This window comes from Mucilaginibacter gotjawali, assembly GCF_002355435.1.
GTDB lineage: Bacteria > Bacteroidota > Bacteroidia > Sphingobacteriales > Sphingobacteriaceae > Mucilaginibacter > Mucilaginibacter gotjawali.
Window position 1 is genome coordinate 2,186,346 of record NZ_AP017313.1, and the last position, 57,671, is coordinate 2,244,016.

Below are 57,671 nucleotides of genomic sequence, written 5' to 3' on the forward strand. Positions count from 1 at the left end.
TCACAATTCCTTTATAGCCTAATTTTGCTGCTTCTGGCACAAAATCACGGATGTTTTTAAAATGCTTTTCCCATTGGGTTAAAAAATAATTATCGGGCGATGACCTTAGCGCCGGCGCGCCCCAAATTTCATAGCCGCTTTGCACCAGCTTTTTATGATCGCCGAAATTGTTCAGGCCCCAGCCATAATTCCAATCGATAAACACCGTGCCCTTAGGTAGCAATTTTATAGCTTCGGGATATTTTAAAGCGATATCGGCCCAAAGTACGGGCGTTTTGCCGAGCCTCATCACTATATTGCACAGCATTCGTATGTAATTGATATACAGTTTTGATTTTCCCTCTTTGGCCACCATCAAGCGACATCTTTCGTCGTGGCCGAGTAAATAAGTTTCATCGCCGCCAATGTGGATATATTTTGAGGTATGGGTGGAAGCAAGTTCCGTGTACAGATCAGTAAACAACGCGCTGTCCGGCCCGGTTTGCAGCGGACAAACCTGCGAAAAATCTTTTTGGTCTTCACGAAGCGCTTTATACCTGTCGTTCCTCAAAATGTATTCAACATGTCCGAAACTTTGCTGCAGGGGGATCACATCTATCCCCAAATCGCTGCAATATTTTATAAGTGAAGTTACCTCCTGTTTGGAATAGGCATACCTGTTTGGGATCAGCGGGTGTTTTTCAAATGGGTACGTGCCTTCCCATTCCATAATAAGGGTATTGATGCCGTATCCGTGCAATTTAAAGGCAAAGGCTTTTAAGGCATCCATCGTCATCACCTGGATCCTTAAGTCAAGATGAAAACCTTTTACAATAAACGGGTTATGCGGGCTTGCAACCGGTTGGGCAATGGTGCCATACGCGGTGTTTAACAATATCAATAAAACCAGTATGTGTTTTCTCATCGATCTTTAATTGCTTTGAAACAAGCCACCCGCTCAAATTTGGTTAGCCCAATATATAAAGAAAAGCCAACCGGTTAACAGGGTGGGGTAGGAAATCCGAAAAAACTGACGATCTCTTACCTGTGTGACAATAGGATCATTGATAATCCATTCGCCCGGGATACCCGTAAAAAGAAAAAGTAATATTATCGGGTATTTAAGATAGTTTATTCGAATTTTTTTACGAGTTCCACTAATTCTGTAATATCAAACGGTTTTTTTAAATAGCCATCAGCCTCACTTTCAGCAGCCATGCGTTCCAGGCCGGTGCTTGCCGATACCAGCACAATAGGGTATCGCCTGGTGGCCGGGTTGTTTTTAAATTGCTTGCAATAATCCTGCCCATAGCCATCCGTCAGGCGGTTATCCATCAGTATCAGCATTGGTTCAATTAAGTGCACTTGTTCTAAAGGTTTGCTGTTAGTGGCCGCCAAAACCTCATATCCTTCATCAGAAAGGATGTAGGTCATAATATCGAGTATGTCAGGGTCATCTTCTATGATGATGATTTTTTTAGGCATGTAAATGATTCAAATCGATAGGGTTCATAGAATAATAGTTTTTCAAGCTAAATATAAAATATTTTTGGCAATAAATTTAAGCCAACAAAGATATTAATTATTAATAAAATTTATAAATTAGAAATAAATTAATATTTTTTCACAAATAGAGTTAAATAATTTTATAATTAACTGATAATTAGTTTATTAAATAATTTTTTGACGTTTTTACAGGTTTCGGCGGTGCGTTTTGGCTGCTTGTTCAAATCAATATCGTCCTATGGCGTCTGCACTGCCGGCTAGTTGAGATCATATATTTAATATTAAGTGACTTACAGCGCAATGTAAATAGAAAAGGGCATCGGTTAGCGGCAAAGACGTTCAATGGTTGAGCGAAGATGCGGGTATAGCGTTACGAGGTGCTGCTTTTTTGCCATTTCAAACTCGCTGAACTCAAACCCGGGTGCTACGGCGCAGCTTACCAGGGTGAATCCTGTTTTTGAGGGTATTTCGGAGGCAAACCATACACCGGCTTTTACGGCGACAGACAAACTGCCGGAGGTAGCATCTGACAACTCAAGCGCCGTATAATTACCCTTCAGATCAATAGCATGGATCAGCAGGGGCGAACCTTTATGAAAATACCACAATTCATCGGAAGCGATGCGGTGGAATCCCGAGAAGTCGGAACCTTCAAGAAGATAGTAGATGGAGGTAATAGCTTGTTTCTTTTCGGTGGATGAAACCCTGTTAACTTCCATCTCAGAGCGGAAGACCTCTTTGTAAAACCCGCCTTCCGGATGCGGCTGGAGATTTAAATGTTTGATCCAATAGGCGGCGTTATTGTTTTCCATCAAATGAGGCTCTATTTATTCAACACCTGCTAAAAAATCAAGCACTGCCTGGTTAAATTCCTCCGGGTGCTCCAAATTAGGCATGTGGCCAGCATCTTCAATAACCACCAGTTTGCAGTTTTGCAGATTTTGCTGCATGGTCCTGGCCATGGCGACAGGGGTAAATTCATCCTGGCGGCCCACGATCACTAAAGATGGGATTTTGATACCGGGAAACACCTCTGATAAGTAATCAATTCTTTCGGCACGCGCTCTTAAAGCTGTTGCAGCACCCGCCGTTGAGGTTGCTTTCATCATTTTAATCACAAATTCCGCGGCTTCGGGCATAGATTTTACATGTTCGGGCCGCATCATTTTGTAGATCACTTCCTCCGCATAAGCATCCATTCCTTCGCGCTCCAGCCGGTTTGCGGCATCATAGCGCCCCTGTTTAACTTCGGGGGTATCCAGGCTGGCAAAGGTATCGGCGAAAATCAGTGACCTGATCCTGCCAGGAGCCTGGCGAAACATTTCCATAATGATTTGCCCGCCCATGGAAAGGCCCGCCAAATGAAACTGACCTACCTCCAGGTGATCCAATAGCAGGAGCATATCGGTGGCGTAGTTTTCAAATGTGGTTTTCCCGGATGCTGGCAAAGTGCTTTTACCGTATCCCCGTAAGTCGGGGGTAATCACTTTGCAGGTATCAGCTAAAGCCGCTACCTGCGGATACCACATGGTATGATCGAAGGGGTGGCCGTGTATTAAAACTAACGGCATACCTGCGCCGGTTACTTTGTAATTAATGGTTATGTTGTTTAATATCACAGTCGCCATAGGATCACAGATTTTTAACTGATTTTTGCGATTGCACTGATTAGATTGTCAGGCTTATAAATTGTCAGACTTACGAAGTTTGAGAAACTTCGTAAGTCATTTCAATTAAACTTTTTTTGGCGGCAGGTCGAATGCGATTGCTTCGTGCTCAAAATGGCCTTTGTGCGAGCCATCGCAAAACGGCTTGTTTGCCGATAAGCCGCAGCGGCAGATAGATACAATGGTTCTGCCTTGCAGGCCGTATTCATTTCCCTGCATATCAACAATTTCGAAATCGCCGTCTATTTTAACCGAACCGTTGTTGTTTATTGTAAGTTTTGTTTTGGACATTTTTGCTTTTTTTTCTGCGAAGATAATCATACCCGCGGATGAACCGGAAAGATTTGGTAAATATTAGTAGTTAAATAGCACTACTTAATTTTTACCCGGCAACTCTCCATGCAACGCCTTCCAAACATTGTCACCGACAATTTTAGCGCCTTCAGCCGTAGGGTGGATGCCATCTTTTTGATTTAACTTAGGGTTGCCGGCGACATCTTTTAAAAGGAACGGCATCAGTGTCATCTTATTTTTTGAAGCAAGTTCCGGGAAGATGGCCTTGAAACTATAAGCATAAACATTACCCATATTTGGCGGCACCTGCATGCCGAGCATTACCAATTTAGCCTGGGGGTATTTTGCTTTTACCGCATCAATTATGGCCTGCAGGTTTGCGGTGGTTTCACTGACCGGGATACCCCGGAGGCCATCATTTGCCCCTAACTCCAATACAAAAACATCCACTTTTTGCTTTAAGATCCAGTTGATTCGGCCACGGCCGCCGGCTGATGTTTCGCCGCTTACGCCGGCATTAACAACATGGTAAGGCAGTTTTGCACTGTCAATTTTATTTTGGACGACGGCAGGGAAGGCCTGCGACTGGTCATCCAGCCCATAACCGGCAGTAAGGCTATCACCAAAAAATAAAACCGTTTTTGCTGATGAAGCGCTGTCGGGTTTGGTGGCAGCGGCGGCGGTATCTGTTGTAGATGATTGCTTGCTGCCGCAGGCGGATAAGACTAATAAAAGCAAAGCCAGGTATATGGGTTTTCGTGTATACATTTCTTTTGTTAAATGACGAATATCGGATATTGAACACCGAATTTCGAAATAAGTCATTTCATCATTCAAAATTCGATATTCGGTGTTCGATATTAATTTTTCACCTTCCTAAGTCGTTCTCAGTATCTCCAGCGGCGGTTTATTTAAAACGCCACGGCTGTTTAATAAACCTATCACAAGTGTTAACAGCGCTATTATAAAAAACAGCGCCAATACCGGCCACAGGTTAATGGCAAAAGGTATTTCGAAACTGTATTTTGCCAGCAACCAGCTGCCTGATAACGCGATCAATATACCTGTTAGTGCCGATAGCGCCCCTAAAAATAAATATTCCAGCGCGGTTATAGCGAATATTTGTTTGCGGCTTGCGCCCAGGGTACGCAATAAAACGCTCTCCTGGATGCGCTGGTATTTGCTGATGCGCACTGAAGCGATCAATACCACCACGCCCGTTATAATACTGAAGGCGCTCATAAAGCGGATGATATAGCCGATTTTATTTAAAAGATCGTCAATGATAGAAATTACCTGCCCTATATCGAGCACTGACACATTGGGATATGCCCGTACAACCGCCTGCTGAAATTTGGCCGATGCTTTTACTGACGGCACATGGGTAAGTTCCACAGCAAACTGCGGTGCATCTTCCAATACCCCCGTTGGGAAAACGATCTGGAAATTGGTCTGGATTTTGTTCCAGTTTACCTGCCTTACACTGGCCACTACCGCGGGCATGCTCAAGCCCTGCACATTAAAAACCAAATGATCGCCTACATTAACATGGTTACGCTTCGAAAAAAACTGTTCAATAGATACGGGTATTTCTTTTCCGCTGCCGGCTTTTCCGATCCATTCGCCTTTTATTATTTTTTCAGAAGGGGTAAGCGTATCGCGGTAAGTAACGCGGTATTCGTAGGAAAAGGCATGTTTGGAGATCTGGGATTTGGGATCCTTTTTAACATCTTCGGCAGTTTTGCCGTTGATTTTATCCAGCCTTATGGTAACGATAGGTACCTGTTGGATCACCGGCAGTTTTTGCTGGCGGGTGAGATCGGCGACCGCCTTTTTCTGACTATTTTGAATGTCAAAAAGGATCATATTGGCCTGGTTGGCGCCTGACGACAGGCTCACCTGTTTCATCAGCATCGCCTGGATAAAAAACAGCGTACAAATAAATGCGGTGCTGAGCCCGATAGAGACGATCAGGATGATGGTTTGGTTATTTGGCCTGTAGAGATTTGCAAAACCCTGCCGCAATAAATAACTCCAGCTGTTTTGAATCACCAAACGCATTACTTTCATCAACAGCCAGGCCACAAAGGCCAATATCAGGAAGGCAATGCCAATGCCGATGGTGAAAAAGATACTTGCCACCCAGCTATCCAACTGGAAATACGTGAAAGTGGTCACAAATAACAAGATCAAACCATAAACCAGCCAGCGCAACGGATCGCGTACCAGGTTGATTTCTTCGTAAGAGATCCGCAGGGTATTTAATGGTGAAATATTACGGATGGAAATAAGCGGTAACAGTGCGAAAAGGATGGAAATGATCACCCCAAGCAAGATCCCCTGGCCAATGGCCAGCCATGATATGGTGGTGGTGATCTCAAAAGGTAAAAAATCCTTCATGATCACCGGTAAAATGTGCTGTACAAAGGTGCCTGCAAATGCCCCGATAACTGAGCCGATAATGCCTATGCCAACGATTTGGATCAGGTAGATCAAAAATGCTTCAAGGGCTTTTACCCCAAGGCAACGCATGATGGCGATGGAAGCAATCTTTTCGCGGATATAGATATGAATGGCGCTGGCAACGCCCACGCAACCCAGTAATAAAGCGATAAAACCAACCAGCGACAGAAAATGCGTCAAATCGCCAAAGGAGCGGCCGGTATTTTCTTTGCGCATTTCGATGGTCTCGTAATTCATATCGGCCTTATCCAAACGCGGGTCGATATTTTTCACCAGCTTTTTCATATCGACCGGGTGATCGTACTTGTAATAATAACTATAGGTGATGCGGCTGCCTTTTTTGGAGAGCCCGGTTTGGGCAAGGTATTGCATCGGGATATAAACCGTAGGGGCGATGTTTGATGAAATACCGGTTTGCCCTGGTGCTTTGTTTAAAGTACCTGCAATTAAAAAAGTTACTTCACCAACTTTTATTGAGTCGCCTACGTTGACGTTGTATTGCAGCATCAGGACTTTATCTACCAGCGCCTCTTTGCCATTTTTAAAGGCTGTCCCGGCTGATTCGGGGATGGTTTCAAAGCTTCCGTAATAAGGGAAGCCGCCCTGCAACGCATGTACCTGTACCAGCCTGGTGCCCTTTGATTTTGGGAAATAGATCATCGAAACAAAAGTTCGTTCTTCTGATCTTTTGTCGCCCAATGAATCCAATAAGGGTTTTACAGCGGCATCAGCCGGTTTGGCTGATGATACCGCCAGGTCGGCCCCGATAAGGCTTGCCGCTTGCGAATTAATATCGTTCTCCAAATTATACCTGAACGAATAAATAGCCACCAGTGCCGCAATACCAAATATAATGGCCGAAATAAAAAGCATCAGCCGCGAACGGTTACGGCGGCTGTCCCGCCAGGCCATTTCAAAAAGCCAGGGGATATTGATTTTTCTTTTATCCATGGCTGTTATTTGATTTCGGTTTTATCATCAGCGATGAGTTTGCCGCCCTTGATGCGGATGATGCGCTGGGTTTTGGCGGCCAGTTCCAGGTCGTGGGTAACCAAAACCAGGGTGGTGCCGGCTTCTTTATTGAGGTCGAAGATCAGCTTAACCACTTTTTCGGCGGTTTCCGTATCCAGGTTGCCGGTTGGTTCATCTGCAAATAAGATAGCCGGCGAATTGGAAAATGCCCTCGCAAGCGAAACGCGTTGCTGCTCGCCGCCCGAAAGCTGCGCCGGGTAATGATGCCAGCGGTCGGCCAGGCCTACTTTATCCAGCAGGTCCATTGATCTGGCTTTTATGTTTTTTTCTCCGCGTAACTCCAGCGGAACCATTACATTTTCCAATGCGGTTAAGGTTGGGAGGAGCTGGAAATTCTGAAAGATGAAACCCACATACTGGTTGCGTACCTGTGCGCGCTGGTCTTCAGAAAGACTACCCAGGTTAATGTTAGCCAGTTCAACCTTTCCTGAGCCCGGTTTATCCAGCCCGGCACATAAACCCAATAGGGTTGTTTTACCGCTGCCGGAAGGGCCCACAATGGCATTGGTTGAGCCTTCGGCGATGGAAAAATTAATATGATCAAGTACGGTTAGGGTACGGCCGGCACTTTGATAAGTTTTGCCGAGGTCTTCGATATTAAGTATTGTCTTCAATGTATCTTGCTTTTTATATAGATTTTGGATGTTCGTTTTTGTTACTGCCAGAAGTACGTAAATATCTGTTAAACACGATTAGCAACCTGAAAAAACTTATAATTTTTAAATTATGACATTGGTGTGAATTGGTTGATTATTTAGTCCGAAAGTCGGGAAACCTGCCTACCGGCAGGCAGGGTCAGTAAAGTCCGGAAGAAGCTTCAGTTGGTCAGGTAAAATGCGGGAGTTTGTTCTTTCGATATAGAATATCGTTCGGTGGCTAGTTTAAAAGCGACAGGGAACGCTTTTTTTAATTTAATGGCTATCAGGAGGCTCTTACGGAGCCCTTTAGCTGCTTTATTTATACTATAAACAGGCGACTCCTCTGGAGTCATGGACAGAAAGCGGCAATAGTTCCAGCGGAACGACCTGTTTATAGCAAGTGCGATTGTATCTTAATGGCTCCAGCGGAGCCCCCTGTTTTAAAAGCGATTGTATCGTCCTAAAAAAGTTTACAGTTTATAGAATAATCCCGTTATAAATTTACAGGTTGTTTATAGTCCTGTAATTGGTTTACAATTTTAGTGTTTTTATCATAATAGTTTAAAACCACTACGACGTTTACAACTTACTCCTAAGACTTTCCTTAACTCCCGCCAGCCACTCATCTTTCAAAATACTTAAAACAATAGAATCGCGGCGGCCGCCATCGCATAGGGGCATATTACTGCGTAAAATACCTTCGGGTTTGCAGCCAATGCTTTTCATGGCGGCTATGCTGCGCTCATTCCGGGCATCGGCCCTGAATTCAACCCGCTCGGCGCCCAGGGTTTCAAAGGCAAATTGCAGCAGGAGGAACTTGCAATGTTTGTTGACACCAGATCCCCTGAATTTTTCGCCGTACCAGGTGTAGCCCAGCTGCACGGTTTGATAAACAGGCAGGATATCATAAAAACGGGTACTGCCGGCGTATTCACCGGTTTTTTTGTCAAATACAATAAAAGGGTATTCAGTGCCTCTGGCTCTGTTCTTAATAGCGTCAGCGATGTAGGCGAGCATGCCGTCTTCGCCCCGGGCGCTCAGGTACGAGTATTTCCAGGTGTCGGGTTCGTTTATGGCAAAGGGCAATAAAAATTCAATATCCGTTTCCCGGAGGGGGCGCAGCAATACGCGGTCATCTTCAAGCAAATATTCAGCGTTTGGGTCGTAATTGAGGGGCATATGTTTAAAAGATTTGGAAATAATTCAGATGGGCATGCGGTAAACAACAAAGCCGGATTTTTCGGCCACTTTATCGTAAAGCTGCATGGCGGTACGGTTGGTTTCGTGCGTTTGCCAGTATACCCGGAATTCGCCGGCAAGTTTGGCTTGTTGGTGTACCTCGTTTATTAACGCTCTTGATACGCCTTTGCCGCGGGCGCTTTCAATAGTAAACAGGTCCTGCAAATAACAAATAGGGCCAATGGATACTGTTGTACGGTGATATAGATAATGGGTGATGCCCAGCAACATGCCGTCACTTTCGGCCACCAGCGCATGAACCGGTTCGTAGGCATCAAAAAATCTTGTCCAGGTCATTTGGGTGACTTCCGGTGCAAGCGCCGTTGGGCCCGAACGCCCGTAAAAGGCATTGTAGCCATCCCAAAGGGGCAGCCATTGTTCAAAATCCCTTGGTTCAACGGGGCGGATGGTAAGGTTGAATGACATATCCCTTCCTTAAATTTTATAATGTCAAAAAATCAAATTTGAACAATTTTGCGTCAAATTCTTTCATCAAAGCATCGCCGATTCTTATGGTACCGGCCACCATTTCATCAAGATGGACCTTCCGCGTGCGGTGATTGGTAATCGCCGCACGGATGACATAGTTGCCGTTGAGCAGGGTGTAGGACGGCGCTGCAATACCCGCTTCGTGCATCCGCATCAGTAGTTCTTTATTCAAAATGTTTAGTTGTTCGGTATCCAGGCTGCCGGGGTTAAAACGAAAGCATACGATATTCATGGTCACTTCGGCCATTAACTCCAATTGTGTATGCTGTTTTGCCTGTTCGCCAAGGTAAAACGCCTGGTTAATGTTTTGGGTGATCATTTCGCTGTATTTCTCCAGGCCATGTTCTTTTAACGACATCCACACCTTCAATGCTTTAAAGCCCCGCGAAAGTTCCATGCCATAGTTGGAGATGGTTTCAGGGCCGCCGGCAAGGCCCCGCTCATGCGCGGTTAGGTAATTAACAGCGGTAGCGAATGCTGCCCGGTGTGCCGCTGCGTTTTTAAATAAAACACAGCCCACTTCGTATTGCATGTACATCCATTTGTGCAGGTCGAAGGCCACGCTGTCGGCTTGTTCAATAGCTTTTAGCTGCTGCTGATAGGCCGGAGAGAGTTTGGCCAAAGCGCCGAAAGCGCCATCGATATGGAACCAAATGTTTTCTTCACGTGCTATTTGCAGCAGGTCATCCAGCGGGTCGATAGCGCCTGTGTTTACCGTGCCTGCATTCCCGATGATGCAAAAAGGGATAAAACCCTTGGCCTTATCTTCGCGGATCTTGCTTTTCAAGGCCTCAATATCAATCTGAAACCGCTTATCTACGGGTATCTTTCTTAACTGATCGCTGCCGATGCCAATTACTTCGGCGGCTTTGCCCAGGCAATTATGGGTTTCACTGCTGCAATAAGCGGTGAGCTTGCCATTGGCAGCGTAAACACCCGCGTTTTTAGCATTGGCGATGATGGTGTTGCGCGCAACGATGAGCCCGGTGATATTGGCGATAGAACCGCCGCTCACTAAAATGCCGCTACCGTCTGCAGGGTAATTCATCAATTCCTTACACCAGTCGATTACCTGTTTATCTACATACAATGCGCTTTGATCGCCGATAGTTGCATTGCTGTTCATCACACCGGCCAGCAGATCGGCCAATGCGCCCATTGGCGTACCGGTACCCTGTACCCATGCAAAAAATTTGGGATGGATATTGCCGGCAGGGTAGGGCAGGATGTTTTGCTTAAATTCCTCATAAATGGTAAATATATCCGTTCCGGTTTGCGGCAGCGGTTTCTTAAATTCTTCCTTTACCTGCTGGGGGATCGGCGTCCAGGCGGGGCGGTCGCCTATGTTTTTAAGGTAACCCACCATATCATCAATGATCTGGTAACCCAGGGTTTTGATGTCGTTCCAGTCGGCCGGGTCTAATCCAATTTCCGGTTTTGTGATTGTTTTTTCCATGATCATTTATATCGATACAAAAATGAAATATAATTTATTAATAAAACAGATTCAGATTTATTATTTTTGCGCATAACAGATGGGGAGAAGTCCGAAACCTGCCTGCCGGCAGGCAGGGTAGGGAAAGTCCGGAAGAAAAAGCGGATTTTTTTTTTCCTGGTTCTTGACTCTTGTCTCTTGGTTCTCGTGACAAATGTCATCAGAAAGATATTCGCCCAAAACCCGTTTATTGCTATTTAAAATATGATAGATCATTCAGCCCGAAAAACAATCCACGACGAAGACTTTTTGTATATGCAGATTGCGGATCGTTTGGGCAGCCAGATCCGTCAATTGCTGTTGAAGACAGGCGAGAAATTGCCTTCGGTTCGCGCTTTGAGCCAGGAACAGGGGATAAGCCTGAGCACCGCATATAAAGCCTACGTTCAGCTGGAAATGAACGGGATGATTGAAGCGAGGCCAAAGTCTGGCTATTACGTGCGGTATACGCCGGCACGGTCGTTTGATCAGCAAAAAAATGAAAAACCGCAGGAAACAAAAAAACGGAGCCTCGACCAAATGATCGCCATGGTTTACAGGCATTTCACCGGTGATAGTATCGTGAAATTGTCGCGAGCTTCGCCTGGCCTATCACTATTGCCACAGGCCAAATTGAATAAATCGATGATGGAAGCGATCAGGCTAAGCCCGAGCGGTTGCATCAATTATGAAGAGATCCAGGGAAACGAAAACCTGCGGAAGCATATTGCCCGTCACGCTTTTAGCTGGGGTGGCAATATATTGCCGGAGGATGTGGTTACCACGCAGGGATGTATGGAGGCGCTTGTGTTTTGTTTGCGGGCGGTAACCAAACCCGGCGATGTGGTTGCCATCGAAAGCCCTGCTTACTTTGGGATCTTTACCATTGTGCAAAGCCTGGGGCTAAAAATACTTGAAGTGCCTTCTGATCCGAATGAGGGCATCGATCTTGATTTTCTAAAAAAGGCGATTACCGAACATCAGATAAAAGCCTGCCTGTTTGTGCCAACCTTCAGTAACCCATTGGGTTATTGCATGACCAACGACAAAAAAAGGGAACTGGTTGAACTTTTGGCCGAAAATGAAGTGCCTTTAATAGAGGATGATATTTATGGCGAAATGTATTTTGAGAAAACCCGGCCGCGCACCTGCAAAAGTTATGATCAGCATGGCCTGGTAATGCTGTGTTCATCGGTATCCAAAACGTTGGCGCCGGGTTACCGGGTAGGCTGGTGTATGCCAGGTAAATTTAAGGCAGCCGTGATCAATCTGAAATTGATGCAAACGCTGTCGTCGGCAACCCCAACGCAGGCCGCTATCGGCAATTTTTTTGAGACCGGCCGGTACGACCTCCACATGCGAAACCTGCGCAAAAAGCTGCATTCGCAATGTTTGCGGTATACGCAGGCTATTGCAGAATATTTCCCGGAGGATATTAAGATCAGCAGGCCCCGGGGCGGTTATGTTTTGTGGATTGAATTAAATAAAAGAGTTGATGCCTTTGAATTGTATGAGCGGGCCCTGAATCATCATATCAGCATTTCGCCCGGGCAGATCTTTAGCACCGACAGCCGTTTTACCCATTTTATAAGGATAAGTTTCGGAATTCCCTATGATGACGAAATTGAAAAAAGCCTTAAAACGCTGGGGGAGTTGATCCATAAATTTTGAAAAATATCCCTTAGTCGTCAAAAAGATCAACAATTTCCCTCTATTTTCGTTAAATACCGTACTATGATCTATTCTTCATTAACACAACGCTTAAAAGATCAGCATAAAACAATTGCATCGCTTATTATTAATTTAAATAACCGGCAGCTAAACCAGCACTTCAGAAAAGGAAAATGGACCATTCATGAAAACATAGCCCACCTGGCAAAATATCAACCTGTTTTTCTGGACAGGGTCCGCAAAATATTAACTATGGACGAGCCGGAGTTTGAGGCTTACCGTGCCGAGGACGATGACGGTTTCGAGATCTACTGCGCTTTTACCACCTACGAATTATTAAAAAAAATTACGGCTGACAGGGAAGTGATTTACCAGCTGATCAATCACACCCCACCTGATAAACTTGAACGCATAGGTGTACATGCCAAATACGGGAGACTAACCATCATAGAGTGGACAGAATTTTTCCTGCTGCACGAAGCGCATCACCTGCTCACTATTTTTCAATTAGCGCATGGAGGAGTTAGTTGATTGGGTTGATTAAGTGAGTGGTTGATTAAGTTATCGCCGGGAAAGCTGAAATTCGTGAAAAAGCCCAAAACTTAACCAACTCAATCCAACTAATCAACTTAATCAACCGAAATAAATATCTTCAATCCAAAATCGTCCCTGTTATTAAAGTGTGCAGCTATGTGGTTAACGGGATTTCTTGTGTTTTCTTGTGTCGAAAAAAATATTCCGGGTTATCATATAAATCCACCGGATCTGCTGTTATTTTTACGGGCGATTATTGTTTAATCAACAAAAACCAATGAAGAAGCCTGATATTAAACCAAAACAGCCGGGTATTTTTAGCCTTTTAAAACCATACAGGGGCTTGCTTTCGCTGCTGATTGCGTTTGCGCTGTTTAGTAACAGTATAAGTTTGTGGCTGCCAAAGATCATCCAGCATGGTATCGATGATTATGTGCAAAGCATTATCAGCCATACCAAATTCAATGTTAATCCTACCCTTGTTACGTTTACAGGGGCGGTTTTGCTTATTTTTATATTTGGGTACTTACAAACCATCGTGCAAACCTATACTTCAGAAAGGGTGGCACGCGATTTACGGAGCCGGCTTTCAGATAAAATTTCGAGGCAAAGCAATGCTTTTATTGATAGTGTAAACCCTTCAACACTGCTCACCAACCTTACTTCTGATGTTGATTCCATCAAGATGTTTGTTTCCCAGGCATTGGTGAATATCATCTCTTCGGTTTTTACCCTCATCGGCGGAAGTATTTTACTATTGACAATCAACTGGAAACTGGGCCTTTGCGTCATCGCCATTATCCCCATCATTGGCGGAACATTTGCCTATGTATTAAAAAGGGTAAGGGCGCTTTTCCGCAAAAGCCGCGAGGTGATCGACTGGCTAAATAAAGTCATCAACGAAAGTATCCTGGGTTCAGCGCTTATCCGGGTCATCAATTCACAGCAACTGGAGTTTGATAAATTTTTGAAAGCAAATACGCAGGCGAGAGATATTGGTTTGGGTATTTTAAGGCTTTTTGCCGGACTGATCCCTATCATCACATTTACCGCCAATATTGCTACCCTGACTATACTGGCCGTGGGCGGGCACTTTATCATCAATAATACCATGAGCCTGGGCGATTTTGCCGCCTTTAACAGTTACCTGTCGCAGCTCATCTTTCCCATATTTGTGATCGGTTTTATGAGCAACATCATCGCGCAGGCAACAGCATCCTTCACACGCATCAACCAGGTATTACAGGCAACGGATACTTCGGAAACCGGCACCCTGGTTGAAACACTTAAAGGCGGGATCGGGCTAAAAGAAGTGTCGGTTATTTACGGGCAAAAACCTGCCTTAAAGGCGATATCGTTTACTGTAAAGCCTGGTGAAAAAATTGCCGTTATTGGCCCCACGGCCGCAGGCAAATCGCAGTTGCTTTATTTGCTGACAGCGCTGATCAAGCCAACGTCAGGAGAAATATTGTTCGACGGGCGGAATATTGATGTTTATGACAGCGAATCGTTTCACAGCCAGGTAGGTTTTGTTTTCCAGGATAGCATTATTTTTAACATGAGCATCAGGGAAAATATCGCTTTTAGCGATACCGTTACAGATGAATCATTACAAAAGGCGATTGATACAGCCGAGCTTGGCGATTTTATCAACTCGCTGCCCGGTAAACTCAGCACCATTGTTTCTGAGCGCGGCTCGAGCCTCTCAGGGGGGCAAAAGCAGCGCATTATGCTGGCACGTGCGCTGGCTATTGAACCCCGGGTTTTATTGCTGGATGATTTTACCGCCCGCGTAGATACCAGTACGGAGAACAAGATATTGGCGAACATGCAAAAAAACTACCCGGGTTTAACACTAATTTCCGTGACCCAAAAGATTGCCTCGGTAGAACATTACGACCGGATCATTTTATTAATGCAGGGCGAGATTGTGGCAACCGGCAAACATGATGAGCTGATGCAGGCCAGCCCCGAATATGTGCAAATCTTTAATTCTCAACAAAGTACCAGCAACTATGAAGTATAATTTAAACGAGCTGCAGGCAAACGCGCCCAAATCGTCTACTTGGTCGTCATTGGGTAAGTTGTTGCAATTGATCTCGCACGAGCGCAAAAACCTATGGATGGCACTGATAGCGATATTAGTGAATTCAGGATTGAATCTTTACGCATGGTACCTCATTGGCAAAACAATCGATAAATACATCTTTACGGCGCACAAAGATTACCATGGTGTGCTGGTAAGTTGCGGTATTTTACTTGCCATGTATGCGGTAGCATTTTTTTCGAGTTACTTTCAAACCATCCTGATGGGCGGCGTAGGGCAAAGGATGCTTTTTACCCTGCGGAATGCTATATTTAATAAACTGCAAATACTGCCGGTTGGTTTTTTCAACCAGAATAAGGCCGGCGACCTGATCTCGCGCATTAATAATGACACTGACAAGCTGAACCAGTTTTTTTCACAATCACTGATGCAGTTTATCGGCAGCATTGTTACGATGCTTGGTGCCGGGATATTTTTATTGTCGGTAAAATTAACGCTGGGCGCGGCAACTTTGGTACCCGCTGCAGTGATCCTGGCCTTTACCATGCTTACATCGCCATGGGTAAAACGGAAAAATGCTAAAAACCTGAAAAGCGTCGGCGGCCTCAGCGCCGAAATACAGGAGAGCCTGAACAATTTTAAAGTGATCATCGCCTTTAACCGTCGCGACTATTTTCGCAAGCGCTTTGCCGAAGCTAATAACGACAATTATCAAACTGCTATAGGCGCGGGTATCGCCAACAATAGCTTCGTGCCTGTATATGGCCTGTTTTCAAGCATGGCGCAGCTGGTGGTATTTGCTTATGGAATCTATCTTATATCCATAAAACAATTCGAGGCTGGTTTACTTATCAGCTATTTTTCATATGCCAACCAGTTTTACAACCCTTTACGGCAACTGGCTGCACTTTGGACAAGCTTTCAAACTGCCATGGCTGCCTGGGACAGGATCTCACATATCCTGGCGCTCGAAACTGACCTGGTTACCGTAAAAAGCGGCGTAACTGAACCGTCGTCATCTTTGCTTGAATTCAGGAATGTGCATTTCAGTTATGATGAAAGCAGGGAGATTTTGCACAATATCAGCTTTAAGCTGGAGAAAGGCAAAACCTATGCGCTTGTTGGCCCAACGGGGGGCGGCAAAACAACCACCGCTTCTTTAATAGCCCGGTTGTACGACACCAACAAGGGAACTGTACTGCTTGATGGCAAAGACATTCGCAGCTATGAGCCGTTGGAGAGAACCCAAAAGATAGGCTTTATTTTACAGGAACCGTTTTTGTTTACCGGCACCGTTAGGGAAAATATTCTTTATGGAAACGAACTTTACGTAAACCATACCAGCGAACAACTGGAACAGGTGATACTGGATGCCAACCTGGGGAGCTTACTGGCTATTTTTGAACAGGGGCTGGATACGAAGGTCCTTTCGAATAGTGATGGCATTAGCCTCGGACAAAAACAACTGATCGCCTTTATGCGGGCTGTGTTACGTAACCCGGAGTTGCTCATCCTGGATGAAGCGACGGCGAATATTGATACCATTACCGAAAAATTACTGAGCGATATTTTAAATAACCTGCCGGCAACCACTACAAGAGTAATTATTGCGCACCGGCTGAATACCATTGAAAACGCTGACGAAATATACTTCGTTAACTCCGGCGAAGTGATCCTCGCCGGCTCGTTTGACCATGCAATGGAGATGCTGTTGCACGGGAAGAGGGTGAGTTAATTGGGTTGACCCGATAGCTATCGGGTAGGTTGGATTGAGTTGAATAAGTTTTAATTTTCAACTCAATCAACCACTCACGTAGTCCAGGGAAATCGCGTTTAAAAACTCGTCTCCTAATTGTGGCTAAAGCCGTTGTCTTTTTGTTGTTTTCTACCGTTCCTTAAAAGGAACGACAATGAATTTTAGAAGCACAGTCTTTCATTCATTGCCGTTGGCTTCAGCCAACGGGTAAATTAAAGCAATAAAGATGGCTTTAGCCTCAATTATAAATATGCCTGGTTTTTTGAACGCGATTTCCCTACTCACTTAGTCAACTTAGTCAACCAATTTCATTTTTTTTTTTTACACTTGTAAATTACTACAAACCTATTATGCAGAGATATACAGGTCAAAAAAGAATATTAGTCGCTACAGATTGTATCATATTTGGTTTTGACGGATGGAACTTAAAATTATTGCTGGTTCAACGCAACATTGAGCCTGAAAAAAACAAATGGAGCCTGATGGGCGGTTTCATACAACCTTCAGAAAGCCCGGAAGATGCCGCTAACCGTATCCTGGAACTGCGCACAGGCCTCAAAAATGTTTACATGGAGCAATTCCAGGTATTTGGTAAACCCGACCGCGACCCTGTTGAACGCACATTGTCAATCGCCTATTTTGCGCTGATCGATATCCATCAGTATGAAGAGCAGATCAACGATGAGTATCACGCTGAGTGGTTCCTGCTGAGCGAAATGCCCGAGCTGATATTCGACCATAACGAAATGGTTAAGCTGGCCCAGCGACAGTTACGCTATAAAGCCGCATTGCACCCGATATTATTCCAGCTGCTGCCCGAGAAATTTACCATACCACAACTCCAGGCCCTTTATGAAGGGGTATATAACACCACTTTTGACGACCGGAATTTCAGCCGTAAGCTGTTATCTACCGGTTTGCTGATCAAATTGCCCGAGAAGGATAAATTCTCATCAAAAAAAGGCGCGTTTTATTATAAGCTGGATCAATCACATTATGCTGAGAATTTTACGAGGTTTTTAAACCTGGTGCCAAACCCGGACAAGTTTTTTTAGATAATAGGAAAACATCCGCTGTAAGTTTAGGGGCGTGTTTATTTATAGTTTGTTAAGCCCCGGGCTAAGGTAACTACCCTCGGGACGAACGGGTTTTCTCCCTCTCGTATACTATTTATGTTTACTGCCAGGAAATGAATGTCTGTTTTAAAGCTATAAAAAGGTTAGGATAATTTTAAACGACATCCGGGTTTTTTAAAACATTCTCCAGCGCTATGATTTCCAAATTTTAGTTAACTTTTTTGTTGGGTATTTCGTATAAGCGCCTGTCTTGTTTTGCGGGCTTTTTAATCGTTTATTTTTTTATGAGGATAAAATAGTTCCGCAAATAATGCTTTAAAAAAATGACGTATTTTGGGCGTTTTTAAAAGAGATGCGCGCTTAACAGTTTTAAGCCATTTAAATGATTGATGAAGTGTCCAAACGAATGAAAAAACTCTTACCTGCTTTAAATATTCTTATTTTTCTTTTCAATATAACTGTTCAGGCGCAAACCGGTGAAACTATCCCTTCCGGAACATTTGCAAATTTTTCCGGCGGCGGCGCGTTATCATCCCAATATAGCACGTTCTCTAACCCCGCCCCTGCAGCCATACCCACCATCGCGAGACTCATTACAACGGGTAATGTTGTTGCCTGTTTGGGCGTGGCTTCGGTTAGCCCGTATATTCAGCAATTTACGGTTAATGGTACAAACTTAACCGGCGATATCACGGCCACGGTAGTAGGCGCACAATTTGAGATCTCCCTGAATCCAAACAGCGGATATAGTGCCAGCTTAACGATTCCGCAAACGGGAGGAGCAGTGAACGGCGTGGTTGTATATGCCAGGGCCGCAGCAACAACCAGTGCAGGAAATTTAACGGGAGGGGTTAGCCTCACGTCGCCCGGGGCTTTGACTGTAAATGCCGGACTTTCGGGCATTGTAAATGGTTTGCCAACAATGGGCGGGATGTCTCCAAAGGTTTTTACGGGCGGACAATTAACTTCTGCCATTAATTTCATTGCCAATGGAAACAATGTTAGCTGGACGAACAGCAACCCTGCAATAGGCCTGCCTGCAACAGGAACCGGCAATATTTTGCCTTTTATGGCCGCTAACGCAGGTAATACCCCAATAACGGCAACAATCATTGCCACGCCGGTGAGTGTAGCGGGCGGTTGTACCGGCACACCTATTTCGTTTGTTATTACAGTAAATCCTGCAGCGGGGGCTTCGCCATCCATCGCACAAGCTACCGCAACCGGCAATAACATAGCCTGTTTGGGCGCAGCATCCGTGAGTCCCAATATACAGCAGTTTACAGTTAACGCAACCAACCTGACGGGCGGAATCACCGCTGCAGTATCTTCTGCGGGATTTGAAATTTCACTGAATGCAAGCAGTGGATATACCAATAGTCTTACTATCCCCCAAACGGGCGGAACTGTTAATAGTGTTATCGTTTATATAAGGTTGGCCGTCACCACTACTGCGGGGAATTTTACAGGCGGTGTGATGTTAACCTCCCCCGGGGCTGCTCCAGTAAATGTGGGTAGCATCTCCGGAGTTGTAAACGTACCGCCGGTAATGGATGGTAATGTGCCTTCGCCGACCTATATCAACGGGCAGCAAACAGCCGCTATTAATTTTAGTGCGAATGGAAATACGGTTAATTGGATAAATGATACGCCGGGCATAGGCCTGCCTGCAAGCGGCACCGGCGACATCCCTTCATTTACAGCAGTCAATAACGGCACTACGGCCGTCATAGCGCACATCATTGCTACCCCAACAAACCCCATTACCGGCTGTACAGGTACGCCGGTTCCGTTTACAATTACCGTTAACCCAACTGTGCCGCCAAACATCGTGGTAATTGGCCCATTGTCTCCGTTAAATACTATTTACGGCACGGCTTCCACCTCTGCAGTTTTTAATGTATTGGGTTCTGGCTTAAGCTCCGGTATTTTGGTAATACCTCCTCCTGGCTTCGAAGTAAGTACCAACGATGTTACATTTGCCGGTTCGGCTATTATAAGTTCAGCAGGTACGCAGGTTTATATCCGGTTAGCTGCAACCACTCATGCGGGTAATAATTATGCGGGACCAATTGTATTAAAGAGCCCCGGAGCTTCGGACGCCAGTATTGACATGCCCGCAAGTTCGGTTACTCCCGCGCCATTAACCATTACTGCTGATAATAAACGCAAAACCTTCGGCACGGCTAACCCTGTGTTAACAGCAACTTACACCGGTTTTGTTAACGGCGATACCCCGGCTGATTTCACCAGTCCCCTTGTTTTGAGTACGATTGCTGATATTTCATCTCCTATTGGTCAATACCCTATCACATTGAGCGGCTATGCGTCAAATGATTACAGCATAACTCCAGTTCAGGGTGTACTTACGGTAATCGGTGCAATCGTCATACCCAATACTTTTACACCAAACGGCGATGGTATCAACGATACATGGAATATTAAATACCTGGATACCTATAGCACCTGTACCGTACAGATCTTTAACCGGTATGGAGAAAGTGTTTATTCATCTATTGGTTATGGAACGCCATGGGACGGCACCTTCAAAGGGGCGAAATTACCTACAGGGACTTATTATTATGTAATCAACCTGAAAAATGATACTAAGCTTTTGTCTGGATTTATTGCTCTCATAAAATAAATGTGCGAAACGGGCGTACCTTGTTTTTTAACATATTTGGCGGTATTTAAAATTGCTTGTCATGGTGTTGAAAGAACGCGGCTGAGGCCTGAAGGTAATAAACTGTTTAATTATTATTTAACTAATGCAGTGCCCGTGTACAAAGGCTTTATTTGCTGTTATGATGAATCTGTGCAAACGCGTTTTTTAACCGGCAATATAGTGATACCTGGTACGTTTACCCTTAATGCCGGTAGTACGAATGATGCCTGGAATATCAAATAGCTTAATTCTTACTTAAATTGTACAGTTAAGGCATACAACCGATACAGAGAAAATGTATATTCGTCAATTGGTTATCGGGTGCCCCGGAAATGATATTTTAAATGTGCTCAATAATCAACTGGTACTTATTACTATATGATCAACCTTAAAATTGGCCATAATACTTTATCAGGTTTTGTAGCAATTATCAGATAAAATTAAATGAAACGAATTTTACTTATACTATTTGGGTTTTTGCTTACATACACACAGCATCAGCACAACAAAAGCCGCAGTACACACAATATGTTTTTAATAACTTGTTGTTAAATCCGGCGGTAACAGGTATTGAAAATTACACCGATGTAAAAGCGGGCTATCGAAGCCAATGGACGGGTTTGCAGGGCGCTCCTGTAACTAGTTATTTAACTATTGATTTTCCTTTGGGAAATGACTTTTTGCAGGGTGATGCTACCGCTTTTCCTGCTGAAGGTGGTGTTAATCCTTCGAGCAGGCTGTACACGCAAAATTATATGGCGGCCGAACCTCACCATGGCTTGGGATTCAATATCGTGTCTGACGTAGCTGGCCCCATCAACACCACTAATATCGACATAGATTACGCTTATCATCTGGGCTTAACTGATCGTTTAAATTTAGCAGTGGGCGTTTCCGCGGGATTTAATCATATCAGCCTGAATACTGCCCAGATCACACTCGAAAATCCGAATGACCCGGCAATTACCAACGGGAATAACAGCCAGTGGAAACCAGACCTGAATACCGGTATCTGGTTGTATTCTTCCAATTATTACTTTGGCGCATCTGTGCAGCAAATACTTCCACAAAATCTTTATTTTAGTTCAACCCATTCAGCAAACGCAAGTAAAACTGTTCCGCAATACTTTTTGACCGGCGGGGTTAAATTCTTCCTGACAGATGATGTAACCATTTTGCCTTCGTTTTTAATTAAAGAGATTAACCCGGTGCCATTAACCTATGACATCAATGCCAAAATATCTTTTCAGGATAAATTCTGGCTGGGCGGCTCGTACCGGCATGGAGACTCTTTCGGGGTACTGGCAGGTTTAAATATCAGCTCCTTTATCAATGTTGGGTATTCCTATGATATTACTACCTCTGCCCTGAATACGGTAAGTAATGGCACACATGAAATAGTGATAAGCTTATTATTAAACAACAGGTATAAGGTAACCTGCCCGCAACATAGTTTCTAGGTCATGGTTCATAGTTCATGGAAAAAAGGGGGGAGATAAATCAAGAAATTCTTGGTAATGAACAGCTTCGTATTTTCTGCTATGAACTATGAACCATTAACTATGAACTGCCTACAACTCTCTTCTCAACCTAGCAACCGGGATATTCATTTGCTCGCGGTATTTGGCAACAGTACGGCGGGCGATATTGTAGCCTGCATCTTTTAATATTTCGGTAAGCTTTTCATCAGCAAGGGGATGCTGTTTGTCTTCCTTACCAATATGCTCTTCGAGGATCTTTTTAACCTCTTTGTTTGAAACCTCTTCGCCGCTTTCGGTTTGAATGGCTTCGGAGAAAAATGATTTCAGCAGAAAGGTGCCGAACTCGGTTTGTACATATTTTGAGTTGGCCACACGGGATACGGTTGAAATGTCCATATTGATCCTGTCAGCTATGTCTTTAAGGATCATTGGCCTTAAATTCTTATCATCCCCGGTTAAAAAGTAATCATACTGGTATTGCATTATGGCATTCATCGTTTTTAGCAAGGTTTGCTGGCGCTGTTTGATGGCATCAATAAACCATTTGGCCGAGTCGAGTTTTTGTTTTACAAACTGAACCGCTTCTTTTAACTTTTTATCCTTTTGCGACGCTTTATCATAATGTTCAAACATTTCCTGGTACGACCGGCTTATCCTTAATTCGGGAGCATTTTTTGAGTTTAAAGTAAGGATCAGGAATCCGTTGTTATTGCTGATATGAAAATCAGGGATCACCTGCATCTGTTTGGTGTTCATCTCATTTGAATCTCCTGGCTTGGGATTCAGTTTTAAGATTTCATTTACAACAGCCCTCAGCTCGTCTGACGACATGTTTAAAGATTTTTCAAGCTTATCGTAATGTTTGCGTGTAAATTCATCAAGGTAATGCTCAACAACCATTATAGCCTTTTTTACAACGGGGTCATTCTGGTCTTTTTTGCGCAATTGAATTAAAAGGCATTCCTGCAAGCTGCGTGCACCAACACCAGCCGGGTCAAACCCCTGTATCACCCGGAGCATATCTTCTACTTCATCGTCTTCAGCAAAAATATTTTGTGAAAAAGCAAGATCATCTGTTAACGAAGTGATTGGCCGGCGCAAATATCCGTCGTCATCCAGACTGCCGATAATTTGCCTGCCTATTCTGAAATCTTTATCTGACAGGGGCAACAAATCGAGCTGCTGCTGTAAGCTCTCAAAAAATGAGCTTTGCACAGCAATCGGGATCTCTTTATGATCATCATCGTCATCCCCGTTTTGGTCATAACGCGAACCGTATTCGTTCACATTATCTTCCTGCAGGTAGTCGTCGATATTAAATTCATCTGCTTCACCCTTTTCTTCATCCCCGGTATAATTATCATCTTCAGGGTCGCGGTCGGGGTATTGCTCTTCAGGTTCATTTAAATTAGTGAGGCTCAAATCTTCAAGCGCAGGGTTTTCTTCCAGCTCCTCCTTTATCCTGGTATCTAATGAAACCGTGGGCACCTGCAGCAATTTTATAAATTGTATTTGCTGCGGTGATAGTTTTTGTAATAGTTTTTGTTGAAGGTTTTGTTTTAACATAATCAGATGGTCGCAAAAATACATCAATTACCCTTAACTAAAAAATTTGTTAGGATAAGTTGATCCCGGTTGAATATTTATAAATAAAATATTTTTTTGATTGTTTTACTATTTGGTATATTACGCGAAATAATATTTTTAGTTATGGCATTTGTAAAGGAATTTAAAGAATTTGCAATGCGGGGCAACGTAGTTGACCTTGCAGTTGGTGTGGTTATTGGTGCAGCGTTCGGCGGCATTGTTACTTCATTGGTAAAAGACATTATCATGCCCCCGATAGGGTATATTACCGGAGGTGTTGATTTTTCAGATAAAAAGATCATTCTGAAGGATGCAGACCCGGTACACAAAGTGCTCGAGAATGCCATTCACTATGGTAGTTTTATTAATGCCGTAATCCAGTTCCTTATCATCGCTTTTTCTATTTTCATGGTTGTAAAAGCAATTAATTCGTTGAAAAAGTCAGAGCCGGAGCCCGAAGCGGCGCCTGTAGCTGAACCGGAACCAACCAAAGAGGAGTTGTTGCTTACACAGATCCGGGACCTGCTGGCAAAAGGGCAGAAATAATTATTGTCCGCCGGCAACCGGTACCGTTTTTTTTCGCGAAATGCTATTTTCCCGAAGATCATTTGAATCTTCTATTTCGTGACCTTTTTGCGCCACAGTAATAACATATGGCCACCAATTGTTGGTGGCCATAGTAATATCCTTATCCAGGTAATACCGGTCCTGGCCCTTTAATTGGATATGATCGAACCCCGGGTAATGTTCACCTTGCGAATAGGGGTCATACGTTTCAATGTAAAAATTGCTGCCCGTTTGTTTATAGCCCTTTGCCAGCAGAAAGTGGCCCCAGCCGCTTGCAGTTGTTGGATAGAACTTTGAAATATGCTGGTAATCGGTAATATTAAATGGAATATAAAACATATCCAGGCAAATAATAAGTAACTTATTTTTGTCGATGTTAGTTTTTACCAGGCTGTCGATGTTCTGCAAAGTATCAACAGCATAGTTGATGTTATTTAACTTTAAATAGGATTGTACGTCGCTGGTAAACCACCAGCCACCTTTTGGTTCATAAATATTTCTGGCATCAACCGGCGTTTTGGAAAATATCGAATCAGCCCATTTAATTGCCATCGTAGTAACTGCAGGCCCGCAGTTGATGTATTGAAACCGGCTGCCGTCAAATTGATCGAGGTAGAAGTTATACCCTTTATTCAGGCTTTTCCCCATCGCTATAGTGCCCGGAAATCCAAAATATTCCATTTCTGTTTGTATAATTAATTGGAATGATGTTGACTTATGTTTATCTGTTGATGTAACCGTAAAAACAACTGGCTGTGTAAAGTCATAAACTTCATTATCGCCTGCAATAGTACTGTTAATTGTAGCGGTTACCTGGCTCGCCAAAGTATATGACATGATGAGCTTGTGCCTGTTTGCAGAGTCAGGCACAATAACAGTTATCGTATTGGATAGGGTATCGATATTTGCGCCGGTTAATTCGCCATTAATGGCAAAATTGAGCAAGCCATTCTCCAGCGTATGGATTTGTGGTACGGTTAGCTGCGGTGATGCAGGTTGCGCCTCCTTTTTACATGAAACTGCCTGTAAAATGGAAAAGATAAAAACCCACAAATAAATTTTAATTTTCATTTGCGTAACCTTCGTTTTTTAAAGGTATAAATAAATTTTTAAAACGTTTTGGGCACTTTAGGGTCGGTTACAATAATAAAGTCGCCACTTTTGCTCAATTTTTTCCAATCGGGGTTGTCGAAATTCTCATCATCAAAAGTTGCGATGTTCAGAATCCTTACTTTGGGGGCGTATTTTTTCAATTGTGCTGCCGTCCCCAGCTTTTCTTCGCTGTGGAAACTGCCGTTTAACTGGAGTATTTTATAACCTTTATGCGATTTGATAAACCTGGCAATTGACCAGGCCATGGTGGCGTCCCATAAATTTTGAGCCTGGTACATTTGCATCCCTCCCAAAGCTGCATGGCCGCCCATTATCTGTAAAAAATTGTCATAATAAGGGCCTGTGGCTGTATCAATCGGCAGCGGGGGAAGGTAGGACTTGCCAATGGAGTTAAGTTGTTCAAGGCTTAGCAGGCCCATGCGATTGGTCATGTTTACATAACGATTTGGCGCATTGGCCGCTACAACAGCAATTTTATTAGTCTTCGCCCATTCAATTAAGGGCCTGTAGTCTTTGTAATTATGCCAGGCGCGGGCTTCGCTAATGAAATTTTTTTCGCGGATCAAGCCGTTCAAATATTCGTTCAATACGTTCTGGCAGTCGGTTTCAAACATCTCCATTGACAGGGCTGTCCTGTCAGGATACTTTTGACTTAGTTTTTTAAATACGCTATATTCTAAAAAATGGCCTGTCGAATCGTTATGCTGTTCGCCAAAATAAAGCACATCGGCATTTAACATAGCATCAGTTATATCGTCCGACGGCACGATTTTTTGTTTTGCAACGCTGTATATTTTATAGTGACTGGAAAGTGAATCCTGGGAAAATACGCAGAGGGGGAAGGCGATAAGGAACAATACGGTGTATAATTTCATTAATAACTTGATTTAGTGGATTGACTGCCCTGGTTGATTGTTTGTTGCTTTGGCGTTCTGATTTCTAAATATACAAACTTAATTATCCAAATCAACTTAATCAAACGCGAAACCACTCAACCAGGGAAACCGCTTTTAAAAACTAATAACTAACAGGAGGAACCTACGGGGCCATCAGCTGATCTGTTTATGCTATAAACAGGCAACTCCTCCGGAGTCATAGGCAGAACGTCGCAATAGTTCCAGCGGAACTACCTGTTTATAGCACATACATTTGTGATTTAATGGCTCCAGTGGAGCCCCCTGTTTTAAAAGCGATCTCCCTGGCCACTCAAGAAAACTATTTGAAATGAAAAAAAAATACACTACATTTGCGTCCTTGTTTTAAAAAAGACGAATAGAATAAAATAGCCATGAAAAGAACGTTTCAGCCCTCACAAAGGAAAAGAAGAAATAAGCACGGTTTCCGTGAGCGCATGTCAACTGCTAACGGCAGGAGAATATTAGCAGCAAGAAGAGCTAAAGGCAGAAAAAGACTGTCAGTTTCTGACGAGCGCAGCCACAAAGCATAAAGCTGGTTGCTTTCTCCAAAACGGGGCTTGAACCGCTTATTGATATAAATCCGGTTCAAACGTAGCAACACCCATGTATACTTTTAAGAAAGAAGAACGGTTATGTAATAAAAAGCTTATTGATGAGCTTTTTCATAACGGCTCTTCTTTTTTATGTTATCCCTTCAAGGTATCCTGGCTTTTTGCCGATTTTTCGGGGAACTATCCTGTGCAGGTTGTTTTTTCGGTTCCAAAACGGCGGTTTAACCACGCCACCGACCGTAACCTGGTTAAAAGGCGCACCCGCGAAACTTACCGGCGCTACAAACAGGAGCATTTATATGCCCCGTTAAATGCTGCCGGAAAAAAAATTGTGCTTTCTGTTGGTTATATCGGCAAAGAAATCGCGTCCTACGATCTTGCTGAAAAAAAAATGCTCAAGTTGTTGAAACTGCTTAGTGCCGAAACTTCCAAATGAAAGCAATTACCGGTATATTAAAAAAAGGGATAGGCTTTGTATTCATCCTGTTGATAAAAATATACCAGTATTTTATTTCGCCGATGACCGGAGCCTCATGCCGCTATACACCAACATGTTCGCAATACGGGGTAGAGGCGATCAGGAAATACGGTGCGTTTAAAGGCGGCTGGTTAACTTTAAAACGTATTGCAAGCTGCAATCCATGGGGAGGGCACGGGCATGATCCTGTACCCTGAATCAAGTCTTGAGTCTTGGGTTGAAAGTCATAAGTCAAAGATACCGATTAAAATAAAATTCAAAATCTGTAAATGAGCCTGCTATTACAAATTGAAACTGCTACCACATCCTGTTCAGTTGCGCTGGCAAAGGACGGTGTGGTGTTGGGGTTTAAGCAAATAAACCAGCGCAACATACATGCAGAGGTGATCACTTTATTTGTTGAAGAATTGCTTGTTTCGGCAGGATTGAAATATGATGAGCTGGATGCCATTGCAGTAAGCAGCGGGCCCGGTTCTTATACTGGTTTGCGCATAGGTATTTCTACTGCTAAGGGCTTATGTTTTGCGCTTGATAAACCACTGATCGCTATTGAGACCCTGGAAGCTATGGTGTACGGCATCATCAATGCCGATCAATCAGCGATAAGTGCCGATACCCTTTTATGTCCTATGATAGATGCGAGGCGGATGGAAGTGTTTACCGCTGTTTTTAGTGCTGGCGGAACGAAAATAAAACCCACCGCAGCGGAGATCATTGATGCCAATAGCTTTGCCGATTTACTTGAAATAAACAAAATATTGTTTTTTGGCGATGGTGCCGAAAAGTGCAGAGAGGTTTTAGGAGCCCACCGCAACGCTAGCTTCCTGCCCGATTTTGTTAATTCAGCAGTTCATTTAACTCAAAAGGCACTCGAAAAGTTCCGGAATAAAGAATTCGAGGATGTGGCTTACTTTGAGCCGTACTATCTGAAAGATTTTATCGCAGGAAAAAAAGCGGTTTAATTTTTCACTATTGTTTATTTTTCAACAGTGTTCAAGAGGGCTTCGCCGTTTTGGATTTCGGAATTATTTAGCCTTGCTTTATTGTAACGTTTTAAAATTCATACCAATAAACACTCTTTACGTGCTGATGAACAGGTTCATGGGACGGTGTAATGATAATTTCAAATGAGATATTTTCATCTGTTTCGGTATCAGAATATTGTAGAACATTATCGGGATCAAATAATTGTCTTACCGTCACCTTGTATACGCCATCTTCCATAGCAATATTCAGATCCGCATTATGACGCGAAGGTATTGACGCGTCGGAAAACTGAGCTGCCATTGTCAAGTCACTATAATTAGTTAAAAATAACTCCCCGTTAGTTACATTTATAAAATGTTCAAATTGTCTAAAGGCAAGCGTATTGGATGGCTGGTCTCTAATTGCTACAACCCAAATGCCTCCACCATCATTGCTGGTTTGCCAAACAACGATATTACCCGCATTCATTTGATCAACAAAATGTGCCATTAATTGATCAAATTGCCAATTGTGGTCTACAAAGCTTTGATAGTTGTCGCTGTTTACAATCGCGATAAACCCATCGTCATCAATAATGCTTAAATTCATAAATCAAAGATATTTACCAATGAAAATACAATTAAGATTGAGCTTAAAAAAAGCAGCCGATGAATTTGCCAATTTGAACGGAGTAGTTTTCAAATCCGAAATCGAAATTCCCTGCCTGCGGCAGGCGAAGTCCGAAATTAATCTTTCGTTTTAAACCAACGGCTCCAAAGCCTGCCCAAAAAACCTTTTTCGCCCATTGGAATGCTGCTGGCATTCATCGGATGTTCGATAACCGGACCCAGCTTTAACGAGAAGCCCAGGAAGAAATTTGCACCCGTATAAGTTCCGTTTTGATTGATATTTGCCGAATTTTTGTTGAGCTGATCTCCCGCTAATGCGATGCTTTGCATTAGTTTATCGCTTCCGATAAAAAACTCCCAATTGGGGGTTTGCATCATAAACTGGGCGCCCAAATTGAAGATTTTAAGGTCGTCGTAAGTTGTAGTAAGTGTTAAAGAGTATTTTTCGTACTTAAATGGATTAACCAAGGCACCTATAAAACCGGGGTAGAACAGCTCCTTTGATACTACAGCGGTTGGAGAATATTTGAACATATGGTTGTCATCTATCCAGAAGCTTTTTGAAACACTAAATTCCGCTCGTCCGTCAATCGGGGTAGTAAATGATCCTGTAACCTGGTTGGTATGGACGATCTTACTAACTTTATTATAAATGCTGTCTTCGCGTTGCGGCGTTGTCAAGCCATAGATGGATGAACTGCCGTTAAAGTTATAATAGCTGGACCGGCTGCTCCAATGGATAAACCCCAGATCTTTAATGTTTCCCTGTAAAACAAAGCTGTCTTCTGTGCGATAGGTGGCACCCATGCTTATTGCGGCGCCGGGGCTCCGCAAATTTGGTAAATAATCCCGGGCAATAAAATGGCCGGGGATATAACCTGAATAGTACTTTCCGCGAAGGGCAACAACCGCTGAATCCCCCGTTTTGTCGAACATAGCCTGTGAACCGGAAATATTCAGTTTCTGATAGCTAATACCCAGTAAGCCGCTTATTTTAACACCAAAAGCAACTTGTTTATTGATTTTTTCGCGATAGGTAAAACTGATCTGGTGATAAGTTTGATAGTAATAGTTGCTGTTAAATATATTGGTATAGTTTTGACCGCTGTTGAAGCTTTGTGTTCCGTTTAATGCCGCAATTGATTCGTCGGTAATTGCGCCTTTACCTTCCGATTTCATTTGCCAGGAGAACCCCATTTCTACATCACCGCTCAGGCTCGAAAACATTTTTACCATAATCAGGTAAGCGTTTATATTTTCATTAACCATATTATACCTGCCTTTTCCTATCTGTAAGGCTGAGTTATCATATTTATTTAAAAATGCCCTGTTTTTTAAAGTTGCCTGGGCATCGCCGCTTAAAAAAATATTTGTATTGAAATTAGGGATCAGGAAATTTGATGCATACATTTTACTGGTATCCGGAATAAAGGCCCTTTGGGAAGGGTTTTCGAATGAATCGTATAGTGTACCGGTGTTGTACAGCGAAAACTGTTGTGCGAAAATTCTAAACGAGAACAATAAAAAGAATAGAACAAGTAAAAATTTCTTCATAAATAGCTTTGCGCCTGAGCTTTTGTATTCGTTTTAAAGATAAAAATTACAAATTGATTATCTGAAAATATAATAATATTTTAGTGTTTAACGAAAAATAAGGGCGATAGTTGTATGTATTGATTAATTTTTAACTAAAACAGTGTCTCTGTTTAGTTTTAAACAAAAGTTTGTATAGTAATTTTTCTTAGCGGCGCTTAATTGCCATGAAATGCCATAAAAGTTCTTCCACCCTGGTTCCTGGTTTTGAAATGAGTCGAAAACATCGGGTTTCATATCTCTTTTAAAAATTTGTTCGGCATTTTTAAAGATGAGCATAAAAGTAACATTGCTTTGTTCCGCAAGCAGGTTATCAAACTGGCCGTACTGCGGGTTTTTGCTCAAAAATTTTCTGTTTAAATAAGTGTCATTATAGCTTTTCAATTCGTTGGTACTATTAGCTAATATTAAATAATTATCAATAATTAAATAATAAGGATGCCTGAAAACACTAAAAGCATCTCCTAATAAAAAAAAGGTAATTTGTCGTAACTCAACTGGCCCGAGTTTTCGTCCGTCATTTTACTCACATTCATTAAAAGCGTATTCATTTTGCTTCCGTCCTTAAGCGAGATAATCGCCAATTTTTCGAAATAACGTGTGGTAATAATAGCAAATTCGTTTCCCAGCAGGGCATAAAACCGTTTTTTTAAGTCGGTACCAGTTTCGGCTTGTATTTTGTTAAAGAGTTGCCCTTCTTCTTTCTTATAGCCCGCTTTTGTATACCAATCCGAAAGGCTTTTGCTGAATGAAACCTGATTTGACACCGCCAGACTGGTGCTGTAAGCAGTTGTTGAAGGGAAAATATCCTTTAATTGGTTGTTGACAGGCTGTTGGTTGGCAAAGAGGTTTAAGTAACTGATGGTCTCGTTTACCTGTACTGTTGTTTCACCATTAAACATTAAAGCATCCGTTTTGTAGTTTAAACTTAATGCTGAATGCCCGGAGAGCAAACGGAAACTTTTAAAAATATCCGTGTTTTTATTCCTGAAAATGCAATCAAATAATGGGTCAAGCTCGCTGTAGTTTACATATATGCTGGCCAGAGAGTTGGCGTTTTGCTGTTCGGAGAGTAATGCAAATGATGGAGCACTATCTGTTTTTTTTATCAAAGCTACTTCATTTACCAGGTCTTTTGAAAAACTGCCGGAATAGATATTAAATTCATTTTTTACCAGGTAAAATCTTTTTTTTAACGCATTAATATACAATGTGCAGCCATGTTTTGCGCCTGCCTGCAGCGGGGTAACCAGTATACCGTTGCCCGGTTGTTTTGCTAACTGATCAAAAATCGCCGGGTCGAAATCAGCGGACGCCGGCAAGGTAACCAGCAATGCGATGTTTTTTGTTTGTGTTGGATGAACAGAAATAAAAACATTTTGCCCCGAGAAATATTTACTCAGTAGTTTATTTTGAAGCAATTGTTGTCTTAAGGTATCTAATTGGCCAAGTATCTGCCTGCCGGTAACCGCCGCAAATAATGGATTGCCTTTAAAGATATCATAAAAGCTTGAATCGTTATTGAACTCAAAGATGACCGATGCATTACCGGGGATTTCGTGCATTACCCGGCTGGTATTTGATCCGGGCGGATTCAAATTCTTAAAGTAAACAACCGTTATATAAGCGGTAGCTAACAACAAAATAAGGGTAATAATTAGGTGTTTTCTCATTACTTCCTGCTATACAAAGGTAGCTTAAATTTGAGTGGTTCATCAGGTTACTTGTCAATATTAAATACGGAAACAGAATAATAACAAATCTTTACAAGCAAAACCATAAATTGCTAAAATCATTAACTTAGCCATTTATTGTAAACATGAAGAGAAGAATAATTATTACAGCCGCTATATTTGGAATGCTTGCGGTTATTGCAGGCGCATTTGGCGCACACGGGTTAGAAGGAAAACTATCAGCGAAAAACATGGAAGTGTGGCACACGGCTGTGCAGTACCAGTTTTATCACACTTTCGCGCTGATCTTTTTATCCACGTTAACCCGTTTTAAAATAAGGCTTGTCGGCCATTGCTATATCCTTTTTACTATAGGTATTGTATTGTTTTCCGGCTCTTTATATTTGCTTTCCTGTAAAGACTTGATCGAATGGTCGTGGTTACCCATCCTTGGCCCCATAACACCAATTGGCGGCGTCCTTTTTATAGCAGGGTGGGTGTGTCTTGGTATTGCCGCTTTAAAAATTAAATAATTTGATGTTAGAATTTGCTGAACCAAGCCGTGCCGATAGGGAAACATTTTTTGTTGAGGTGATATTGCCATTGGCAATTGCTAAAAACTATACCTACCGGGTCCCTTTTGAAATGAACGCTGCGGTGGCTGTTGGAAAAAGAGTGGTGGTGCAGTTTGGAAAAAGCAAACTTTATACAGCAATAATAGCAGCTGTAGGGAATCTTGCCCCTGAAAAATATGAGGCCAAGTATGTGATTGAGTTGTTGGATGATCGCCCGTTAGTTACCGCTGCGCAATTGCAGTTTTGGCAATGGATGGCCGACTATTATATGTGTACCATTGGCGAGGTGATGAATGCCGCCTTGCCATCTGCCTTAAAACTTGCCAGCGAAACCCGGATCATCCTGAATAAAGGCTTTGAAATTGACCGTTCGGCATTGCATGACAAAGAATACCTTATTGTTGAGGCGCTGGATATACAGCCTGAACTTACGGTTAGTGATATTGTAAAGCTGCTGGGGCAAAAAACAGTAATGCCCATATTAAAAGTGCTTTTTGAAAAGAATATCATCCATATTTCTGAGGATATAAGCGAAAAATACAAACCCCGCACACGCACATTTATCACGTTAAATCCGGTTTATCATCAGCAGGAGAGTTTGAAGGAATTGTTCCTGATCCTTGAAAAACGGGCGCCTAAACAAGCCGACGCTGTGCTGGCCTATATCAAAATGGCACGCCATCAAAAAGCGATCACTAAAAACGAACTTGCCGAAGAAAGCGGCGCCGGGGCATCCAGTATAAATTCCCTGGTAGAAAAAGATGTGTTTATTGCCGAGGAGAAAAACGTTAGCCGTTTGTTTTACGAAGATCAATCGATTTTTGACAGTTTCGACTTAAGTGAACAGCAAACCGGGGTGTTGAACCAGGTAGGCAAGGAGTTTAAGCAAAAGGATGTGGTACTGCTGCATGGCGTAACATCCTCCGGTAAAACGCAGATCTATATCAGGCTGATTGAAGAAATGATGAGCGCCGGCAGGCAGGTTTTATATCTGCTGCCCGAAATTGCGTTAACCACGCATATTATTGAACGGCTCCGGCAATATTTTGGCGCCAATATAGGCATCTACCACTCCCGTTTTAATGATAATGAGCGTGTGGAGGTTTGGCAAAAAGTATTGAATAGTGATTATAAGGTGATACTGGGTGCCCGTTCATCTGTGTTTTTGCCGTTTCACGACCTTGGTTTGATCATTGTGGATGAAGAGCACGAAACATCCTATAAACAATATGATCCGGCCCCGCGCTATAATGCCCGCGATGCCGCTATTTTCCTGGCGAATATGCACAAAGGGAAAGTTTTGCTTGGTTCGGCTACACCATCCTTCGAAAGTTATTATAACGCCCGCCTTCATAAATATGGGTTTGCCGAATTAACAGAGCGGTATGGCGGTGTAAAAATGCCCGAAATTGAAGTGGTAAGCATTGCTGAGGAAACGAAGCAAAAAACCATACAATCGCATTTTACAAGTGTATTGCTGGCGGATATCAGGGAAGCGCTGGAAAATAAAGAGCAGGTGATCCTGTTCCAGAACAGGCGCGGTTATGCCCCTGTGCTGATGTGCAAGATCTGTGCTTATACACCCAAATGTATCAATTGCGATGTAAGTTTAACCTTCCATAAAAGCAGTGGCAAACTGCATTGCCATTATTGCGGATATAAAGAAGATGCACCAAATATCTGCCCTGCCTGTGGATCAACCCACCTGGAATATAAAGGTTTCGGTACCGAAAAGGTAGAAGATGAGCTGGCGCTGATATTACCGGAAGCACGCATTGCGCGGATGGATCTGGATACTACGCGGTCCCGCAATTCGCTGCAACTGCTACTCAATAACCTGGAGGAAAAGAAGATCGACATCCTGGTAGGTACCCAAATGGTGGCGAAAGGACTTGATTTTTCGGACGTTACGGTAATAGGTATTATTAATGCCGATAGCCTGTTGAAATTTCCGGACTACCGTGCCAATGAACGCAGCTACCAGATGCTGAGCCAGGTAAGCGGCCGGGCCGGCAGGCGCGGTAAGCAGGGTAAAGTAGTGATCCAAACGTATGATACCACGCACCGGGTGATCAGGCAGGTAATAGAAAGCGATTATACCGACCTCTACTTTACCGAGATGGAGGAGCGCAGGAGCTTTAAATACCCGCCGTTTTACCGCATCATTAGCCTGGATGTTAAGCATAAAGATCCCGAAATGGTCAGCAACCAATCTATCTACCTTGCAAAAGAATTGCGTAAACATTTTGGCGACAGGGTAATAGGCCCCGAATACCCCCTGGTGAGCCGCATCCGTAACTACTATATCATGAGCATTATGCTGAAATTTGAAAAGGAAGCTGATTCTATCAATAAAGCAAAGGTCATTATCCGGGAGGTCATCACCCAGTTTCAAACTACCAAACTCAGCAAGGGGAGTATTGTACAACCGGATGTAGATCCATACTAATTGTCTGAACACGATTTATAGGATTTTATTGATTGTAAAGATTACTGTAGTGTTGGTAAAGATTTAAGATTTATATGAAGTATTTTAATATCAATGATTTAAAGCACAAAATAATCGGCTGTGCAATGAAGGTGCACAATAACCTGGGAAATGGGTTTCAGTAGGTTATTTACCAGAGAGCCCTTGCCATTGAATTTAGGATTGCCGGGATCAATTATGAGAGGGAAAAAGAAATGTCAATTTTTTATTATGATGAATTGATAGGAACCAGGAGGGCTGATTTTTTTGTTGAGGAAAGTATAATGGTTGAATTGAAAGGGCTCGAAAAAATAGAAGATATCCACAAAAACCAGGCAATAAATTATTTGGAAGCTTACAATATCGCCGATGGTTTATTGATTAACTTTGGCGGCTTAAGTTTGGAGTTTAAAAGGGTTTTTAACAATAAGTTGGTTAAACCGAAAGATCGAAAATCTTTTTAATCTTGCCAATCATATAAATCGTGTTCAGACAAAAATGGCAATTAAATACGTTGACGGATACAGAGATAAAGGCCTTCGCAAGGCATTAGTTGAGGAGCTAAGAAAAAAAGGGATCGAGGACGAAAAAGTACTCGAAGCCATGGGCAAAGTGCCCCGCCACTACTTTTTTGAAGAAACTTTCAGGAATCAGGCTTATAAAGACATTGCTTTCCGGATAGGTGAGGGGCAAACCATTTCGCAACCCTATACGGTAGCTTATCAAACCCAATTGCTACACATACATAAAGACGATAAAGTACTTGAAATAGGTACCGGAAGCGGTTACCAAACTTGTATTTTGGCAGAGTTAGGCGCCAAAGTTTATACCATTGAACGGATAGAAAAACTACACCTGCAAGCCAAAGAACTGTTGCACGAAATTGGCTACAAAGCCCGCTTTTTTTGCGGCGATGGCTCAAAAGGCATAGCAAACCGTGCGCCGTTCGATAAAATCATCGTTACCGCCGGTGCACCGACTGTACCTGATGAATTAGTAAAACAACTGAATATCGGTGGAATATTGGTAATCCCGGTAGGGGATCAAAAGTCCCAAAAAATGGTTACCATTCTTAAAACCAGTGAAGCCGATTACGAGAAAATTGTGCTTGATACCTTCAGGTTTGTGCCATTAGTTGGGGATAAGGCGTGGTAAAGGATTTACGATTTTAGAATTACGATTTTAGATTTATTTCTGTCGCTTCAATAGTCAGGTCGTAGCTAAAGCATTAATTTGAAAAGCGAACAAAATCTAAATTCGTAAATCTGAATTCTAAAATCGAATTATCCTTTCATCGCTCTGTCCATCTCCACCTTCGTATCGCGTTCCTTCATTGTTTCGCGTTTATCAAAGGTCTTTTTACCCTGAGCCAGTCCGATCTCCAGTTTGGCAAAACCACGCTCGCTGATGAACAGGGCAAGGGGGACAATAGTTAAGCCTTTTTCTTCGCCACGGGTTTGGAGTTTTTTTAATTCTTTTTTATTGAGGAGTAGCACGCGGTCGCGTTTGGCTTCATGGTTGTAGAAAGAGCCGAAGCTGTATTCGGCAATGTGCAGGTTGCGCACATAAAGCTGGTCGTTAATAAAAGTGCAAAAGGCATCGTTTATATTGGCTTTGCCCTGGCGTATGGATTTAATTTCGGTGCCCAGCAATTTTATGCCGGCAATATATTTATCCAGTATATGGTATTCAAAATAGGCTTTTTTATTTTTTATATAGATGTTTTGGTCCATTTGCTGCAAATATACGGGAATTTATTTTGACACGAATCAACACGAATTATTGTCACGAATTTCACGAATGAGGACGAATGGACACAAATGAAATGGGCGCGAATATAATTGACAGGAATTTCACGAATCGGGACAAATTAATTTTATTTGTATCTGTTTGTCAAATTCGCGCCTGTTATTTAACGGCTTGGTTGCGGTTTTACTACCAGCACAGGCACGTGGACCTTATGGCGAACCGAATCCACAGTTGTGCCAAAAATAAGGTCTTTTAATACCTTATGTCCATGTGAACCCATTACCAGGAAATCAATTTTTTCTTCAGCAACGATTTGAGCTATGGCCGTTGCAGCCCTGCCGAATCCCATATGGGCATTGGCTTTGTACCCCAGTTTCACAATTGCTTCTGCATATTTTTCAAGATTGTTTACATCGCTTTGTGTTTCGTGATCCATTACTTCGGTGCCGTAATACCTGGCGCCTGCTGTCTCAACTACATGAATCAGGGTGTACCTGGCCTCTTTTCCTCCCTGCATTATAGCATGCCTGATACAGTCGCGGTCGTTTTTGGAAAAATCAATACTTACGCCGATGTGCTTATAGGTAATTGGCTTAATTTCATGAATAGTTGAAGCAAGTCCGTGGGGTACCCGTGCAGGCAGGTCGTGGTGTTTAAATAACAGTGGTCTTAAAAATACATAAAGCAACAGCACCGCGATAGCTGCAATAAGCGGGATCACTAAAACGTAGATCCAAAAATGGGCCGCCGGGTATTGTTTAATCCAGTCGAGCAGCTGATCAAAAACAAGCTTCGCATTTAGTGCGACGATTAAAGCAGCGCTTAGCCAGGCCACGATCTTTACTTTTAAACTGATGGCAAATTTACCCATTCGTTTGCGGTTTGAGGTAAAGTGGATCAAAGGGATAACTGCAAAGCCCAGTTGCAAACTTAAAACAACCTGGCTTAAAATGATCAGGCTGCCGAGGCCCGAATCGCCAAAATATAAAATGGTTAAAACAGCCGGGACAATAGCCAGGAACCTGGTTAATAAACGGCGCAGCCACGGCTCAATACGCAGGTTGATATGCCCCTCTAAAATAATCTGTCCGGCCAGCGTTCCGGTGATAGTGGAGCTTTGCCCGGAAGCGATTAATGCTATGGCAAACAGCGTTGGAGCCAATGGCCCGAAAATATGAGCTAATAATTTATAGGCATCCTGAATTTCGGCAACTTTAAAATACCCATTGCTAAAAAATGCACCTGCAGCCAGGATCAGGATAGCGGCGTTAACAATAAACGCAAGGTTGAGCGCAATCACTGTATCAAACAAATTGAATTTTATGGCCGATTTGATGCCTTCATGTGTTCGCACAATTTGCCGGGTTTGCACCAGTGAAGAATGCAGGTACAGGTTATGCGGCATCACCGTTGCGCCAATAATGCCTATGGCTATATAAAGCATGTTTTGACTGATCGCATCGCCTTTAAATAAGTTATTTGGGATAAATCCTTTAGCTACTTCTAAAACATCGGGCCGAACGATAAACATTTCGATTAAAAACGACATCCCCATAATGAAGATCATCGACATGATGAAAACTTCCAGTTTGCGCATGCCTTTATTCATCAAAAACAGCATGAGCACCGTATCTGTAAGGGTAAGCGATACGCCCCAGATAAGCGGCAAATGAAAAAGTAATTGTAAACCGATGGCCATACCAATAACTTCGGCAAGATCACAGGCGATGATGGCGATTTGAGCGAGGATATACAGGCAGAAATTGATGAACCGGGGATAGGCATTTTTTGAGGCTTGCGCAAGGTCAAGCCCGCGCACAATACCCAGCCGTGCACTTAATGATTGCAGTAACAGAGCGATCAGGTTAGAGGTAAATAGTACCCAAATCAACTTGTAGCCAAAGGCGCTGCCGCCGGCTATGTCCGTTGCCCAGTTGCCCGGGTCCATATAACCAACGCTAACCAGGTAGGCCGGGCCTATAAAAGCCAGCAGCCTGCGCCAGCCCAGTTTATTTTCGGTACCGATGGAACTGTGAACATTACCTAATGATTTGTTAGGGGTATTTGTATTTTTCATAGTGCGATCAGTAAATTATTTGCCACTTCGCGGCTGATTTGTATCGTATTATCTTCGGTATGCAATACCATTGAATGATCAAACTCAATGATCTCAGCAACTGTTATTTTTTTTCCGATGGTGAGCGATTGTTTTTCGAGGTATTGTAAATAAGCCTTTGAATGATCGCGAACGCCGCAGATCACCCCGCCTTCGTTTATGCCAATTGAAGAGACAGGCTTTAAATTGTGGATTTTAAACAAACCGTTACAGTCAGGTATCGGGTCGCCATGGGGATCAAATTTGGGGTACTCCATAAATTTATCCAGGCGATCGATCAACTCATTTGATGAAATATGTTCCAGCTCTTCGGCCATTTCGTGCACCTGGTCCCATTTAAAATCAAGTTTTTCCACCAAAAAATATTCCCATAACCGGTGTTTCCGGATAATGTTTACCGCGATCTTTTCGCCGGTTGCCGTGAGCGAAACTCCCTGGTAGGGCGTATAATTGATCAGTTCCTTTTCCGCCAGCTTTTTTAGCATATCAGTCACCGATGATGCTTTGGTATTTAGCAAGGCAGCTAACTGGTTTGTGCTCACGCTGCTGGCATTCACCGACAAGTGATAAATGGACTTTAAATAGTTTTCTTCGGCTAGAGTATTCATTTAAGCAAATCTAATAATAAATTTAGACTTGTCTAAATTTTATAATTAATAAAAATATATTTTTGCTAAAATAGATTTTTGAGAAATTTTATTTGGTAGATTAAGTAAAATCATATATTTGCCTGCATCATGGCTGCCGAATTAGATAAAATAGACCTTCAGATACTGAAGATATTACAGGAAAACGGAAGGATAACTAACCTTCAACTTTCCAACGAAATCGGGCTTTCGCCCGCACCAACACTGGAACGTGTGCGCAAGTTGGAGAACGCGGAATATATTAAAAGCTATCATGCTTTGGTTGACGAAGAGAAACTTGGTTTAGGCATCAAAACCTTTATCCAGATCTCGCTTGATTTTCATCAAAAAAATACCATCCAGACTTTTATTGACGAGATCAAAAACATAAAGGAGGTTACTGAATGTCACCATGTAACCGGGCAGTGCGACTTTTTACTAAAAGTTTATGTGCGGGATATAAAATCCTATGAACAACTCATCATGGAAAAGATCAGCCGCATCAGCGTTGTAAAAACTTTCCAAACGATGATGATCATGTCAACCAGTAAGAAAGAGCCGATTGTGCCGCTGGAATATTAGCTAATTTGATAATTTGAAGATTTGAAAATGAAGTTCAATTTTCAAATTGGCACATCTTCAAATCTTCAAATTCAATGTATCTGCCAGTCTATCGGTTTTTTTCCTTCACTTGTCAAAATATCATTCGTTTTTGAAAATGGCCCCGAACCAAAAAAACCGCGATCAGCCGAAAATGGCGAGGGGTGCGGCGATTTAATGATGTGATGTTTGGTTTTATCGATGAGGTCCGCTTTTGCCTGAGCGAAGGCTCCCCATAGGATAAATATGATTCCTTCTTTTTTATCGGATATGGTTTTGATCACCTGATCGGTAAATTCTTCCCATCCTTTTTTCTGGTGCGAGCCGGGTGTGCCTGCTCGTACGGTGAGGCTTGCATTTAGTAGTAATACGCCCTGTTCGGCCCATTCGGTAAGGTTGCCATGGTTGGGTGTAACAAAGCCAGGTATATCAGTGGTTAGCTCTTTATAAATGTTCCTTAACGATGGGGGGATGGTAATGCCTTTTTGCACCGAAAAAGATAAGCCGTGCGCCTGATTTTCGCCATGGTAGGGGTCCTGCCCAAGGATGACAACCTTTAGTTCCGAAAAAGGCGTTTTCCGGAAGGCATTAAAAATATCTGTTCCTTTAGGGTATATTTTATTGCCGGCATCTTTCTCGTTTTTCAGGAACTGCCGCAGTTGAACCATGTAATCCTTCCCGAATTCTTCGCTTAAAACATACAGCCAGCCGGGCTCTAATTCTATCGCCATAAATATTTTAAAAATGTTGATTTAGCGTACAAATAAACGGATATTTGCAAACTAATTTATATAATTACTAACGATGTCAAATATAGTAAGGTTAATTATTGCCTGTGTAGTTTTAGGGGCCGCGGTGGCCCTATGTGCGTTTGGATTTTGGGGATGGGGGATATTGGTACTGTTTTTAGGTGGCTTTGTATTGCTGAGCTACTTTTTTAACGAGAACATGATTATAGCGCAATGGTTTTTGCGCAAAGAGAATTCAGATAAAGCGGAGCAATGGCTGCTAAAGATAACCGATTACGAAAAACAATTGAACAAAAGCCAGCATGGCTATTACAACCTGCTGATCGGTTTGATAGAAACCAGGAAAGCGCCGTTAAAAGCTGAAAAGTATTTCAAGAAAGCGCTTTCCCTGGGGATGAAAATGTCTCACAATACAGCGTTAGCAAAGCTCAGCCTTGCGGGTATATCAATGGCCAAACGTAATAAAAGAGAAGCCCAGATGTATTTACAGGAAGCGGCAAAGGATGATAAGAATAAATTGCTTACCGAGCAGATCAAGATGATGAAGGGCCAAATGGCACAGATGGATAAGCAACAGGTAGTACGGGGCGGGTATCGCCAGTTTTAATGGTAGTTCAAAAGTCAGTAAAGCCTGCCTGCCGGCAGGTCCGAAAGAAGCTGCAAATGATCTTTCGGGCAAAGATAGAAGTAAGTCAAACGTTTAGTAATACGTTTTAATAGATATACCGGAGGCGCATCTTGCGCCTCTTTTTTTGTCTTGATTCCTGGTTCTTTATTCTTGCCTCTCCGGCCTATTTTTCTTCAATCGAACTGAAGTAATCCGGCTCAGAAGAATGATTTTGATTCGGTGCAAAATGCCTTTCCTGCGTGAAGTAGCCATCCTCCGAAGGATTGGCCACCTCCACCATTTTTAACAGGCTCCGGATAAAGGAGAGGTTGAAATTGCTCCTGTTTAGTTTTATCAGGTATTCGTTTTCGGTTATCTCGAGAATTGAATTAGTCATAACTTTAGTTATAAGTGTTTATTGCAATAATAAACAACCTATCCAATACTAAAGTTTCAGCAAAATTATCCTTTCATTAACAAATTGTTATTAAAAGGCTGATTTATTGCGATTTATTTTCGTAGGGACAGCAAATTTTGTGTCACTGCAGGTGATTTTTGGTAGACGCAATACTTTGCGTCTACCGAAGGTAATTTATCAGAGATGTCCCGATATATCGGGGCGTTTCCGCGGATATTATGCAAACCAGGCCATTACCACGTCTTTTGCAGGCATGGTGATTTCCAGCTTTAATTTTTTGCGCATGCCGCCCAGATCGTTAAATACTTTGTTGGGGTTGGCAGCTTTTAGCTCTTCAACGGTATTAAATCCCATTTTATTTAAAACAGGCACCCATTCGGCAGGGACGCCGATATTGGTAAAATCTTCGGCGGTGGTTACCCTTGCTTTTTTCTCGGGGCGCATTTGAGGGAAGAACAATACCTCCTGTATGGTGCTCTGGTTGGTCATCAACATTACCAGCCTGTCGATGCCGATGCCTAAACCTGAGGTTGGCGGCATCCCGTATTCAAGTGAACGCAAAAAGTCGTCGTCCATCGCCATCGCTTCGTCATCACCACGGCCGGCAAGGATCAGCTGTTCCTCCAAACGTTCACGCTGGTCTATCGGGTCGTTTAATTCCGAATAAGCATTGGCTATTTCCTTTCCGTTTACAAACAGTTCAAAACGTTCCACAAGGCCATTTACGCTGCGGTGTTTTTTGGCCAGTGGGGTCATTTCAATCGGGTAATCAGTAATATAGGTAGGCTGGATCAAATTGGCTTCAACTTTGGCGCTGAAGATTTCATCGATCAACTTGCCTTTGCCCATGCTGTTGTCTACTTCAATTTCCAGCTCTGCGCAAGTTTGGCGCAGGGCGGTTTCGTCCATCGCCGAAACATCGATACCCGTATATTTCAGGATAGAATCGTACATGGATAGTTTTTCATACGGCCCGGCAAAGTTAATTTCGTTGGCGCCAACCTGTACCACGGGGATGCCATGTACGGCCCGGGTTACTAATTCCAAACATTCCTCTACCATGGCCATCATCCAGTTATAGTCCTTGTAGGCCACATAGATCTCCATGCTGGTAAATTCCGGGTTATGGGTGCGGTCCATTCCTTCGTTGCGGAACATCTTGCCAAACTCATACACGCCATCAAAGCCAGCTACAATAAGGCGTTTTAAATACAGTTCATTGGCAATGCGCAAAAACAGCTGCATATCCAATGTGTTATGGTGCGTTGCAAAAGGGCGCGCGGCTGCGCCGCCATGTACGGGCTGTAATATCGGTGTTTCCACTTCCAGCCAGCCCTGTTTGTTAAAGTAATCGCGCATGCTGCTGATCACTTTGGAGCGTTTGATAAAGATCTGTTTAAATTCCGGGTTAACGGTAAGGTCGACATAGCGCTGGCGGTAGCGTTGCTCCGGATCCGTGAACGCATCATGAATATTGCCTTCCTCATCGCGTTTTACAATAGGCAAAGGCTTTAAGGATTTTGACAATAGCGTCATTTCCTGCACATGTACCGATATTTCGCCGGTTTGGGTTAAAAACACATAGCCTTTAACGCCGATAAAGTCGCCTATATCCAGCAGCTTTTTAAAAACGGTATTGTACAGGGTTTTATCCTCGCCGGGGCAAATATCATCGCGTTTAATGTAGATCTGGACGCGGCCGGTTGAATCCTGCAATTTGGCAAATGAAGCGCTGCCCATAATATTACGGCTCATGATACGGCCTGCAATGGTTACGGATTTATAATTGTCAGGGAACCGCTCAAAATTATCGGCTATTTCTTCTGCAGTGGCTGTCACTTTATATTCTTCGGCGGGATAGGGGTTAATACCTAAAGCTCGAAGCTGTTTTAATGATTCGCGGCGTAAAATTTCCTGTTCGGATAGTGCAATACTCATATTTTCAATAAAGCTCCAAAGGTAGTTTTTTTAGTCCGAAAGTCGGTAAAGTCAGTAAAGTCCGGAAGGAAAAGTTTGTGGGATTTTATGTTTTCTTTAACAAAAAGTCATCCTGAGCTTGTCTCGGGACCTCATCAACTTGCCAATATGCCCGCCGTCGCCCTTTGTGCAATATTTCAGTGTCTACTTTTACGCAGATGCCGAAATAAATTCGACATGACGGTTGGTGATTTTTGTATTGGTATGAATAACTTTACCCCATGAATTTAAAAGTAATTGCTTTTGATGCGGACGATACCCTTTGGGTAAATGAACCCTATTTCAGGCATACAGAAGAGCAGTTTTATAATTTATTGGGCGAGTTCTCTTCGCAGCAGGGTTTGGAGCGGGAGCTGTTTAAAATAGAAATAGAAAACCTTAGCTTTTATGGTTACGGCATTAAAGGTTTTGTGTTGTCGATGATTGAAACAGCACTAAAGGTTACCAATAACAAAATAAGCACCGATGTGATCGGGAAGATCATTGAATTGGGTAAGGAAATGATGAACCAGCCGATTGAACTGCTGGACGGTGTTGAAGAAGTGCTGGAAGCCCTGAAAGATAAATACCGGCTGGTAGTGGCCACCAAAGGCGACTTGCTGGACCAGGAACGTAAATTAAAAAAATCCGGCATCAGCCATTATTTTCATCATATCGAGATTATGAGCGAAAAGGATGATGCCAATTACCGGAAACTGATTAAGCACCTCGATATTCATCCAAATGAATTGCTGATGGTAGGCAATTCCCTGAAAAGCGATATTTTACCGGTATTAAACGTCGGCGGCCACGGTGTTCATGTGCCTTACCATATCACCTGGGCGCACGAACATATTGAGGATACTATTGACGATGAAAAGTTTAAGAGTGTTGAGGGGATAAGGGAGATATTGGGGTTTTTGTAGGAGCACTTTAGATTTGACAACTTTTCAGAAGTTGTCAAATCTTTAAATTCAAAAAAGTAATTAAACCCGAACCCGATAGCTATCGGGGCGAAATTCCGAATTCCGAGAGACTGTAAATTCATCAATCCGCCTCCGCTTCCTGTAAATACATTTCATCGATAGGTTGAGCGTATTTTTTCTCAATCACCTTGCGTTTTGCCTTCATAGTAGGGGTGATCTCGCCATCGTCAATACTGAATGGTTTGCGTTTTACTTTAAAATGCTTGATGCGCTCAAATTTGGCCAATTCGTTGGAGAGACGTTTGATGTCCTGTCCAACCCAGTCCACAATCTCTTTATCTTCAATAAACCAATCAGGCTTTTCGAAAAAGCTTTCAGGTAAATTAAAAGCTTCCTGCAGGCTTTCTTTTGATGGTACAATAATGGCGGTAATGTATTCCCGTTTATCGCCTACTAAAAATACCTGCTCGATTTTCGGGCTCTTTAAGTAGGTGTTTTCAACCGGTGTAGGGTAAATGTTTTTACCATAGGCATTTACCAGCATATTCTTCAAACGGTCGGTAATTTGCAGGTTGCCGCGGTAATAGCGGCCAATATCGCCGGTGTGGAACCAGCCATCGGGATCGATCACTGATGCGGTTTCCTCAGGTTTATTCCAGTAGCCTTTCATTACGCAATGCCCGCGTACAATGATTTCGCCTTCTTCCGATTGAAAATCTTCTTTAAAGGTATCATGCGTTTGGATGGTGTAAATCTGTTTGGTATCCACGTTTTGGATAGCTACTTCAATACCCGGGATAATACGGCCCACGGTACCATAAATAATACGATCGGTTTCGGTAACGGCCATTACGGGCGAAGTTTCTGTCAAGCCAAAACCTTCCAGTATTTTTATGCCGAGGTCGCCAAAGAACTCGCCAATATTTTTTGGTAAAGCCCCGCCGCCGGAAAGCATGATCTTTAAACGGCCGCCGGTTTTTTCCTTGATCTTGCTGAAAACCAGCTTTTCAGCAAGTTTATGCTGCTGGCTTAAAATAAGGCCCGGCTTTTTGCCGGCTTCTTTTACCAGCCTCAGTTCGCGGCCAATTTTTAACGACCACAAAAATATTTTCGACTTAACACCGCCAGCAGATGTGCCGTTTTTCATCGCGCGGTCGTGAATGCGTTCCAGCAGGCGCGGCACGCAGTTCATTACCGTTGGCCTTACTTCGGCCATATTTTTTGCCAGCAGGTCCAGGCTTTGGGCGAAGGCAATTTTACTGCCGGTGTACAGGCAGATATGGTAGGTAGCGGTGCGTTCAAAAACATGGGAAAGGGGCAGGAATGATAAAAATATATCGTCTTTAACAATGATAGGGATCTGTATCAGGCTCACCCTCGCGTTTTCAGTAAGGTTAAAATGGGTAAGCATTACGCCTTTTGGTGTGCCTGTTGTACCCGAAGTATAAATTAAACAGGAAAGATCGGATGGTAAAATAGCTTCGCGGGCAATGATTATTGCCGAGCGGTGTTTTTCAACCAGTTTACTGCCTTCTTCTATCAATTGACCGAAGCTGATGACGCCGGCGTTGAGGTTTAGTTTGCTGGTGAATTTTTCAAACTCATCAAATGCCGGGATCAGCCTCACCAATGCCGGGCAGTTATTGGCTACTTTAAGCACTTTGCGAAATAAAAAGGGGTTGCCGCACAAAATGGTACGGGCGCCGGAGTCATTTAAAATATACTCAATTTCTGCTTCGCTGAGGGTGGGATATATAGATGTATTGATAGCGCCTAATTGTTGTAAGGCCTGGTCGTAATAAACATAATCCGGGCCGTTTTCAATGATCAATGCCAGGCGGTCGCCTTTTTTTATACCGATTTCGAGAAAATAAGCAGAAATAGCGTCAATTTTTTCCAGCGCTTCTTTATAGCTGATATCTATCCAGGTATCGCCCACTTTATGCGTCATAAAGGTATGGGTATCCGGGTGGATATTTTTTACAATATTCCGGATGAGGCCAGGAATGGTTGATTTATCGGCTGCCGTGTTCATTAAGTTTGTTTTAGTGATCAGAGATTGATGATCAGAGATAAGTTTAACTTATCTGTAATCCTTCATGCCTGATAAATAGTTTAAAGGGTTTATATCGCTAACAAATCTAAATTATTTGGCAATAAAAGCAAACAGGTATTTACCGGGTTTGCGCTTTATCCCATCTTTCAAAATGCCTTCGCCATGGGCCATTAATTTACTGATACCATCTTTTTAAATCAAATTGCAGCTTTTTACTAATCTAACCCGTTAACAGGTGCAACAACATTTCGTGTTTTGTGAAAAAGTGGCATTCAGTTGCAATAAAACACCTGTTTGCTACCACAATTGTCCTAAATTATCTATATCAGCCAGGTGTTTTTTTTTAATAACTAATTGAATTTAAATAAACTATAAATCGGAGCGATTAATATATTTAATATTAGCCTTCATGTTATTTGCTATTACTTATAAACAAGCGTTACTTTGATTTGCCGGTAAGGTTTTTTTTAGGGAACACATAAACCTACCGAAATAAAATCAATTATGAATACAGACGATGATCAAAAAAGCTTTCGGAAATAAATAAATCCGATTTTGTGTCCTATGTAAATTTTTATGATTCTGCATGGCGAAAATTGCTGACCGGAACTGACTGAGCCGCCTTGAAACGGGCGCTGCGGGCAGTTTCAAAATAATAATCCCAAAACCAATTACTAAAAAATATATTAAAAAGTAATACACCCGATTTGTCATCCTAATAAAATAATATGAAAAAGTTCAGTCGTTTTTTATTTAGCGCAGCGTTATTTTGCTGCGTCATTCCGATAGCTGCGGTAGCACAATCTGAAAATTCCTATCCACCGCAATATGGTAAACCTTACAGGGATATGCCAGACAGTCGCGATGTTATGTTATACCAGGTAAATACCCGCTCGTTTAGTAAAGATGGTAAATTAAGTGCCGTAACCGCGCGTTTGGATTCCATTAAGGCGCTGGGAGTTAATATGATCTATTTAATGCCGATCTACCCGGTTGGTGTGCTTAAATCCACAAATTCACCTTATGCTACACGGGACTATAATGAGGTGGGTAAGGAGTTTGGCACGCTGGACGATCTGCGCGCACTGGTAGATGGCGCCCATCAACGAAAAATAGCCGTAATGCTGGATATTGTTGCGAATCATACCTCATGGGATAATCCATGGATAGCTAACAAAGGGTGGTATGAGCAGGATTCAACCGGTAAAATTAAATATCCCCAAAACTGGTATGACGTTGCCCAGCTGAATTTTAAAAACAGCGATATGCGGCTTGCGCTGATCCATGCCATGAAATCATGGGTATTTAAAGCCAATATCGATGGTTTCCGCTGTGATTACGCTGACGGCCCGCCCGCCGACTTTTGGAAACAGGCATTGGATACCCTGAACAATATCAAGACACACAAGTTGTTGTTTTTAGCAGAAGGAAGCCGCGCATCAAATTATTCAGTTGGATTTGATTACAATTTTGGCTTCAACTTTTTTGGACACATGAAAGCCATCTTCGAAAGAAACAGGTCTGTTAAAACAATAGACACGGTTAATAAAAGGGATTATGAAGGCGCTGCAGACGGGCAGGCCATGGTAAGGTATTTAACTAATCATGATGTAAATAGTTCGGACGGTACGCCACTTGATCTTTTTGGAGGCAAAAAGGGATCAATGGCTGCGTTTGTAGTGGTGGCCTATATGAAAGGGATCCCGATGGTTTATAATGGCCAGGAAATTGCCACTCCATACCGGCTGGTCTTCCCGTTTACCGGCACCAAAATAGATTGGAGCCTGGGCGCTGCCAACCAGGATGTAACTGCCGAATATAAGAGAATTATTGCTTTCCGGAATAAAAGCGAGGCCATCCGGCGCGGAATATTAAACTCGTACAGTAGCGACGATGTTTGCGTTTTTACCAAAGAATCAGGATCCCAAAAGGTATTGGTGCTGTCTAACTTACGCAATAAAGCGGTTACCTATACGGTACCGGCGGGTTTGCTTAATACATTATGGAAGGACGCTTTTAATGGTAAAAAAACAACTGTAGCAGCCGAAGTTAGCCTTGCGCCATATCAGTACATGGTGTTGAAAAATTAAACCGGCAGGATAGAGGTTTTTTAAATTTTGCTTTGCGCTGATATCGCCGCAGGTTAGCTTGACAGCATTTAGCTGCCTAAGCTACCCCGGCTTTTTTATGGCCGTTTGTCTCTACGCATGCTGTCTGTGTCTCAACGCCCCGTTGTCCGTGTCTCAACGCGCTGTTGTCTGTGTCTCGACGCTCCGGGGCTGATCTTTTTGGTCAGCCCCGGGGGAGGGAAAGTGCATAAAAAAACCGACCCTAAACCAATAGCATCGGTGCAATCCTTTTCGAATCGGTGTAATCCAAATAAATTACACCGAAAAACTCTCGCCGCAGCCGCAGGTACGGCTGGCGTTAGGGTTATGGAAATTAAAACCTTTACCATTAAGCCCGTCCGAAAAATCAAGTTCGGTGCCGGCCAGGTAAAGGAATGATTTCATATCGAGGGCAAATTTAACGCCGCGGTCCTCAAAAAACTGATCGCCTTTTTTTATCTCGTTATCAAAATCGAGATTATACGATAAGCCCGAACAACCACCTCCCTTAACAGAAACCCTCAGGAAATAGGAGCCATCAAGCCCCGCATCCTGCATCAGGTGGTCTATTTTGCTTTTTGCTTTATCTGTTACAGTTACCATTTTTTAGTCTTAAGTCCTGAGTCGTAAGTCTTAAGTCCGAACCATTGTTCAAACTACTTACAGCTCTCTACTCACCACTCACTAATTTAGTGGTGTACTTTTTCTGATTCAATTGGCGCCATGCCGTTTTTTACGCGGAAATCATTGATGGCGGCTTTAATTGCATCCTCGGCTAATACCGAGCAATGTATTTTTACCGGCGGCAGGGCCAGTTCTTCAACAATATCCATGTTGTCAATCTTCATGGCATCATCGATGCTTTTGCCTTTCAGCCATTCTGTTGCTAATGATGACGAAGCGATTGCTGATCCGCAGCCAAATGTTTTAAATTTAGCATCGGTGATTACATTGTCTTCACCTACCTCAATTTGCAGGCGCATCACGTCGCCGCACTCAGGTGCACCCACCAGGCCGGTACCAACTTTGTGGCTGCTTTTATCCAAAGTGCCCACGTTGCGCGGATTGGTGTAGTGATCGATTACTTTATCTGAATATGCCATATTTTTGTAATTTGAAGATTTTATAATTTGAAGATTTGAAAATTCATCTTCGTTTATGTTAAATAATTTCGTTTTTGCATTAAGCGGCAATTTTCAAATTTTCAAATTACCACATTTTCAAATCAATTAGTGTTCTGCCCACTCTATTTTGCTCAGGTCGACACCTTCTTTAAACATTTCCCAAAGCGGTGAAAGCTCGCGGAGGTGGTTAACTGATTTTTTGTTACTTCAATGGCGTAATCTACTTCCTCTTCGGTAGTAAAACGGCCAAGGCCGAAACGGATAGATGAATGCGCCAGGTCATCAGACAGGCCCAGGCTTTTTAATACATATGATGGTTCCAGTGAAGCCGAAGTACAGGCAGAACCTGACGATACTGCCAGATCTTTCATCGCCATCATCAAACCTTCACCTTCAACGTATTTGAAGGAGATATTGGCTACATGCGGCAAACGGTGTTCAACGTTTCCGTTTACATAGCTTTCTTCCAATTCCAATAAGGAAGTCTGTAATTTATCGCGCAGGGCAGATAAGCGTTTTGCTTCGCTTTCCATTTCCTGGCCGCATAATTCACAGGCTTTACCTAAACCTACAATGCCGGGAACGTTTAAAGTGCCAGAACGCATGCCGCGTTCGTGACCGCCGCCGTCCATCTGTGCGGTAACTTTAACCCTTGGGCCCTTGCGGCGTACATACAATGCGCCAACGCCTTTAGGTCCGTATATTTTATGTGCCGATAGTGCCAGCAGGTCTATACCGTCAGTATTTACATTAACCGGGATCTTACCAACCGCCTGTACGGCATCTGTCATAAACAAGGCGCCATGTTTATGGGCAATAGCCGAAATTTCTTTTATAGGTTGTATAACGCCGATCTCGTTGTTGCCATACATCACCGAAACCAAAATAGTTTCGGGGGTCATGCTTTGCTCAAGCAATTCCAGGTCAACCAGGCCGTCTTCCTTAACAGGAAGGTAAGTTACCTTACCGCCCAATTTTTCCACGTGTTTACAGGCGTCAAGTACCGCTTTATGTTCGGTAACGGTGGTAACGATGTGGTTGCCTTTCTCTTTATACATTTCAAACACGCCTTTTATAGCCAGGTTGTCTGATTCGGTAGCGCCTGAAGTAAAGATGATCTCTTTTTCGCTGGCACCAATCAGTTTGGCTACCTGCTCGCGGGCATAATCAACACCTTCTTCAGCTACCCAGCCAAACGGATGGTTACGGCTTGCGGCGTTGCCAAACTTTGTGGTAAAATAAGGCAGCATAGCTTCCAAAACCCTGGGATCCATGGGGGTTGTGGCGTTATTGTCTAAATATATCGGGAGGTTCATATTTCTTTAAATACTTAACAGTACAAAAGTAAATAAAGTTTATTTAAAATCATTAAAAATAAGGAGAAATTGCCTTAAGCCACCAATAATTTACAATATTTGGACATGAACAAGATAGAGCACATCGGCATTGCGGTGAACGATTTAACCGCGTCGGGCAGTTTGTATGAAAAATTATTGAATACAACTATCTATAAAACAGAGGATGTGCCATCTGAATATGTTAAAACAGCCTTTTTACACAGCGGGCCCAATAAAATAGAGTTGCTGGAGGCTTCGGATGAGAACAGCCCGATCGCCAAATTCCTAACCAAAAAAGGGGAGGGGATCCATCATATTGCTTTTGAGGTAGACGATATAAAGGCCGAAATGGCCCGGTTGAAAAGCGAGGGTTTTGTTTTGTTAAATGAGGAGCCCAAACGCGGCGCGGATAACAAATTAGTTTGTTTTGTGCATCCGAAGAGTGCGGGTGGGGTTTTGGTGGAATTGTGCCAGGAGATTGCTTTTAATAGTCGCTGATTTTGTTATAACCTATTTATATGAAGTTGTTTTTACGTTTGATTTTTGCTGCTTTTCTTATAAATACAGGCTGCAAACAACCGGTAGCCCCAGTAGATAAAAACCCATGGAGTGTTTTGACAATTAGGTTAGAGAATTATGAAGAAATAACAATTAATAATATTGATGACACCTCGAAAGTGAAGTTTTATGACAAAGGTACCTTTTTAGGTGGCTACCACAAGCTAAGGGTAGATTCTGTGAAATCGTATTTTACAATGGCTGAAAAAGACACCTTATATCAGTTGGTCGAGGAAATCATAGCAAAGCCAATAAATCCTAAGCATCGGTGTACTGATTTTGTTGGGGAGTTAAGTTTGGTTGTTGATTATGGCAAATTTCTTGAGCCCGGTTCATATAGGCAGTCTGCCCATTACAGCGGAATTTGTAATGTCGATTCGTTGTCTGACGCAGCATCTCATTTAAATAAAATCCTTGAAAGAAAAATAAAGAAAGTTGTTAAATAATAATTGATAAACTTTATTCGGCGCCTCGTTTTGAAACAGATTTTTCGCATTAGCGATGGAAGCGGATACCGGCCATTGTGATTAAGGCCCGTGAAGTATGAGCGGATAGCGCGGCCGGCCTTCTATCAGGCGGGAATGCCCAAATTCTTATTTACAACAAAATAGAAATTCGCAAAGGGTAGCCGCTGACCTGGCAAATTGCCTCTTTATTCACGTGTTACAAAGCGGTAGCCCCTCTGTGGCATTGATTTGGCAACGTGGCAATGGCCTTTAAATACCAGGATACTTATGCTAAAGAAATTGGTTTCAGATCAAATTGTTTTTCTTTAAATAGAAATTATTCTGGGTTTAAATTGCTGATTATCAAAGCGAAAAAAACATGAACGACGAGCTGTGATGCATGAACTAAAAAAACTTGCAGAAATATAAAATAAGTGATACATTTGCACCTCTTTTATAAGAAGTAATAATACAATGAAAAAAGATCTGCACCCTTCAAATTATAGATTAGTTGTTTTTAAAGATATGTCAAACGACTATTCTTTTATAACAAAATCATGCATCGATTCCCGCGAAACAGTGAAATGGGAAGATGGTAACGAATATCCATTGATCAAATTGGAAATTTCGCATACTTCACACCCCTTTTATACCGGTAAAATGAAGCTGGTTGATACTGCAGGGCGTATCGATAAATTCCGTACCCGTTACAACAAAAAATAAGCACCTTGTTTATTTAAAATATTTATAAGTCTTCCGCCCTTTGGCGGAGGACTTTTTTTATTTTTGCGCCATGGCAATTATCCTTTTTGACGATAACGCACACTACACACTACGGCCCTTAACATTTACCCGCCCGGTGGCCGATCTGCGTATCGGTATTTTAACCATTGCCGAAAAGTGGGCCAAATATTTAAACAGCGGTTTTTCATGGCATACCCAGCCCTGGCTGCAAGGTAAATTCCCGGTAAAAATTGAAGCAGAAAACATTTTTATCAATGGTGCCGTTTGCCCGGATGAAGATCTTGCTGAAGCTATAACCCAATTACAGTATGGTGAAGTATTGAAATACGGGGATCAGTTGATCGCTATTAAGTTAAACGAGGATTTTGCTGCAGGTTTTGAAGCTGATGCCGCAGCTGGCACCGTGGTTAACCTGAAACATACCCCTGTTATTATTAAATACCCCGAAGATATTTTCAGAAACAATGATACCGAGCTGCGTAAAGATTTTAAACTGCTCACCAAAGGGCGCAGCAGTGCCAAAATAAGTTCAACCAATACCATTATCGGGAATGATTTTTTTGCCGAAGAAGGCGCTATTGCTGATTGTTCTACCTTTAATACAACCAACGGGCCCATATACCTTGCTGCAAACACCGAGGTTTGGGAAGGCACGCATATCCGCGGGGCCTTTGCCATTTGCGAACATTCGCAGGTAAAAATGGGAACAAAGATTTACGGGGCCACTACTGTTGGGCCCTATTGCAGGGTTGGCGGCGAAATAAATAATGCCGTCATCTGGGGGTACTCCTCCAAAGGGCATGAAGGTTACCTGGGTAATGCGGTGGTTGGCGAATGGTGTAATATCGGCGCCGACTCCAACAACTCCAACCTTAAAAATAATTACGAGGAAGTGAAGCTGTGGGATTACACCAGTCAGCGTTTCCGCAAGACCGGTTTACAATTTTGCGGGCTGATCCTGGCCGATCATTCGAAATGTGCTATCAATACCATGTTTAATACAGGCACGGTAGTAGGGGTGAGCGCCAATATTTTCGGCGCTGGTTTCCCAAGAAATTTTGTGCCTGATTTTTCCTGGGGCGGTTCAGGCGGTTACGAGGTTTATTCAATAAAAAAAATGTTCGGAACCGCTGAAAAGGTTTTCGCCCGCCGCGATCACCGTGATTTTGATGAGCATGAAAAGGAAATATTAAAGAAGGTATTTGAATTGACAGAGGAACACCGCAGGTTTTGAGACCCAGGTAGGGGCGCAAAAATTTGCGCCCTCGTTTGCGCAATCAATTTGCGCCCTCGTTTGCGCAATCAATTGCGCCTGCGTCGTAAATTAATATTGAATTAAAGAACACAATACAAGCGGGCGCAAAATATTGCGCTCCTACAGATAAAAACAAACAACCAAACATTAACATGAGAAAAAAAATTGTTGCCGGAAACTGGAAAATGAACCTGGATTATAACGAAGGTTTAAGCTTATTTTCAGAAGTGATCAATATGGTAAAGGATGAAATTACAGGAAATCAGCAGGCGGTAGTTTGCAGCCCATATATTCATCTGCATAGCCTTGCTCAACTGGCAAAAGGTTATACTAAAGTTTCGGTGGGCGCTCAAAATGCTCACCAGGCAGAGTCAGGCGCCTATACCGGTGAGATCTCAGCAAAAATGATCAAATCTGTTGGCGCTGAATATGTGATCCTGGGTCACTCGGAACGTCGCCAGTATTTTGGCGAAGACAATGCTTTGTTAGCTAAGAAAACTGATACCGCTTTAAAAAATGGATTGAAACCAATTTTCTGCATCGGCGAAACCTTACAGGAGCGCGAAGCCAACCAGCATTTAGATATCATCAAAAGCCAGCTGGTTGAGGGTGTTTTCCATCTGGATGAAGCACAATTTGTACAATTAGTTATCGCTTATGAGCCTGTTTGGGCAATTGGTACAGGGGTAACAGCATCATCAGGCCAGGCACAGGAGATCCATGCCTTTATCCGTAAAGAGATCGCTGCAAAATACGGTCAGGCTGTTGCTGAAAACACCACCATTTTATACGGTGGCAGCTGTAACCCCAAAAATGCCCCTGAATTATTTGCCTGTGCCGATATTGATGGTGGATTGATAGGCGGCGCTTCGCTAAAATCACGCGACTTTGTTGATATCGTGAAGGTTTTTAATTGAATTTCAATTTAAGGGATGGCCATTCAGCGAACAAAACAAAGTTTTGGTAAACGGGTAGCAAAAATATTTTTACCTGTTTTAATTGCGCTGAATGTACCATTGCTTTGTATCCAGGTTGATTCACTGCTAAATCCTATTGATCTGTCAGAAGCAGGTAAATGGGCAATGGCTGGCTCCCAGGCTTTTGATTATTACATTGTGCCTGCCGTGCTGCTGGTGCTTGTTATAGTGCAGTGGTTAATCCTTGTGCCGGTGTGGAACAGGTGGCTGTTTAAATTTCGGCGGGTGCTGTTATCCTCATTGTTTACCGGTATCCTTATTTCGGTGCTCATTGCCGCATTGCTTGGGTATTGTACCTGGTCAAACCAACTGGGGCCAAGCATCAATCAATCTAATACAACTGAATTAATTAATTTGATTTTTTTGATGAGCAGCTTTATTGTGGCTTATTGTATTTTAAATATTATTACGCTCTATTTTTTAGACAGATCATACATCAGGCATTTAAAATCTCAAAAAATCCAGGCAATTTAATGTTAGCGCTTTTACTTTTTACTGATTCATCTGTCAAAAAAAATCACGTTAGCTACATAAAATGAAGAAGCTGTTAAAAGTTCTGTTGCCGCCCTTTATAGGGTTCTGCCTTTATTTTATCGCTATAAGGTATAGTTCTCATTACTTCGACCTGACGATTGGCCAGATAGGTACCGGGAGCCTGCAAGGCTTTATGGCCTATTACAGGTATGCGCTCCCTTTATTGTTCATCGTTGCTGTTTTAACACAGCTGTTAATAATTGTACCCATTTGGAACAAGGTATTGCTTAAGCCGGCCTCTGCCAGGTTTTGGGCGATATTTTCCTTTGTTTTTGTTTGTTTAATCATGGCTGCCGCGCTTAGCTATCCAATTTGGGATAAGGTAACCGGTGTCCATCATTTATTAAAGATTTTTTTATTTATGTCGGCTGTTCAGCTGGTTTATTGGACCATCAATTTTATTACGCTGATCGTCATTGAATAAAAACTTTGCTAAATCCCAACCCTATGAATTACTACGAATTACTGTTTACCACCATTCCTGCCGAAGAGTACCAGCAGGACCTGCTCATTAATGCTTTGGGCGAGATAGGGTTTGATACTTTTGAGGAAGTTGACTTCGGGTTTAAAGCCTATATCCCGACTGATGATTTTGACCAGGAAAAACTGGACAAACAACTGGCGATGTATAAAGACATGTTCTCCTTTAGTTATGAAATAACGCTCATTCCGGAAAAAAACTGGAATGAAGTATGGGAAAGCAACTTTGAACCGATAACTATCGGGGATAAGATTTTTGTGAGGGCGACATTTCACCAGCCGCGGCCCGAATTTCCTTATGAAATTGTGATTGATCCAAAGATGGCATTTGGTACCGGGCACCATCAAACCACGTCCATGATGCTGGAATGGATCCTTGAAACAGACTTTGCCGGTAAAAAAGTACTGGACATGGGGTGCGGCACCGGGATTTTAGCCATTATGGCGGCTAAACTTGGCGCGGGGAAAATTACAGCAATTGATTATGACCCGGTATGCTATGACAGCACCGTCGAAAACACAAAATTTAATGGGCTGAATAATATCATAGCGCTTTGCGGATCGAAAGAAGTAATCCCTGATGAACAATTCGATATCGTCCTCGCCAATATCAACCGCAATATTTTGCTCGACCAGATGGAGCGGTATGCTGAGGTTTTAAAAGAAGGTGGCGAGATATATTTCAGCGGGTTTTATGAAACGCCCGATCTTGATATCATTAAAGCCGAAGCCGGTAAACACGGGCTAAAATACATCAATCATAAAACCAATAAAGATTGGGTGGCAGCAAAGTTTGTGAACTAATAATGAAAGGGCCTGGTTTAAAAGAACGAAAGTAAAAGGAATGTGATATCCTGCCATAGTGATCTTAGCGAATCCTTTGTGCCCCTTGTGGTTGATTTTACCGCAAAGAGCACAAAGAAAGCACTTAGGAGTGCACAAAGAACCAATGCTTCGATGATAACCAGTTCCGATTAGTGCAATGTTATCTGCAAAACAGGGGCTTTAAGCAACCAAATTGTTTAATACCCCAGGGTAAAACGTTTTTTGATGTAGTGATTATTTTCAATCTCATCAACAATGGCTATGGCCATATCTTCAACAGAGATTTCGCATTTTCCCTTGGTATCAAAAACCGGTTCGTCGGTTCCCAGGCGAAATTTACCGGTACGTTCGCC

57 protein-coding genes and 1 pseudogene (2 of these 58 cut by a window edge) are annotated in these 57,671 nt (G+C 42.8%); 29 read left to right on the forward strand and 29 right to left on the reverse strand.

The window, feature by feature from the left end; genetic code table 11:
• From MgSA37_RS09940 to MgSA37_RS09990, 11 genes are all read right to left on the reverse strand, one after another.
• Positions 1-904: the 5' portion of a beta-N-acetylhexosaminidase gene (locus MgSA37_RS09940; RefSeq protein ID WP_096351606.1), read on the reverse strand. It extends 647 nt beyond the left edge of the window; only the first 904 of its 1,551 coding nucleotides appear in the window; the start codon lies at positions 902-904; its stop codon lies off the left edge, out of view.
• A 206-nt stretch (positions 905-1,110) separates the two neighbouring features.
• Positions 1,111-1,464: a response regulator gene (locus tag MgSA37_RS09945; RefSeq protein ID WP_096351607.1), complete on the reverse strand. Its 354-nt coding sequence runs from the start codon at positions 1,462-1,464 to the stop codon at positions 1,111-1,113.
• Between the two features lie 344 nt (positions 1,465-1,808).
• A complete protein-coding gene (locus MgSA37_RS09950; RefSeq protein ID WP_096351609.1) occupies positions 1,809-2,297 on the reverse strand; it encodes a cupin domain-containing protein in 489 nt (162 codons plus the stop codon).
• Positions 2,298-2,312: 15 nt separating this feature from the next.
• Complete coding sequence (locus tag MgSA37_RS09955) at positions 2,313-3,113, reverse strand: alpha/beta fold hydrolase (protein WP_096351610.1); 801 nt, start codon at positions 3,111-3,113, stop codon at positions 2,313-2,315.
• Between the two features lie 105 nt (positions 3,114-3,218).
• Entirely contained in the window at positions 3,219-3,443 is a 225-nt protein-coding gene (locus MgSA37_RS09960; RefSeq protein WP_096357386.1) for a CDGSH iron-sulfur domain-containing protein, read from the reverse strand.
• Positions 3,444-3,527: 84 nt separating this feature from the next.
• On the reverse strand, positions 3,528-4,214 hold the full coding sequence (locus MgSA37_RS09965; RefSeq protein WP_096351612.1) for an arylesterase: 687 nt from the start codon (positions 4,212-4,214) through the stop codon (positions 3,528-3,530).
• Between the two features lie 108 nt (positions 4,215-4,322).
• Positions 4,323-6,860 (reverse strand): ABC transporter permease, encoded by a 2,538-nt coding sequence (locus MgSA37_RS09970; protein WP_096351613.1) that lies wholly within the window; start codon positions 6,858-6,860, stop codon positions 4,323-4,325.
• Between the two features lie 5 nt (positions 6,861-6,865).
• Positions 6,866-7,555, reverse strand: coding sequence for an ABC transporter ATP-binding protein (locus tag MgSA37_RS09975; RefSeq protein WP_096351615.1), 690 nt, complete (start codon positions 7,553-7,555; stop codon positions 6,866-6,868).
• Positions 7,556-8,158: 603 nt separating this feature from the next.
• Positions 8,159-8,758: a GNAT family N-acetyltransferase gene (locus MgSA37_RS09980; RefSeq protein ID WP_096351616.1), complete on the reverse strand. Its 600-nt coding sequence runs from the start codon at positions 8,756-8,758 to the stop codon at positions 8,159-8,161.
• A 24-nt stretch (positions 8,759-8,782) separates the two neighbouring features.
• The gene (locus MgSA37_RS09985) at positions 8,783-9,244 is read right to left on the reverse strand and encodes a GNAT family N-acetyltransferase (RefSeq protein ID WP_096351618.1); all 462 of its coding nucleotides are present in this window, start codon (positions 9,242-9,244) and stop codon (positions 8,783-8,785) included.
• Between the two features lie 16 nt (positions 9,245-9,260).
• Positions 9,261-10,763 (reverse strand): pyridoxal phosphate-dependent decarboxylase family protein, encoded by a 1,503-nt coding sequence (locus MgSA37_RS09990; RefSeq protein ID WP_197706116.1) that lies wholly within the window; start codon positions 10,761-10,763, stop codon positions 9,261-9,263.
• A 243-nt stretch (positions 10,764-11,006) separates the two neighbouring features.
• On the opposite strand from MgSA37_RS09990, the gene MgSA37_RS09995 reads away from it, so the two are divergent.
• The 8 genes from MgSA37_RS09995 (at position 11,007) to MgSA37_RS10030 (ending at position 21,990) form a co-directional block, all read left to right on the forward strand.
• Positions 11,007-12,452, forward strand: a complete 1,446-nt coding sequence (locus MgSA37_RS09995; RefSeq protein WP_096351621.1) for an aminotransferase-like domain-containing protein — start codon at positions 11,007-11,009, stop codon at positions 12,450-12,452.
• A gap of 63 nt (positions 12,453-12,515) precedes the next feature.
• Positions 12,516-12,983 (forward strand): DinB family protein, encoded by a 468-nt coding sequence (locus tag MgSA37_RS10000; protein ID WP_096351622.1) that lies wholly within the window; start codon positions 12,516-12,518, stop codon positions 12,981-12,983.
• A 280-nt stretch (positions 12,984-13,263) separates the two neighbouring features.
• Positions 13,264-15,012: an ABC transporter ATP-binding protein gene (locus MgSA37_RS10005; protein ID WP_096351624.1), complete on the forward strand. Its 1,749-nt coding sequence runs from the start codon at positions 13,264-13,266 to the stop codon at positions 15,010-15,012.
• The gene (locus tag MgSA37_RS10010) at positions 15,002-16,768 is read left to right on the forward strand and encodes an ABC transporter ATP-binding protein (protein ID WP_096351625.1); all 1,767 of its coding nucleotides are present in this window, start codon (positions 15,002-15,004) and stop codon (positions 16,766-16,768) included. The genes MgSA37_RS10005 and MgSA37_RS10010 overlap by 11 nt, the downstream gene beginning before the upstream one ends.
• Positions 16,769-17,139: 371 nt before the next feature.
• Complete coding sequence (locus tag MgSA37_RS10015; RefSeq protein WP_096351627.1) at positions 17,140-17,844, forward strand: NUDIX hydrolase; 705 nt, start codon at positions 17,140-17,142, stop codon at positions 17,842-17,844.
• Positions 17,845-18,271: 427 nt separating this feature from the next.
• The gene (locus MgSA37_RS10020) at positions 18,272-20,509 is read left to right on the forward strand and encodes a T9SS type B sorting domain-containing protein (protein WP_157750520.1); all 2,238 of its coding nucleotides are present in this window, start codon (positions 18,272-18,274) and stop codon (positions 20,507-20,509) included.
• Positions 20,510-20,545: 36 nt separating this feature from the next.
• A complete protein-coding gene (locus MgSA37_RS10025; RefSeq protein ID WP_157750521.1) occupies positions 20,546-20,773 on the forward strand; it encodes a hypothetical protein in 228 nt (75 codons plus the stop codon).
• Positions 20,774-21,015: 242 nt separating this feature from the next.
• Positions 21,016-21,990: a PorP/SprF family type IX secretion system membrane protein gene (locus MgSA37_RS10030; protein WP_232010876.1), complete on the forward strand. Its 975-nt coding sequence runs from the start codon at positions 21,016-21,018 to the stop codon at positions 21,988-21,990.
• Between the two features lie 111 nt (positions 21,991-22,101).
• Here MgSA37_RS10030 and rpoN read toward each other — a convergent pair whose 3' ends face one another.
• Complete coding sequence (gene rpoN, locus MgSA37_RS10035; protein ID WP_096351634.1) at positions 22,102-23,577, reverse strand: RNA polymerase factor sigma-54; 1,476 nt, start codon at positions 23,575-23,577, stop codon at positions 22,102-22,104.
• A gap of 144 nt (positions 23,578-23,721) precedes the next feature.
• Here rpoN and mscL point away from each other — a divergent pair, with 144 nt between their 5' ends.
• Entirely contained in the window at positions 23,722-24,144 is a 423-nt protein-coding gene (gene mscL, locus MgSA37_RS10040) for a large-conductance mechanosensitive channel protein MscL (protein ID WP_096351636.1), read from the forward strand.
• Here the strand turns inward: mscL and MgSA37_RS10045 are convergent, their stop codons facing one another.
• Positions 24,145-25,236: a hypothetical protein gene (locus MgSA37_RS10045; RefSeq protein WP_096351637.1), complete on the reverse strand. Its 1,092-nt coding sequence runs from the start codon at positions 25,234-25,236 to the stop codon at positions 24,145-24,147.
• Positions 25,237-25,274: 38 nt separating this feature from the next.
• On the reverse strand, positions 25,275-26,153 hold the full coding sequence (locus MgSA37_RS10050) for a ChaN family lipoprotein (protein WP_096351639.1): 879 nt from the start codon (positions 26,151-26,153) through the stop codon (positions 25,275-25,277).
• Positions 26,154-26,566: 413 nt separating this feature from the next.
• Between MgSA37_RS10050 and rpmH the strand changes: the two genes are divergently transcribed.
• The 4 genes from rpmH (at position 26,567) to tsaB (ending at position 28,186) form a co-directional block, all read left to right on the forward strand.
• Complete coding sequence (rpmH, locus tag MgSA37_RS10055) at positions 26,567-26,725, forward strand: 50S ribosomal protein L34 (RefSeq protein WP_096351641.1); 159 nt, start codon at positions 26,567-26,569, stop codon at positions 26,723-26,725.
• A 73-nt stretch (positions 26,726-26,798) separates the two neighbouring features.
• Positions 26,799-27,182 (forward strand): ribonuclease P protein component, encoded by a 384-nt coding sequence (locus MgSA37_RS10060; protein ID WP_096351642.1) that lies wholly within the window; start codon positions 26,799-26,801, stop codon positions 27,180-27,182.
• The gene (yidD, locus tag MgSA37_RS10065; protein ID WP_096351644.1) at positions 27,179-27,421 is read left to right on the forward strand and encodes a membrane protein insertion efficiency factor YidD; all 243 of its coding nucleotides are present in this window, start codon (positions 27,179-27,181) and stop codon (positions 27,419-27,421) included. Before MgSA37_RS10060 ends, yidD begins: the two co-directional genes overlap by 4 nt.
• A 72-nt stretch (positions 27,422-27,493) precedes the next feature.
• Complete coding sequence (tsaB, locus tag MgSA37_RS10070) at positions 27,494-28,186, forward strand: tRNA (adenosine(37)-N6)-threonylcarbamoyltransferase complex dimerization subunit type 1 TsaB (RefSeq protein WP_096351646.1); 693 nt, start codon at positions 27,494-27,496, stop codon at positions 28,184-28,186.
• Positions 28,187-28,277: 91 nt separating this feature from the next.
• Here tsaB and MgSA37_RS10075 read toward each other — a convergent pair whose 3' ends face one another.
• From MgSA37_RS10075 to MgSA37_RS10090, 4 genes are all read right to left on the reverse strand, one after another.
• Positions 28,278-28,799 (reverse strand): hypothetical protein, encoded by a 522-nt coding sequence (locus tag MgSA37_RS10075; RefSeq protein WP_096351647.1) that lies wholly within the window; start codon positions 28,797-28,799, stop codon positions 28,278-28,280.
• A 137-nt stretch (positions 28,800-28,936) separates the two neighbouring features.
• Complete coding sequence (locus MgSA37_RS10080; RefSeq protein WP_096351649.1) at positions 28,937-30,373, reverse strand: DUF5723 family protein; 1,437 nt, start codon at positions 30,371-30,373, stop codon at positions 28,937-28,939.
• 123 nt (positions 30,374-30,496) lie between these two features.
• Positions 30,497-30,757 carry a hypothetical protein gene (locus tag MgSA37_RS10085; protein ID WP_157750522.1) on the reverse strand — a complete coding sequence of 87 codons (261 nt, stop codon included), beginning with the start codon at positions 30,755-30,757 and terminating at the stop codon, positions 30,497-30,499.
• A gap of 119 nt (positions 30,758-30,876) precedes the next feature.
• Positions 30,877-32,085, reverse strand: coding sequence for a hypothetical protein (locus MgSA37_RS10090; protein WP_096351653.1), 1,209 nt, complete (start codon positions 32,083-32,085; stop codon positions 30,877-30,879).
• A gap of 146 nt (positions 32,086-32,231) precedes the next feature.
• On the opposite strand from MgSA37_RS10090, the gene MgSA37_RS10095 reads away from it, so the two are divergent.
• The 4 genes from MgSA37_RS10095 (at position 32,232) to MgSA37_RS10110 (ending at position 36,282) form a co-directional block, all read left to right on the forward strand.
• On the forward strand, positions 32,232-32,618 hold the full coding sequence (locus MgSA37_RS10095; RefSeq protein ID WP_096351654.1) for a DUF423 domain-containing protein: 387 nt from the start codon (positions 32,232-32,234) through the stop codon (positions 32,616-32,618).
• Positions 32,619-32,622: 4 nt separating this feature from the next.
• Positions 32,623-35,109 (forward strand): replication restart helicase PriA, encoded by a 2,487-nt coding sequence (gene priA / locus MgSA37_RS10100; RefSeq protein ID WP_096351656.1) that lies wholly within the window; start codon positions 32,623-32,625, stop codon positions 35,107-35,109.
• Positions 35,110-35,276: 167 nt separating this feature from the next.
• A complete protein-coding gene (locus tag MgSA37_RS10105) occupies positions 35,277-35,591 on the forward strand; it encodes a GxxExxY protein (RefSeq protein WP_262497477.1) in 315 nt (104 codons plus the stop codon).
• Positions 35,592-35,625: 34 nt separating this feature from the next.
• A complete protein-coding gene (locus tag MgSA37_RS10110) occupies positions 35,626-36,282 on the forward strand; it encodes a protein-L-isoaspartate(D-aspartate) O-methyltransferase (RefSeq protein ID WP_096351657.1) in 657 nt (218 codons plus the stop codon).
• A 128-nt stretch (positions 36,283-36,410) separates the two neighbouring features.
• On the opposite strand, the gene smpB is transcribed toward MgSA37_RS10110, so the two are convergent.
• The 3 genes from smpB to MgSA37_RS10125 form a co-directional block, all read right to left on the reverse strand.
• Positions 36,411-36,860 carry an SsrA-binding protein SmpB gene (gene smpB / locus MgSA37_RS10115; protein WP_096351658.1) on the reverse strand — a complete coding sequence of 150 codons (450 nt, stop codon included), beginning with the start codon at positions 36,858-36,860 and terminating at the stop codon, positions 36,411-36,413.
• A 179-nt stretch (positions 36,861-37,039) separates the two neighbouring features.
• Positions 37,040-38,953 (reverse strand): Nramp family divalent metal transporter, encoded by a 1,914-nt coding sequence (locus MgSA37_RS10120; RefSeq protein WP_096351660.1) that lies wholly within the window; start codon positions 38,951-38,953, stop codon positions 37,040-37,042.
• On the reverse strand, positions 38,950-39,600 hold the full coding sequence (locus MgSA37_RS10125) for a metal-dependent transcriptional regulator (protein ID WP_096351661.1): 651 nt from the start codon (positions 39,598-39,600) through the stop codon (positions 38,950-38,952). The genes MgSA37_RS10120 and MgSA37_RS10125 overlap by 4 nt, the downstream gene beginning before the upstream one ends.
• Before the next feature lie 129 nt (positions 39,601-39,729).
• On the opposite strand from MgSA37_RS10125, the gene MgSA37_RS10130 reads away from it, so the two are divergent.
• Positions 39,730-40,200: an Lrp/AsnC family transcriptional regulator gene (locus MgSA37_RS10130; RefSeq protein ID WP_096351663.1), complete on the forward strand. Its 471-nt coding sequence runs from the start codon at positions 39,730-39,732 to the stop codon at positions 40,198-40,200.
• Positions 40,201-40,271: 71 nt separating this feature from the next.
• Here the strand turns inward: MgSA37_RS10130 and ung are convergent, their stop codons facing one another.
• Entirely contained in the window at positions 40,272-40,949 is a 678-nt protein-coding gene (gene ung, locus MgSA37_RS10135) for a uracil-DNA glycosylase (protein WP_096351664.1), read from the reverse strand.
• Between the two features lie 73 nt (positions 40,950-41,022).
• Here ung and MgSA37_RS10140 point away from each other — a divergent pair, with 73 nt between their 5' ends.
• A complete protein-coding gene (locus tag MgSA37_RS10140; protein WP_096351666.1) occupies positions 41,023-41,574 on the forward strand; it encodes a hypothetical protein in 552 nt (183 codons plus the stop codon).
• Between the two features lie 184 nt (positions 41,575-41,758).
• Here the strand turns inward: MgSA37_RS10140 and MgSA37_RS10145 are convergent, their stop codons facing one another.
• A complete protein-coding gene (locus MgSA37_RS10145; protein ID WP_096351667.1) occupies positions 41,759-41,971 on the reverse strand; it encodes a hypothetical protein in 213 nt (70 codons plus the stop codon).
• A gap of 237 nt (positions 41,972-42,208) precedes the next feature.
• A complete protein-coding gene (gene lysS / locus MgSA37_RS10150; protein WP_096351669.1) occupies positions 42,209-43,930 on the reverse strand; it encodes a lysine--tRNA ligase in 1,722 nt (573 codons plus the stop codon).
• A 260-nt stretch (positions 43,931-44,190) separates the two neighbouring features.
• Between lysS and MgSA37_RS10155 the strand changes: the two genes are divergently transcribed.
• A complete protein-coding gene (locus MgSA37_RS10155; RefSeq protein ID WP_096351671.1) occupies positions 44,191-44,874 on the forward strand; it encodes an HAD family hydrolase in 684 nt (227 codons plus the stop codon).
• 121 nt (positions 44,875-44,995) lie between these two features.
• Here MgSA37_RS10155 and MgSA37_RS10160 read toward each other — a convergent pair whose 3' ends face one another.
• Positions 44,996-46,909, reverse strand: a complete 1,914-nt coding sequence (locus MgSA37_RS10160; RefSeq protein ID WP_096351672.1) for an AMP-dependent synthetase/ligase — start codon at positions 46,907-46,909, stop codon at positions 44,996-44,998.
• Positions 46,910-47,658: 749 nt separating this feature from the next.
• On the opposite strand from MgSA37_RS10160, the gene MgSA37_RS10165 reads away from it, so the two are divergent.
• Positions 47,659-49,020 (forward strand): alpha-amylase family glycosyl hydrolase, encoded by a 1,362-nt coding sequence (locus MgSA37_RS10165; protein ID WP_096351674.1) that lies wholly within the window; start codon positions 47,659-47,661, stop codon positions 49,018-49,020.
• Between the two features lie 294 nt (positions 49,021-49,314).
• Here MgSA37_RS10165 and MgSA37_RS10170 read toward each other — a convergent pair whose 3' ends face one another.
• From MgSA37_RS10170 to MgSA37_RS10180, 3 genes and pseudogenes are all read right to left on the reverse strand, one after another.
• A complete protein-coding gene (locus tag MgSA37_RS10170; RefSeq protein ID WP_096351676.1) occupies positions 49,315-49,641 on the reverse strand; it encodes a HesB/IscA family protein in 327 nt (108 codons plus the stop codon).
• An 86-nt stretch (positions 49,642-49,727) separates the two neighbouring features.
• A complete protein-coding gene (gene iscU / locus MgSA37_RS10175; RefSeq protein ID WP_096357388.1) occupies positions 49,728-50,141 on the reverse strand; it encodes a Fe-S cluster assembly scaffold IscU in 414 nt (137 codons plus the stop codon).
• Between the two features lie 126 nt (positions 50,142-50,267).
• Positions 50,268-51,478, reverse strand: a pseudogene (locus tag MgSA37_RS10180) (IscS subfamily cysteine desulfurase).
• Positions 51,479-51,583: 105 nt separating this feature from the next.
• On the opposite strand from MgSA37_RS10180, the gene mce reads away from it, so the two are divergent.
• The 8 genes from mce to prmA all read left to right on the forward strand — a co-directional run bounded on the left by mce (position 51,584) and on the right by prmA (position 57,297).
• Positions 51,584-51,997, forward strand: a complete 414-nt coding sequence (mce, locus tag MgSA37_RS10185) for a methylmalonyl-CoA epimerase (RefSeq protein ID WP_096351677.1) — start codon at positions 51,584-51,586, stop codon at positions 51,995-51,997.
• A 20-nt stretch (positions 51,998-52,017) separates the two neighbouring features.
• Positions 52,018-52,503, forward strand: a complete 486-nt coding sequence (locus tag MgSA37_RS10190; protein WP_096351680.1) for a hypothetical protein — start codon at positions 52,018-52,020, stop codon at positions 52,501-52,503.
• Positions 52,504-52,977: 474 nt separating this feature from the next.
• Positions 52,978-53,226 (forward strand): type B 50S ribosomal protein L31, encoded by a 249-nt coding sequence (locus MgSA37_RS10195; RefSeq protein WP_096351682.1) that lies wholly within the window; start codon positions 52,978-52,980, stop codon positions 53,224-53,226.
• A 70-nt stretch (positions 53,227-53,296) separates the two neighbouring features.
• Entirely contained in the window at positions 53,297-54,481 is a 1,185-nt protein-coding gene (locus MgSA37_RS10200; protein ID WP_096357390.1) for a GlmU family protein, read from the forward strand.
• Positions 54,482-54,654: 173 nt separating this feature from the next.
• Positions 54,655-55,419 (forward strand): triose-phosphate isomerase, encoded by a 765-nt coding sequence (tpiA, locus tag MgSA37_RS10205; RefSeq protein ID WP_096351684.1) that lies wholly within the window; start codon positions 54,655-54,657, stop codon positions 55,417-55,419.
• Positions 55,420-55,434: 15 nt separating this feature from the next.
• Positions 55,435-55,953 (forward strand): hypothetical protein, encoded by a 519-nt coding sequence (locus MgSA37_RS10210; RefSeq protein ID WP_096351686.1) that lies wholly within the window; start codon positions 55,435-55,437, stop codon positions 55,951-55,953.
• Between the two features lie 61 nt (positions 55,954-56,014).
• Positions 56,015-56,437: a hypothetical protein gene (locus tag MgSA37_RS10215; RefSeq protein WP_096351688.1), complete on the forward strand. Its 423-nt coding sequence runs from the start codon at positions 56,015-56,017 to the stop codon at positions 56,435-56,437.
• A 23-nt stretch (positions 56,438-56,460) separates the two neighbouring features.
• Entirely contained in the window at positions 56,461-57,297 is an 837-nt protein-coding gene (prmA, locus tag MgSA37_RS10220; RefSeq protein WP_096351690.1) for a 50S ribosomal protein L11 methyltransferase, read from the forward strand.
• A gap of 218 nt (positions 57,298-57,515) precedes the next feature.
• Here the strand turns inward: prmA and MgSA37_RS10225 are convergent, their stop codons facing one another.
• Positions 57,516-57,671, reverse strand: partial view of an NAD(P)-dependent oxidoreductase gene (locus MgSA37_RS10225; RefSeq protein ID WP_096351691.1) — the final stretch only. 486 nt of this gene lie beyond the right edge of the window; only the last 156 of its 642 coding nucleotides appear in the window; the start codon falls outside the window, past its right edge — the gene reads right to left on this strand; its stop codon occupies positions 57,516-57,518.

Excerpts from the sequence above, each read along its gene's own strand:
- MgSA37_RS09990 (WP_197706116.1), bottom strand. The coding sequence starts at position 10,763 with ATGGAAAAAACAATCACAAAACCGGAAATTGGATTAGACCCGGCCGAC.
- smpB (WP_096351658.1), bottom strand. The coding sequence starts at position 36,860 with ATGGACCAAAACATCTATATAAAAAATAAAAAAGCCTATTTTGAATAC.
- MgSA37_RS10060 (WP_096351642.1), top strand. The coding sequence starts at position 26,799 with ATGTATACTTTTAAGAAAGAAGAACGGTTATGTAATAAAAAGCTTATT.
- MgSA37_RS10170 (WP_096351676.1), bottom strand. The coding sequence starts at position 49,641 with ATGGTAACTGTAACAGATAAAGCAAAAAGCAAAATAGACCACCTGATG.
- MgSA37_RS10190 (WP_096351680.1), top strand. The coding sequence starts at position 52,018 with ATGAAGTTGTTTTTACGTTTGATTTTTGCTGCTTTTCTTATAAATACA.
- iscU (WP_096357388.1), bottom strand. The coding sequence starts at position 50,141 with ATGGCATATTCAGATAAAGTAATCGATCACTACACCAATCCGCGCAAC.
- MgSA37_RS10010 (WP_096351625.1), top strand. The coding sequence starts at position 15,002 with ATGAAGTATAATTTAAACGAGCTGCAGGCAAACGCGCCCAAATCGTCT.
- mscL (WP_096351636.1), top strand. The coding sequence starts at position 23,722 with ATGGCATTTGTAAAGGAATTTAAAGAATTTGCAATGCGGGGCAACGTA.
- MgSA37_RS09955 (WP_096351610.1), bottom strand. The coding sequence starts at position 3,113 with ATGGCGACTGTGATATTAAACAACATAACCATTAATTACAAAGTAACC.
- rpmH (WP_096351641.1), top strand. The coding sequence starts at position 26,567 with ATGAAAAGAACGTTTCAGCCCTCACAAAGGAAAAGAAGAAATAAGCAC.
- tsaB (WP_096351646.1), top strand. The coding sequence starts at position 27,494 with ATGAGCCTGCTATTACAAATTGAAACTGCTACCACATCCTGTTCAGTT.
- ung (WP_096351664.1), bottom strand. The coding sequence starts at position 40,949 with ATGGCGATAGAATTAGAGCCCGGCTGGCTGTATGTTTTAAGCGAAGAA.
- MgSA37_RS10210 (WP_096351686.1), top strand. The coding sequence starts at position 55,435 with ATGGCCATTCAGCGAACAAAACAAAGTTTTGGTAAACGGGTAGCAAAA.
- lysS (WP_096351669.1), bottom strand. The coding sequence starts at position 43,930 with ATGAGTATTGCACTATCCGAACAGGAAATTTTACGCCGCGAATCATTA.
- MgSA37_RS09950 (WP_096351609.1), bottom strand. The coding sequence starts at position 2,297 with ATGGAAAACAATAACGCCGCCTATTGGATCAAACATTTAAATCTCCAG.
- prmA (WP_096351690.1), top strand. The coding sequence starts at position 56,461 with ATGAATTACTACGAATTACTGTTTACCACCATTCCTGCCGAAGAGTAC.
- MgSA37_RS10110 (WP_096351657.1), top strand. The coding sequence starts at position 35,626 with ATGGCAATTAAATACGTTGACGGATACAGAGATAAAGGCCTTCGCAAG.
- MgSA37_RS10160 (WP_096351672.1), bottom strand. The coding sequence starts at position 46,909 with ATGAACACGGCAGCCGATAAATCAACCATTCCTGGCCTCATCCGGAAT.
- MgSA37_RS10215 (WP_096351688.1), top strand. The coding sequence starts at position 56,015 with ATGAAGAAGCTGTTAAAAGTTCTGTTGCCGCCCTTTATAGGGTTCTGC.
- MgSA37_RS10075 (WP_096351647.1), bottom strand. The coding sequence starts at position 28,799 with ATGAATTTAAGCATTATTGATGACGATGGGTTTATCGCGATTGTAAAC.
- MgSA37_RS09965 (WP_096351612.1), bottom strand. The coding sequence starts at position 4,214 with ATGTATACACGAAAACCCATATACCTGGCTTTGCTTTTATTAGTCTTA.
- MgSA37_RS10165 (WP_096351674.1), top strand. The coding sequence starts at position 47,659 with ATGAAAAAGTTCAGTCGTTTTTTATTTAGCGCAGCGTTATTTTGCTGC.
- MgSA37_RS09985 (WP_096351618.1), bottom strand. The coding sequence starts at position 9,244 with ATGTCATTCAACCTTACCATCCGCCCCGTTGAACCAAGGGATTTTGAA.
- MgSA37_RS10130 (WP_096351663.1), top strand. The coding sequence starts at position 39,730 with ATGGCTGCCGAATTAGATAAAATAGACCTTCAGATACTGAAGATATTA.
- MgSA37_RS10140 (WP_096351666.1), top strand. The coding sequence starts at position 41,023 with ATGTCAAATATAGTAAGGTTAATTATTGCCTGTGTAGTTTTAGGGGCC.
- MgSA37_RS10155 (WP_096351671.1), top strand. The coding sequence starts at position 44,191 with ATGAATTTAAAAGTAATTGCTTTTGATGCGGACGATACCCTTTGGGTA.
- MgSA37_RS10120 (WP_096351660.1), bottom strand. The coding sequence starts at position 38,953 with ATGAAAAATACAAATACCCCTAACAAATCATTAGGTAATGTTCACAGT.
- rpoN (WP_096351634.1), bottom strand. The coding sequence starts at position 23,577 with ATGTTAAAACAAAACCTTCAACAAAAACTATTACAAAAACTATCACCG.
- mce (WP_096351677.1), top strand. The coding sequence starts at position 51,584 with ATGAACAAGATAGAGCACATCGGCATTGCGGTGAACGATTTAACCGCG.
- MgSA37_RS10090 (WP_096351653.1), bottom strand. The coding sequence starts at position 32,085 with ATGAGAAAACACCTAATTATTACCCTTATTTTGTTGTTAGCTACCGCT.
- MgSA37_RS10145 (WP_096351667.1), bottom strand. The coding sequence starts at position 41,971 with ATGACTAATTCAATTCTCGAGATAACCGAAAACGAATACCTGATAAAA.
- MgSA37_RS09980 (WP_096351616.1), bottom strand. The coding sequence starts at position 8,758 with ATGCCCCTCAATTACGACCCAAACGCTGAATATTTGCTTGAAGATGAC.
- MgSA37_RS09960 (WP_096357386.1), bottom strand. The coding sequence starts at position 3,443 with ATGTCCAAAACAAAACTTACAATAAACAACAACGGTTCGGTTAAAATA.
- tpiA (WP_096351684.1), top strand. The coding sequence starts at position 54,655 with ATGAGAAAAAAAATTGTTGCCGGAAACTGGAAAATGAACCTGGATTAT.
- priA (WP_096351656.1), top strand. The coding sequence starts at position 32,623 with ATGTTAGAATTTGCTGAACCAAGCCGTGCCGATAGGGAAACATTTTTT.
- MgSA37_RS09970 (WP_096351613.1), bottom strand. The coding sequence starts at position 6,860 with ATGGATAAAAGAAAAATCAATATCCCCTGGCTTTTTGAAATGGCCTGG.
- MgSA37_RS10020 (WP_157750520.1), top strand. The coding sequence starts at position 18,272 with ATGAAAAAACTCTTACCTGCTTTAAATATTCTTATTTTTCTTTTCAAT.
- yidD (WP_096351644.1), top strand. The coding sequence starts at position 27,179 with ATGAAAGCAATTACCGGTATATTAAAAAAAGGGATAGGCTTTGTATTC.
- MgSA37_RS10125 (WP_096351661.1), bottom strand. The coding sequence starts at position 39,600 with ATGAATACTCTAGCCGAAGAAAACTATTTAAAGTCCATTTATCACTTG.
- MgSA37_RS10195 (WP_096351682.1), top strand. The coding sequence starts at position 52,978 with ATGAAAAAAGATCTGCACCCTTCAAATTATAGATTAGTTGTTTTTAAA.
- MgSA37_RS10200 (WP_096357390.1), top strand. The coding sequence starts at position 53,297 with ATGGCAATTATCCTTTTTGACGATAACGCACACTACACACTACGGCCC.
- MgSA37_RS10050 (WP_096351639.1), bottom strand. The coding sequence starts at position 26,153 with ATGAAATTATACACCGTATTGTTCCTTATCGCCTTCCCCCTCTGCGTA.
- MgSA37_RS10045 (WP_096351637.1), bottom strand. The coding sequence starts at position 25,236 with ATGAAAATTAAAATTTATTTGTGGGTTTTTATCTTTTCCATTTTACAG.
- MgSA37_RS10095 (WP_096351654.1), top strand. The coding sequence starts at position 32,232 with ATGAAGAGAAGAATAATTATTACAGCCGCTATATTTGGAATGCTTGCG.
- MgSA37_RS09995 (WP_096351621.1), top strand. The coding sequence starts at position 11,007 with ATGATAGATCATTCAGCCCGAAAAACAATCCACGACGAAGACTTTTTG.
- MgSA37_RS09945 (WP_096351607.1), bottom strand. The coding sequence starts at position 1,464 with ATGCCTAAAAAAATCATCATCATAGAAGATGACCCTGACATACTCGAT.
- MgSA37_RS10005 (WP_096351624.1), top strand. The coding sequence starts at position 13,264 with ATGAAGAAGCCTGATATTAAACCAAAACAGCCGGGTATTTTTAGCCTT.
- MgSA37_RS10000 (WP_096351622.1), top strand. The coding sequence starts at position 12,516 with ATGATCTATTCTTCATTAACACAACGCTTAAAAGATCAGCATAAAACA.
- MgSA37_RS10015 (WP_096351627.1), top strand. The coding sequence starts at position 17,140 with ATGCAGAGATATACAGGTCAAAAAAGAATATTAGTCGCTACAGATTGT.
- MgSA37_RS10080 (WP_096351649.1), bottom strand. The coding sequence starts at position 30,373 with ATGAAGAAATTTTTACTTGTTCTATTCTTTTTATTGTTCTCGTTTAGA.